The sequence below is a fragment of the Methylicorpusculum sp. genome (assembly GCF_030651835.1).
Taxonomy (GTDB): Bacteria; Pseudomonadota; Gammaproteobacteria; order Methylococcales; family Methylomonadaceae; genus Methylicorpusculum.
The window spans coordinates 1-50673 of record NZ_JAUSBX010000150.1 but is presented as its reverse complement, the minus strand read 5'-3'; the positions used below and the strand labels follow the sequence as shown (position 1 = coordinate 50673).

The 50673-nt window shown below is 44.5% G+C and carries 63 protein-coding genes and 1 pseudogene; 16 read left to right on the top strand and 48 right to left on the bottom strand.

Annotated features, from left to right (window positions below; all coding sequences use genetic code 11):
- Positions 1-469: 469 nt before the first annotated feature.
- The 8 genes from Q7V32_RS19605 to Q7V32_RS19570 form a co-directional block, all read right to left on the bottom strand.
- A complete protein-coding gene (locus Q7V32_RS19605; protein ID WP_304898663.1) occupies positions 470-1114 on the bottom strand; it encodes a hypothetical protein in 645 nt (214 codons plus the stop codon).
- Between the two features lie 54 nt (positions 1115-1168).
- Positions 1169-1825 carry a glutathione S-transferase family protein gene (locus Q7V32_RS19600; protein WP_304898662.1) on the bottom strand — a complete coding sequence of 219 codons (657 nt, stop codon included), beginning with the start codon at positions 1823-1825 and terminating at the stop codon, positions 1169-1171.
- A 192-nt stretch (positions 1826-2017) separates the two neighbouring features.
- The gene (locus tag Q7V32_RS19595) at positions 2018-2320 is read right to left on the bottom strand and encodes a hypothetical protein (RefSeq protein ID WP_304898661.1); all 303 of its coding nucleotides are present in this window, start codon (positions 2318-2320) and stop codon (positions 2018-2020) included.
- Between the two features lie 213 nt (positions 2321-2533).
- Positions 2534-2944 carry a hypothetical protein gene (locus tag Q7V32_RS19590; RefSeq protein ID WP_304898660.1) on the bottom strand — a complete coding sequence of 137 codons (411 nt, stop codon included), beginning with the start codon at positions 2942-2944 and terminating at the stop codon, positions 2534-2536.
- Positions 2944-4689 carry an Hsp70 family protein gene (locus Q7V32_RS19585; protein WP_304898659.1) on the bottom strand — a complete coding sequence of 582 codons (1746 nt, stop codon included), beginning with the start codon at positions 4687-4689 and terminating at the stop codon, positions 2944-2946. The genes Q7V32_RS19590 and Q7V32_RS19585 overlap by 1 nt, the downstream gene beginning before the upstream one ends.
- Before the next feature lie 18 nt (positions 4690-4707).
- Positions 4708-5358, bottom strand: a complete 651-nt coding sequence (locus tag Q7V32_RS19580) for a nucleotide exchange factor GrpE (RefSeq protein ID WP_304898658.1) — start codon at positions 5356-5358, stop codon at positions 4708-4710.
- Positions 5355-5684: a DnaJ domain-containing protein gene (locus tag Q7V32_RS19575; RefSeq protein WP_304898657.1), complete on the bottom strand. Its 330-nt coding sequence runs from the start codon at positions 5682-5684 to the stop codon at positions 5355-5357. The genes Q7V32_RS19580 and Q7V32_RS19575 overlap by 4 nt, the downstream gene beginning before the upstream one ends.
- A 16-nt stretch (positions 5685-5700) precedes the next feature.
- A complete protein-coding gene (locus Q7V32_RS19570) occupies positions 5701-8208 on the bottom strand; it encodes a hypothetical protein (RefSeq protein ID WP_304898656.1) in 2508 nt (835 codons plus the stop codon).
- 597 nt (positions 8209-8805) lie between these two features.
- Here Q7V32_RS19570 and Q7V32_RS19565 point away from each other — a divergent pair.
- The 6 genes from Q7V32_RS19565 to Q7V32_RS19540 all read left to right on the top strand — a co-directional run bounded on the left by Q7V32_RS19565 (position 8806) and on the right by Q7V32_RS19540 (position 18750).
- Positions 8806-10881: a peptidase domain-containing ABC transporter gene (locus Q7V32_RS19565; protein ID WP_304898655.1), complete on the top strand. Its 2076-nt coding sequence runs from the start codon at positions 8806-8808 to the stop codon at positions 10879-10881.
- Positions 10882-10886: 5 nt separating this feature from the next.
- Positions 10887-12197: an HlyD family secretion protein gene (locus Q7V32_RS19560; protein WP_304898654.1), complete on the top strand. Its 1311-nt coding sequence runs from the start codon at positions 10887-10889 to the stop codon at positions 12195-12197.
- 14 nt (positions 12198-12211) lie between these two features.
- Positions 12212-13996 carry a TolC family protein gene (locus tag Q7V32_RS19555; protein ID WP_304898653.1) on the top strand — a complete coding sequence of 595 codons (1785 nt, stop codon included), beginning with the start codon at positions 12212-12214 and terminating at the stop codon, positions 13994-13996.
- Positions 13997-14009: 13 nt separating this feature from the next.
- The gene (locus tag Q7V32_RS19550) at positions 14010-14429 is read left to right on the top strand and encodes a hypothetical protein (protein WP_304898652.1); all 420 of its coding nucleotides are present in this window, start codon (positions 14010-14012) and stop codon (positions 14427-14429) included.
- A 422-nt stretch (positions 14430-14851) separates the two neighbouring features.
- Positions 14852-15634, top strand: coding sequence for a hypothetical protein (locus tag Q7V32_RS19545; protein WP_304898651.1), 783 nt, complete (start codon positions 14852-14854; stop codon positions 15632-15634).
- Positions 15631-18750, top strand: coding sequence for a DEAD/DEAH box helicase (locus tag Q7V32_RS19540; protein WP_304898650.1), 3120 nt, complete (start codon positions 15631-15633; stop codon positions 18748-18750). The genes Q7V32_RS19545 and Q7V32_RS19540 overlap by 4 nt, the downstream gene beginning before the upstream one ends.
- A 51-nt stretch (positions 18751-18801) precedes the next feature.
- Here Q7V32_RS19540 and Q7V32_RS19535 read toward each other — a convergent pair whose 3' ends face one another.
- Complete coding sequence (locus Q7V32_RS19535; protein WP_304898649.1) at positions 18802-19041, bottom strand: hypothetical protein; 240 nt, start codon at positions 19039-19041, stop codon at positions 18802-18804.
- A 108-nt stretch (positions 19042-19149) separates the two neighbouring features.
- On the opposite strand from Q7V32_RS19535, the gene Q7V32_RS19530 reads away from it, so the two are divergent.
- Positions 19150-19383 (top strand): hypothetical protein, encoded by a 234-nt coding sequence (locus tag Q7V32_RS19530; RefSeq protein ID WP_304898648.1) that lies wholly within the window; start codon positions 19150-19152, stop codon positions 19381-19383.
- Between the two features lie 138 nt (positions 19384-19521).
- Here the strand turns inward: Q7V32_RS19530 and Q7V32_RS19525 are convergent, their stop codons facing one another.
- A complete protein-coding gene (locus Q7V32_RS19525) occupies positions 19522-21696 on the bottom strand; it encodes a glutamine synthetase III (protein ID WP_304898647.1) in 2175 nt (724 codons plus the stop codon).
- A 236-nt stretch (positions 21697-21932) separates the two neighbouring features.
- Entirely contained in the window at positions 21933-22982 is a 1050-nt protein-coding gene (locus tag Q7V32_RS19520; protein ID WP_304898646.1) for a DUF389 domain-containing protein, read from the bottom strand.
- A 176-nt stretch (positions 22983-23158) separates the two neighbouring features.
- Here Q7V32_RS19520 and Q7V32_RS19515 point away from each other — a divergent pair, with 176 nt between their 5' ends.
- The 3 genes from Q7V32_RS19515 (at position 23159) to Q7V32_RS19505 (ending at position 25687) form a co-directional block, all read left to right on the top strand.
- Positions 23159-23455, top strand: coding sequence for an antibiotic biosynthesis monooxygenase (locus Q7V32_RS19515; protein WP_304898645.1), 297 nt, complete (start codon positions 23159-23161; stop codon positions 23453-23455).
- A 5-nt stretch (positions 23456-23460) separates the two neighbouring features.
- Positions 23461-24654, top strand: a complete 1194-nt coding sequence (locus tag Q7V32_RS19510; RefSeq protein ID WP_304898644.1) for an iron-containing alcohol dehydrogenase — start codon at positions 23461-23463, stop codon at positions 24652-24654.
- 148 nt (positions 24655-24802) lie between these two features.
- On the top strand, positions 24803-25687 hold the full coding sequence (locus tag Q7V32_RS19505; RefSeq protein WP_304898643.1) for an EAL domain-containing protein: 885 nt from the start codon (positions 24803-24805) through the stop codon (positions 25685-25687).
- Positions 25688-25780: 93 nt separating this feature from the next.
- Here the strand turns inward: Q7V32_RS19505 and Q7V32_RS19500 are convergent, their stop codons facing one another.
- From Q7V32_RS19500 to Q7V32_RS19485, 4 genes are all read right to left on the bottom strand, one after another.
- Positions 25781-26338 (bottom strand): hypothetical protein, encoded by a 558-nt coding sequence (locus Q7V32_RS19500; RefSeq protein ID WP_304898642.1) that lies wholly within the window; start codon positions 26336-26338, stop codon positions 25781-25783.
- A 502-nt stretch (positions 26339-26840) separates the two neighbouring features.
- Positions 26841-27857: a ketol-acid reductoisomerase gene (ilvC, locus tag Q7V32_RS19495; RefSeq protein ID WP_304898641.1), complete on the bottom strand. Its 1017-nt coding sequence runs from the start codon at positions 27855-27857 to the stop codon at positions 26841-26843.
- A 166-nt stretch (positions 27858-28023) separates the two neighbouring features.
- Entirely contained in the window at positions 28024-28515 is a 492-nt protein-coding gene (gene ilvN, locus Q7V32_RS19490; protein WP_304898640.1) for an acetolactate synthase small subunit, read from the bottom strand.
- A complete protein-coding gene (locus Q7V32_RS19485; RefSeq protein ID WP_304898639.1) occupies positions 28516-30252 on the bottom strand; it encodes an acetolactate synthase 3 large subunit in 1737 nt (578 codons plus the stop codon).
- Between the two features lie 292 nt (positions 30253-30544).
- Between Q7V32_RS19485 and Q7V32_RS19480 the strand changes: the two genes are divergently transcribed.
- Complete coding sequence (locus Q7V32_RS19480) at positions 30545-31465, top strand: oxaloacetate decarboxylase (protein WP_304898638.1); 921 nt, start codon at positions 30545-30547, stop codon at positions 31463-31465.
- Here Q7V32_RS19480 and Q7V32_RS19475 read toward each other — a convergent pair.
- From Q7V32_RS19475 to Q7V32_RS19465, 3 genes are all read right to left on the bottom strand, one after another.
- On the bottom strand, positions 31429-32235 hold the full coding sequence (locus Q7V32_RS19475; RefSeq protein WP_304898637.1) for a DUF2797 domain-containing protein: 807 nt from the start codon (positions 32233-32235) through the stop codon (positions 31429-31431). The two genes, Q7V32_RS19480 and Q7V32_RS19475, sit on opposite strands and share 37 nt — an antisense overlap.
- Before the next feature lie 271 nt (positions 32236-32506).
- Positions 32507-32962, bottom strand: coding sequence for a molybdenum cofactor biosynthesis protein MoaE (locus Q7V32_RS19470; protein WP_304898636.1), 456 nt, complete (start codon positions 32960-32962; stop codon positions 32507-32509).
- 4 nt (positions 32963-32966) lie between these two features.
- Positions 32967-33200 carry a MoaD/ThiS family protein gene (locus Q7V32_RS19465; protein WP_304898635.1) on the bottom strand — a complete coding sequence of 78 codons (234 nt, stop codon included), beginning with the start codon at positions 33198-33200 and terminating at the stop codon, positions 32967-32969.
- 113 nt (positions 33201-33313) lie between these two features.
- On the opposite strand from Q7V32_RS19465, the gene moaC reads away from it, so the two are divergent.
- Positions 33314-33799: a cyclic pyranopterin monophosphate synthase MoaC gene (gene moaC, locus Q7V32_RS19460; protein ID WP_304898634.1), complete on the top strand. Its 486-nt coding sequence runs from the start codon at positions 33314-33316 to the stop codon at positions 33797-33799.
- A gap of 6 nt (positions 33800-33805) precedes the next feature.
- Positions 33806-34495 (top strand): ABC transporter permease, encoded by a 690-nt coding sequence (locus tag Q7V32_RS19455; RefSeq protein WP_304898633.1) that lies wholly within the window; start codon positions 33806-33808, stop codon positions 34493-34495.
- A gap of 90 nt (positions 34496-34585) precedes the next feature.
- Here the strand turns inward: Q7V32_RS19455 and Q7V32_RS19450 are convergent, their stop codons facing one another.
- Positions 34586-35167 (bottom strand): superoxide dismutase, encoded by a 582-nt coding sequence (locus Q7V32_RS19450; protein ID WP_304898632.1) that lies wholly within the window; start codon positions 35165-35167, stop codon positions 34586-34588.
- Between the two features lie 243 nt (positions 35168-35410).
- Here Q7V32_RS19450 and Q7V32_RS19445 point away from each other — a divergent pair, with 243 nt between their 5' ends.
- From Q7V32_RS19445 to fdxA, 3 genes are all read left to right on the top strand, one after another.
- Complete coding sequence (locus Q7V32_RS19445; protein ID WP_304898631.1) at positions 35411-35881, top strand: CYTH domain-containing protein; 471 nt, start codon at positions 35411-35413, stop codon at positions 35879-35881.
- Positions 35882-35938: 57 nt separating this feature from the next.
- Positions 35939-36628 (top strand): TRAP transporter TatT component family protein, encoded by a 690-nt coding sequence (locus tag Q7V32_RS19440; protein ID WP_304898630.1) that lies wholly within the window; start codon positions 35939-35941, stop codon positions 36626-36628.
- An 80-nt stretch (positions 36629-36708) separates the two neighbouring features.
- The gene (gene fdxA, locus Q7V32_RS19435; RefSeq protein ID WP_304898629.1) at positions 36709-37032 is read left to right on the top strand and encodes a ferredoxin FdxA; all 324 of its coding nucleotides are present in this window, start codon (positions 36709-36711) and stop codon (positions 37030-37032) included.
- 76 nt (positions 37033-37108) lie between these two features.
- On the opposite strand, the gene rplQ is transcribed toward fdxA, so the two are convergent.
- From rplQ to tuf, 29 genes and pseudogenes are all read right to left on the bottom strand, one after another.
- Positions 37109-37492, bottom strand: a complete 384-nt coding sequence (gene rplQ, locus Q7V32_RS19430; protein WP_304898628.1) for a 50S ribosomal protein L17 — start codon at positions 37490-37492, stop codon at positions 37109-37111.
- A 20-nt stretch (positions 37493-37512) separates the two neighbouring features.
- On the bottom strand, positions 37513-38517 hold the full coding sequence (gene rpoA, locus Q7V32_RS19425) for a DNA-directed RNA polymerase subunit alpha (RefSeq protein ID WP_304898627.1): 1005 nt from the start codon (positions 38515-38517) through the stop codon (positions 37513-37515).
- Between the two features lie 21 nt (positions 38518-38538).
- Positions 38539-39159: a 30S ribosomal protein S4 gene (rpsD, locus tag Q7V32_RS19420; RefSeq protein ID WP_304898626.1), complete on the bottom strand. Its 621-nt coding sequence runs from the start codon at positions 39157-39159 to the stop codon at positions 38539-38541.
- Positions 39160-39177: 18 nt separating this feature from the next.
- Positions 39178-39564 (bottom strand): 30S ribosomal protein S11, encoded by a 387-nt coding sequence (gene rpsK / locus Q7V32_RS19415; protein ID WP_159658964.1) that lies wholly within the window; start codon positions 39562-39564, stop codon positions 39178-39180.
- Between the two features lie 23 nt (positions 39565-39587).
- Complete coding sequence (gene rpsM / locus Q7V32_RS19410; RefSeq protein ID WP_159658965.1) at positions 39588-39944, bottom strand: 30S ribosomal protein S13; 357 nt, start codon at positions 39942-39944, stop codon at positions 39588-39590.
- Positions 39945-40021: 77 nt separating this feature from the next.
- Positions 40022-40135 (bottom strand): 50S ribosomal protein L36, encoded by a 114-nt coding sequence (rpmJ, locus tag Q7V32_RS19405; protein ID WP_159658966.1) that lies wholly within the window; start codon positions 40133-40135, stop codon positions 40022-40024.
- Positions 40136-40152: 17 nt separating this feature from the next.
- On the bottom strand, positions 40153-41454 hold the full coding sequence (gene secY / locus Q7V32_RS19400; protein WP_304898625.1) for a preprotein translocase subunit SecY: 1302 nt from the start codon (positions 41452-41454) through the stop codon (positions 40153-40155).
- A 21-nt stretch (positions 41455-41475) separates the two neighbouring features.
- Positions 41476-41910: a 50S ribosomal protein L15 gene (gene rplO, locus Q7V32_RS19395; protein ID WP_304898624.1), complete on the bottom strand. Its 435-nt coding sequence runs from the start codon at positions 41908-41910 to the stop codon at positions 41476-41478.
- Positions 41911-42096 (bottom strand): 50S ribosomal protein L30, encoded by a 186-nt coding sequence (gene rpmD, locus Q7V32_RS19390; RefSeq protein WP_304898623.1) that lies wholly within the window; start codon positions 42094-42096, stop codon positions 41911-41913. It lies immediately after the preceding gene.
- Positions 42089-42607, bottom strand: a complete 519-nt coding sequence (gene rpsE / locus Q7V32_RS19385) for a 30S ribosomal protein S5 (protein ID WP_159658970.1) — start codon at positions 42605-42607, stop codon at positions 42089-42091. Before rpsE ends, rpmD begins: the two co-directional genes overlap by 8 nt.
- A gap of 9 nt (positions 42608-42616) precedes the next feature.
- Positions 42617-42970: a 50S ribosomal protein L18 gene (gene rplR, locus Q7V32_RS19380; protein ID WP_304898622.1), complete on the bottom strand. Its 354-nt coding sequence runs from the start codon at positions 42968-42970 to the stop codon at positions 42617-42619.
- Between the two features lie 9 nt (positions 42971-42979).
- The gene (rplF, locus tag Q7V32_RS19375) at positions 42980-43513 is read right to left on the bottom strand and encodes a 50S ribosomal protein L6 (protein ID WP_304898621.1); all 534 of its coding nucleotides are present in this window, start codon (positions 43511-43513) and stop codon (positions 42980-42982) included.
- A gap of 13 nt (positions 43514-43526) precedes the next feature.
- Positions 43527-43922, bottom strand: coding sequence for a 30S ribosomal protein S8 (gene rpsH, locus Q7V32_RS19370; RefSeq protein WP_159658973.1), 396 nt, complete (start codon positions 43920-43922; stop codon positions 43527-43529).
- A 32-nt stretch (positions 43923-43954) separates the two neighbouring features.
- Positions 43955-44260 carry a 30S ribosomal protein S14 gene (rpsN, locus tag Q7V32_RS19365; protein WP_304898620.1) on the bottom strand — a complete coding sequence of 102 codons (306 nt, stop codon included), beginning with the start codon at positions 44258-44260 and terminating at the stop codon, positions 43955-43957.
- A gap of 12 nt (positions 44261-44272) precedes the next feature.
- Positions 44273-44812, bottom strand: coding sequence for a 50S ribosomal protein L5 (gene rplE / locus Q7V32_RS19360; RefSeq protein ID WP_304898619.1), 540 nt, complete (start codon positions 44810-44812; stop codon positions 44273-44275).
- An 11-nt stretch (positions 44813-44823) separates the two neighbouring features.
- Positions 44824-45141: a 50S ribosomal protein L24 gene (gene rplX, locus Q7V32_RS19355; protein ID WP_304898618.1), complete on the bottom strand. Its 318-nt coding sequence runs from the start codon at positions 45139-45141 to the stop codon at positions 44824-44826.
- Between the two features lie 12 nt (positions 45142-45153).
- Positions 45154-45522: a 50S ribosomal protein L14 gene (gene rplN / locus Q7V32_RS19350; RefSeq protein ID WP_159658977.1), complete on the bottom strand. Its 369-nt coding sequence runs from the start codon at positions 45520-45522 to the stop codon at positions 45154-45156.
- Positions 45523-45559: 37 nt separating this feature from the next.
- Positions 45560-45823 (bottom strand): 30S ribosomal protein S17, encoded by a 264-nt coding sequence (gene rpsQ, locus Q7V32_RS19345; RefSeq protein ID WP_304898617.1) that lies wholly within the window; start codon positions 45821-45823, stop codon positions 45560-45562.
- Positions 45820-46017 (bottom strand): 50S ribosomal protein L29, encoded by a 198-nt coding sequence (gene rpmC / locus Q7V32_RS19340; protein WP_304898616.1) that lies wholly within the window; start codon positions 46015-46017, stop codon positions 45820-45822. Before rpmC ends, rpsQ begins: the two co-directional genes overlap by 4 nt.
- Positions 46017-46430 (bottom strand): 50S ribosomal protein L16, encoded by a 414-nt coding sequence (gene rplP, locus Q7V32_RS19335; RefSeq protein WP_159658980.1) that lies wholly within the window; start codon positions 46428-46430, stop codon positions 46017-46019. Before rplP ends, rpmC begins: the two co-directional genes overlap by 1 nt.
- 16 nt (positions 46431-46446) lie before the next feature.
- Positions 46447-47118: a 30S ribosomal protein S3 gene (gene rpsC, locus Q7V32_RS19330; RefSeq protein WP_304898615.1), complete on the bottom strand. Its 672-nt coding sequence runs from the start codon at positions 47116-47118 to the stop codon at positions 46447-46449.
- An 8-nt stretch (positions 47119-47126) separates the two neighbouring features.
- Entirely contained in the window at positions 47127-47462 is a 336-nt protein-coding gene (rplV, locus tag Q7V32_RS19325) for a 50S ribosomal protein L22 (RefSeq protein ID WP_159658982.1), read from the bottom strand.
- A 9-nt stretch (positions 47463-47471) separates the two neighbouring features.
- Positions 47472-47744 (bottom strand): 30S ribosomal protein S19, encoded by a 273-nt coding sequence (rpsS, locus tag Q7V32_RS19320; RefSeq protein WP_304898614.1) that lies wholly within the window; start codon positions 47742-47744, stop codon positions 47472-47474.
- Between the two features lie 12 nt (positions 47745-47756).
- Positions 47757-48584, bottom strand: coding sequence for a 50S ribosomal protein L2 (gene rplB, locus Q7V32_RS19315; RefSeq protein ID WP_304898613.1), 828 nt, complete (start codon positions 48582-48584; stop codon positions 47757-47759).
- A gap of 41 nt (positions 48585-48625) precedes the next feature.
- Positions 48626-48925, bottom strand: coding sequence for a 50S ribosomal protein L23 (rplW, locus tag Q7V32_RS19310; RefSeq protein WP_304898612.1), 300 nt, complete (start codon positions 48923-48925; stop codon positions 48626-48628).
- On the bottom strand, positions 48922-49542 hold the full coding sequence (gene rplD, locus Q7V32_RS19305) for a 50S ribosomal protein L4 (RefSeq protein WP_304898611.1): 621 nt from the start codon (positions 49540-49542) through the stop codon (positions 48922-48924). The genes rplW and rplD overlap by 4 nt, the downstream gene beginning before the upstream one ends.
- 3 nt (positions 49543-49545) lie before the next feature.
- A complete protein-coding gene (gene rplC, locus Q7V32_RS19300; RefSeq protein ID WP_304898610.1) occupies positions 49546-50196 on the bottom strand; it encodes a 50S ribosomal protein L3 in 651 nt (216 codons plus the stop codon).
- Positions 50197-50215: 19 nt separating this feature from the next.
- Entirely contained in the window at positions 50216-50527 is a 312-nt protein-coding gene (rpsJ, locus tag Q7V32_RS19295) for a 30S ribosomal protein S10 (protein ID WP_159658988.1), read from the bottom strand.
- Positions 50528-50532: 5 nt separating this feature from the next.
- Positions 50533-50673, bottom strand: a pseudogene (gene tuf, locus Q7V32_RS19290) (elongation factor Tu); the annotation flags it as partial.

Sequence of the window (50673 nt, the reverse complement as noted above, 5' to 3'; positions counted from 1 at the left end):
AGAAGGTGTAGGTGATTGATTGAAAAGGCTTCTGCAACAGGGATGTTGCAGAGAGCTACAAGGATGTATTCATGCGTCCTTTGAAATCAAGCACCTACACCCAATAAAATGGGAAGGGGTGAGCAGATACCATCTTTTTTGTATTTGCTCACCCCTCAAATTTTATCCTGATTATAAAGATGTTTCAGCTCTAGCTCTTTTTCCGAAGCCGACCGCGTCATTTCGGTAGGGATTGCCGAAATCCGGCCCCCCTGAATAGCTCGAAGCAGACCATCCATGGCACTGGATGCCCGTTTCGGGCATGTCGGGCTTATGGATTTAGCTAAAACAGCTTGCTAATCAGGAATTTTATTGAATGTAGGAACTTGAATGAAAAGACCTCTGCAACAGGGCGGTTGCAGAGAGCTAAAGAGAGGGGTTCACGACCATTCTCGACAGCCCCATCCTGAACTGTTGAGCTGGTAAAACGCTATTTCAATTCCTGCATAATCACTTTTAGTCTCTGCAGTACTTGCTGCTGCTTTTCAACGGTCAATTTACCGTAGTCTTCTTCAAACTGAGCCTTCGAATAATCATCGGCTGCTTTTTGTGGTGTTAATTCCGAGATACCGCAATCAGACAGCACCTTTTTGATGGGACCTTCTGCACCGTTTAAACTGATTGAACCCGTCAGAACTTTTTTGATCATCGTGGTTATGCGAACAAAGATAGCCTGGCCGGATAACATATCAGTAATAATGCTCGTTACATTTTCATCCGTATAGCCTCGTTGCTTGGAGTCATTAAATGTATTCATTTTAAGGGCAACAGGTGAACGCCGGTCTATCTGATAATCCATCTCAAAAGGCCGGTTTTGCGACGCGATCAGGGCATTGCCATCCACTACAAATTGCAGTTTGTTTTGCTTGCACATAATTTCCAGCCTGATGTTGTCGTATAAGCCGCGCTGAGGCATAGGCGACCTCACAAAGCTATAGGCAAGGTTGGTTAACCGGTCTTTTTCCTGTTGATACGTCCAAGCATTGAGTTCTGCCTGCACATTGACAGGAACTAAAAAAAAGATCAGCCATAAAGCCAACGTGAAGGGCTGACCTGAAAATCGGTTTTGTTTCATTACTTGATCCTAAAAATCAATGGGATTTAAGCTCACGCTTATACACCATTCAAACTACTTTGCTGTTTGCGCGAAAAACTGAGCCAAAGCCGCGGCCCTGTCTTTGCTGACCACTTGCGCGTGCGGGCGACTTTCCACAGCGTGGATATACGCCTCAATTCCTGGGACGTGCGCGGCAACCAGGTCCTGTCCATAGACCTTCTGGGTAGCAAATGAAACCAGTTGCAAATGCGGCCACGCCACCACATCGGCCGCGCTGAATTGATCACCCAAGGCATAAGGCGTCAGCTTCATCAGCTTAACCAAGCCATTTAAACCGGCCTCGACTTTGGCTTTAACTTCCGCTTTTGTTTCATCCGAGGCGGTGCCTCCAAAAAGCGCTTCACCGTAAAGCCTTCGCGCCTGCAACTCCACATTTAATTCAATATGTTGTATGAGCTCCCGGCATTTGGCTCTCTCATAAGCAGCCACTGGATAAAGCGACTTCTCAGGAAAATAATCTTCCAGAAATTCCAAAATCGCCTGGGACTCTGACAAATAACCCTGCTCTGTTTTGATAAACGGAATCTTGCCCAACGGCGACATCTTCAACAACGCTTCGTCCTGGCTGGGCGCTACAAATTCCTCCACAAAAGCAATCTCTTTTTCCAGCAAAGCGAACTTGATTTTATTGTAATAATTGCTGATGGCAAAACCATATAATGTAATCACGACGTTTCTCCTGATAGTGTAAAAGTTTCGTAATAATTCAGCGTGGACTAAGCTTTCCGAGGACCAACCAACCCGGCTTCATCACCTTCGTTTTGTTGACTTGCTGAACAATTACAAAGTTTCTTGAAAGGGCTTGTTAGACCCACTGCGCTAAACATATCCAGTATTTATTAGTGCAATTCCGGAATCGGCTTAAATACACACAATGTTCCTGAAGGGTACCACCTTATTTGAACACCCATTCGAATAAACAACCAAAAGCATGCCGATTAAAGTCAATACCATCAGGACAGACGCATTAGGAAACCGCAATTTTAGTTCAACTTTGTCATATTCAATGAACGCACCATTCAGAATCGTCATTCCGGCAGGGATTGCCGGAGCCGTTAGACCGCGTAAGCGAATCCAGACGCCATGGATGGCGTTAAGCTTACCGTCCCTGGCACTGGATCCCCGCTCCCGGCGGGGATGACGAGTGTATGTGTAATCTGACAAAGTAGAATTAAGAAGGCGGACAGTTTTCAACGGCTCTATTTATGTTTCATTTTGGATATTCCCCTCGAACCGTTATTCCATCAGAGCGCAAGAACAACAGATGTTAAGGCGTAGAAATAGGATCCAGGATCACTATGTGACCTTAAAACCGTCTGCCGGTCATATATCATGCAGAATGTGGAGCTGGAATTTCGGAGAGTTTTATACCGATGCTCAACCTTGCCAATCCTGCAAAGCCCCCGCATCCCCGACCGATAAATAATCAATCAAATCCTGAAATCTTGAAAGGGCTTCATTGTCGCCATGCAATGCGCGTAAAACGGCAAGCGTTTGGCGTGCGTTTTGCCAGTCCTGTTGAGCCAGACCCTCATAGAGCGCCCGGTATTGATGGTGGACTAAAAATTGCCGAAAAACCTGAGCCGCCCGGGTCTGTTTTAAACTTAATGACCGGTTGAGCGCTTGTACGGCAACATCCGGTTTATTCGCACACATCATCTGCCACGCGGTAGACAACCACTCCCCTGCTAACCGTTCGCAGCCCATGACTCGGCCCAGATCGGCGCCACAGCGGGAACAGAGGGAATCCCCGCTCAAGCGGGCATTACAACAGGGACACCGCTGCATTACGATTCCAGGTAATAGATGATATCGCTCAGTTGCTCTACCGGTTCCTGCAAGCCCGGCTCATCGCCGGCTTCGATACAGGCTCCGATTTTTTCGATCAAATCGATCATGTCTTCCTTGTCTTCAGCTGAAACCACATCGAACAGGGTTTCGGCTTTTTTGATCAGTTGTCGGGCCGCCGCGATAGCGTCGGAGTCTGACACGGTTTCTAACAAGGTGTCTTCAGCATCATTTTGTCCGAATAAGCCAGCGATACGGTGCTTGGCACTGCTCAACTCCTCGGCCGCAAACCGGGAAATCACATTGTTGATCGTGATCGACTTTTCCAGTCCGGTGGCTTTTTCCTGCGCTGAGACCTGCAACATACCATTGAGATCCAGCGCCAAAGTCAGCGTGATGATATTACCTGCAGGAACATTCTGCAGATCCTCAACCATAAATTCTCCGATTTTGATGTTGTTCAGCGCATCCGGATCTTCACCTTGGTAAACAGTAACCTCAACCATTTTCTGACCATCCTGATAGGTCATAAAGGCTTCGGATTTGCGGGCAGGCAGCACGCTGTTCTTATGAATAATCGGAATGAACTGATAAGGGTAAACTTCACCGTCCAAATAACCCAGCGCACTGGTTCCATAAGTATAAGGCGTGACATCGACCAACACGGTGTCAACTTGCTGGCCGTTGATCATCGCGGCCTGAATGGCGGCCCCCATCGCAACGCATAAATCAGGATCCACTTCACTGTGCGGCTCGAAACCAAATTCATCAAAGAGACGTTCGCGAACGCAAGGCGTGCGCGTAGACCCGCCGACCAGAATGATTTCATCAATATCCGAAGCGGTAAGTTTTGCGCCTTTGAGTGCAATATGAACAGCATCGATGGTCGCGTTGATATAATCTTCGATCATGTCCTCGTAGTCCATCCGCGACAATTCCAGCGTCAGATGGATAGTAGAGCCTTCATGTTCGAATAAATATTCCTCATTGATCTGGGCATAGGGCTCATCGGACAACTGCATTTTGGCATTTTCGGCGGCCCGGTTAATCCGCGCAGAAGCCTTGCTGTGTTGTGCGATTTCGATGCCGTGCTGTTGGCGAATATGATCCTGGATATAGCCGATAATCTGCTGATCGAAATCATCGCCGCCGAGATGATTGTCCCCATGGCTGGATAAGACTTCCACGACCCCCGATTGAACATTGACCACCGAGACATCGAAGGTGCCGCCGCCCAGATCGTAAACCAGCATACGTTTGGGCTCGCTTTGATCGGCACCGTAGGTCAGCGCTGCCGCTGTCGGTTCATTGATCATACGCACCACTTCAAGTCCGGCTATTTCGCCTGCCTCGCGCGTGGCTTGACGCTGGGCATCAGAAAAATAAGCGGGAACCGTAATCACCGCTTTGCTAATCGCTTGTCCAATATACTGTTCGGCAATTGATTTAAGGCGTTTCAGGATAATTGCAGAAATTTCCTGCGGAGAATAAGAGTGACCGGCCATCACAACATGGGTATCCTGACCCATCAAACGCTTGATCGATTTAACGGTGCGTTCAGGATAGATCAGGTATTGATTGCGCGCTGTTTCTCCGGTCAAAATTTCACCGTTATCGCCGATGCCGACAAATGACGGCACAATTTTTTTGCCTGACTCGGCAATGACATGCACTTTTCCGTTTTCTACAATGGCCACTTCGGAGTTAGTGGTTCCCAGGTCGATCCCGATAATAATTTCGTTCATAAGTAGGAGAGTAATTTTTTAGAGTTTATTGACTTTGACTTCAGCCAGCCGCAAGACCTGGTCTTCAAATAGAAATCCTTTGCGCAGTTCCTCAAGCACAACACCGTTTTCAAGCGTGGCGTCATGACCGATTTCCAAAGTTCGCATGGTGTGAGCGTCAAACTGCTTACCGGCAGATTCTATAGGATAAACACGTTGCCTTTGCAGCCATTGCTCAAAGCGCTTCAGCGTGATTTCCTGGCCTTGCCCAAAGCTTTTTATAAAACGAACATCCTGTTTCTTGGAATGCTTGAACAGCGCATCAACCGGCTTATAGTTTTGCAAAATACGATAACCTTCAGCCAAGCGGTCATAGATGTCGATGATATCCAAAAGCAGGGTGCGTTGCACATCCCGCTTTTGTTGCAGCATCCGTTCGGCAACCGCAGAGAGTTGTGCCGCCATCGCCTGATTATCGGCTTGCAGTGTCGTCAATGCCTCACTCAACGTATCCAGCGTCGCTTTAAACTGACGTGATTCAGCTTTGACCTCACTTTTCAATCCGGCCAGATCACTAAATAATCCGGCCAAATCCGGCTGATTGACAGCCGTCAAATGAGCAAAATCGGTTTGTTCCAGATAGTGTTGCAAGGTATCGAGCAACTCGCTGTGGGAAGTATAGGTAGTCATGATTTTTTAGGCAATGGGGCTATTTTTTCCAAATGACCCGCACTCAACAATTTAAAAAAATCGTCTATTGAAAACGGCTGCAATGGAGTTTGCTGACGGAAGGCACGGTTCAATAAATCGTTAAAATCGGCCGGCTGAAAATTGAAGAGTGCGTAGTTCAAACGACTGTTTTCATCTTTGACGGTTTCATACGCTTCCTGTATCTGCTGAAAAACGGCCTGGTCCCTGTCCGGTGGATTGCTCCTGACTTTTTGCAGGTAGGCTTGTTTGATTTCTGCATCGGTTGCCTGCTCGGCAACATCAAGTATCTCAAAAGGTGATGTCATGTTGTAACCGCTTTGCTTAAAAGAATGGAAACGAGGATTTCGGCATATCACTTTCGTCGAAGTAGGCCACAATGTCATCCATCGTTATGCCTATATCCATCTGTAATTCATACGCCGCATAAAATAGAGCAGCGCATGTCACGAACAATTGATCATTCGCCAAAAAATCTTGTGAAAACGGGCTGATTTTTTTCCGGCATTGACTAAAACAGAATGCTAAAACCTGATCCGGTGTATTTTGCTTCATAACCGACGCCAGTTTTTTCGTGATTTTTTGCAAATCCGAATCCGACAAATGACCGAATAAGTGCGTGATGGCATCGTCCTCATCGTCGTCCTCGTATGGCTCATATTGATCAAACAGATCTTCAATAAAGCTCAATGGATTTAAAAAGTTTTCAATTTCGGCAATAAATCGGCGGATTAATTGAGCGGTCCGCTGATCGTTTTCTCTTAAAGCATCATCAAGACTGTCTTTCAAGCGGTAAAAATCGAGCATATCAACGCGCGCCGGACTGCCATTGGCTCCCGCATAGATCTTATAGTATCTCCAGACCGGTTTATGCCATCGACCTAAAGCCAATTTGGCGCAGTGCCTCAACAATTCGAAATGCTGAAGGCTAACCAATACCTGGCTCCATTCCAATAACAAGGCCTCGGTGTAGTCTTGTTGCTCAACCGACATTTTTATCAGTTTTTTGAATTTATCCAATGCTTTAATCAGGATTTTAAAATCACACCCTTGTTCGTCATACTGCTTGATTAAACGGATCAAACTGGACAGGCCTTGCGCCGGCAGCAAATAATCCTTTATAGGTGGTAATTGCCTCGTAACCGTCGCGACCGGCAAATCCAACAACAAGGCTTCAATCGTTGCTTGAAAATGCATGGCAAGCGGATCGGCATTCAACTTTTGCAGGGCATCGGCAATCTTTTGCAATCCCAGTTGTTTATCTTCCGCAACAAGCTCAAAAAAACCACGCATCAACTCGGTCTGAGCGCGCATTTTTTTATCGGCCAACAACTTCCCGACAGATTGAATCTCCTTGTCTACCAAATGATATTTCTTGGTTTTGATCAGCTTGCGGGCATGCGCCAGATGACTACTGACCAGCGATTGCTTGGCCAGTGTGTTGACTGGATCGATTTTTAACAAAACCTTCGCGTACTGCGAGGCTTTTTTGAATGCTTTTTTTTGCGACGAAGCTTTAATTGCAAACGTTAAAAAATCGGTATCCCGCGGGAACTGCTTGAGACAGACATCCAGCCAGCGCTGATATTCGGCAGGATCGGGAGCATGCTCATCATAATGTTTCAAGATTTTCAGAAAACTGTCCCTGTCATCCGGATCATAATTCAGACTCTCAACCAGCAGTGTGACTGTGTCTTCAGGCAGCGCCGCGCCCGTCATATGCCTAAGAATCAATGCTATTTTACGATCATTCTGCTGACCTTGGTTGTTTAGCGCCTCAATGCATTGCCTCCAGTGAGGCTCAGCATCATCCTTCATTTGATTATGTTCGCACAATAAGGCCTTGATCCGGTGTTCTTCAAACGGATTAGCGGAGCCGAAATGTTTTAGATAATCCTTACGGCCCGCCGGATAGTTTAAGAGCATGGCCTGACAAAATCGTTTTACCGAATCATCTCCAAACAGAGCGCGATAGCGAATTGCCAAATCGAATTTAAATTTATCCGTCAGCCGGCTGTGATTTTGACATAACGTATCAAGCAATTCGAGTTGCTTATTACTCAACCCTTTCGCCTTGGCAATGATTTTACGTTGCAGGGGTTCGAGGTAAAGCGCTGAATCGGTAAAGTCTTTACCCTCTTGCGTATAAGCCAGCAAAGCATCGGCAGCGGCACGATACGGCGAATTGTCAGGCAGCTTGGATAATAATTCCCGGGCCTGTTCAATTGAAGCGGGAATGGTCATCAGCCCTTTAAGTAGTGGTCGCAAATCACGGAACGCCGAGCGGAACGGCAATTTTTTTAAAACGGCATCAAGCTGTACAGGATTGTTTTCACGGCAAGCGGTCAAAGCTTCCCGGATTAATCCCAAGTGCATGATAAAAACCGAGTCTTGCGGCAATTGCTCGGCTATGACGGGCTGATCAGTCAGGATAAGAAAACCCAGGAAGACAGCAAGGTCGGAATATTTCTCATCCAGTTGTTCCTTGGTTAGCAGAGCAATCGCCGCCAAAGCTTTCTTGATATTTTTAGTCGACAACAACCAGACAATGTAGTCATCAAAATTTGCCAGAGGGGGCTCGGCTAACTCCGCGTAATTTTCCCATAAAATGACAGCTTCCTTGACCTGCCCTTTTACCGCAAAATTCAGCGCTCTTTGTAAATAGCATTGCGCTAGTTGCTGCCGCCAGGAAGCATTTTCAGAATGCTTCAGCAACTCTTTGTAAATGTCACTTGCTTCTTTAAAACGGTGCGCCAAAAAGTGAGCCGATGCTTTTTGCTCCAGGGCAGTTTGGGATAGACCTGAGTTATCAGAGGGGCGTGCTATGTTCATTTGGAGGAAAATCTAAAGATGCGAATCCGGTTATGTTAATTGACCTTATATAAACGGGCAAGGCCGCTATCCAATCAAGGAGATTAAATATCTCGCAGCAATTGTCAATTTGAAGAGAAAAAAGGGCTGGGGGGAAGCTTTTTGAGGATGTCGGCAGCAGGGCAGATTTTTATTCCGGACAAAATCTGCATTTCCACCGTCCTTGGCGGTCAGATGCTGCAGCCAAGATCCCATGGAAGGGGTTATGACGTTCCTCAAAAGGCTTTTTCCAGCCCAAAATGACGCCGAAAAGATCAAACGGAGAATTGCTGAGTATCTCGACATACCCTTTGCCACCAAAATCTCGATGATAAAATGAATGTCTTTGCAGAGGTGTCATACGGTAAAATCAAAACTCAAGGCAAGATCCGTTCGTAAGGAATGTGAAAGCCATTTGAGTTATCTTGCTCTAGATATGTGGATAGGGTTTGAACTAGCTTGTTTAGTATGGATCCTTAACCGCGATGCTGTATTTGATTTACGAGACATAAGCCCAATATAACCCATAATAATACCTTCTCTCCGATAGCCTAAGACGACCGTCATACTCAACTCACTATGTCTCAAACCAGATCCCCCGTCTTTTGGACGCTGTTCGATGTGCTTCTCTCCGAAATGGGCAGCTCCGCTCATGAAAAAGGACTACGTCATGATTATGAGCTGACTGCCGTCAATTTATTGGAAGGCCTGACCGAAACAGCAGCCACTCTGGGACTGGACATCAAAGAGTGTTTGCTAAACTGCGAACAAGCCGTTGACGGTTCCGGCAATCTGACCCCGCTGATCAAACCCTTGGAAAACGGTGAGTGGCTGGTAGTCTCCGGATTTAGCCGCGGTCGGATAAAAATTACGATAGTCAACGAAGCCGAGGTCAACCGGCGCCTGGTCAATCTCAATGAACTGCAAACCTTGCTGCAAACTACACCTGAGCGCCTGCTGGAATGGTTTGCTGTTGAGCTAAAATCACCCATCGAAGCATCATCTCATCATGGCGAACACCACATGCCGCCTCTGCGGCGTCTTATTGCGATGGTAAAAGTCGAACAAAAGGATTTATGGAGAGTGGTCCTATTAGCCGGCGCCTCCGGATTACTGAGCTTGGCAACGCCTGCCGCAGTTCAATCTCTGGTTAATACGGTTGCCCTAGGCGGCATGATGCAGCCTTTAACCGTTTTATCGTTCATGCTGTTTATCTTTCTGACCTTTTACGGCGCCGTTTCAATTTTACAGTCTTATATAGTAGAGCTGATCCAGCGCCGCGTATTCGTCAGAATGGCCGCAGATCTGGCTTATCGCCTGCCCCGGGTCAAATGGTCCGTCTACGACGAAAAAAACGGCGCTGAACTCGTCAACCGTTTTTTTGATGTATTGACCGTGCAAAAAGCCGGTGCGTTTTTAATGCTGGACGGTTTTTCGATGGCGCTGCAAAGCACTATCGGTTTATTTGTGCTGGCCGCTTATCACCCGACTCTTATGCTCTTTGATGCGCTGGTGGTGAGTTGGTTAGCCTTTGTCATTTTTATTCAGGGCCGGAAAGGTGTCTCTACCTCTATCAACGAATCAATCGCTAAATACGAGGTTGTCGCTTGGCTGGAAACCCTTGCCAGAAATGGTCATATGTTTAAATTTTCCGGCGGCCCGGAATTAGCAAAAGAACGGACCGATAAACTGGCTTATGAATACCTGAATTCACGCAAAGCGCATTACGGGATTTTACTCAATCAGCATATCAGTCTTTATGCGCTATATGCAGTTGCGGGAACGGCTTTGCTGGCTGTTGGCGGCCTGCTGGTTATGGAGGGACAGCTCAGTTTAGGTCAACTGGTTGCAGCAGAACTGATCGTTTCGGGCGTACTGTTGTCGTTTTCGAAATTAAAAAAGCAGTTGGAAAGCTATTACGACTTAATGGCCGGTGTTGATAAGTTAGGTCATTTGCTCGACTTGCCGGTTGAGCGTGAATCAGGGGAAATAATGACATGGGCAGGACCGACCTCGATAGCAGTGCATGATTTGACTTATGCCTATCCAAACGGCCATATACCCATACAACACTTAAGCTTTTCAATCAGCGCCGGAGAGACCGTAGCGCTTACAGGAAACTTAGGCGCGGGCAAATCCACGTTAGCGGACTTATTGACCGGTTTACGCCAGCCCCAAAAAGGCCGTATTGAAATTAACCAATTGGATTCTCGGGAAATTAAACTCGAAAGCGTTCGAAAGCAGATTGCGGTGATTGGTCATAACGAAATCATTGAAGAGTCGATTCTGGAAAATATTCGTTTGAGTCGTCCCGAAATTACCGTTACACAGGTGCGCAACCTTTTAAACCGCTTGCAACTCATGTCCGAAATCACCCAATTCCCGGCAGGACTCTATACCCAGCTGAGTCCAAGCGGTTCGCCTCTTTCCTCTTCTCAGATCAAGCATCTTATGATTGCCAGAGCCGTCATAAGCAATCCCGGACTGTTAATCATCGATGGCCTTCTGGATGATTGGCATAACTTCGGTAGCAGCGAGGCCAAACAAATTCTATTCAGCGAAAATGCGCCCTGGACTTTGCTGATATTGACCAGTTCCGAGTCCGTCATGCAGCTTTGCCAGCGCGTCATCAATCTTCAGCCCGCTAACGGATGATGAACATGTCTGATAATACATCGCAACTTTCGGTGATTAGCGCCTGCCAGACACCACGACTGGTCGGACGCATTGTTTTTATCTTTGCCTGGCTGTTCATCCTGGTACCGGTTTTCACCTTGTTTCTGCCTTGGCAGCAAAACATCAACGGTACAGGTATTGTTTCTGCGTTTATGCCGGTTGAACGGCAGCAAACGATTGAATCACCGGTTTCAGGGCGCATCATGCGCTGGCATGTTAAAGAAGGTGCAAAAGTCAAAAAAGGCGATTTACTGGTCGAAGTCAGCGACATCGACCCGCAATTACCGGAACGCCTGAGACGGCAACGAGAAGCCAACGAGGCCAAATTAGTCGCCAAGCAGCGTGAATTTGATGCCTACAAGGTGCAGATCGAACAACTGGAAACCGTCCGTGACATGAAAGTCATCACTGCCCAATACAAACTGGACATGGCCAGACAAAAAGCGCTTTCGGCAAACGAATCACTGGCTTCCGCACAAGCTACTCAGGAAACAGCAGCTCAGCAGCAAAACCGGCTAACACGTTTGCTCAATGACGGCCTTGTTTCACAGAGAGATTTTGAAGTGGCCGAGCGCGATTCAATTATAGCCAGGCGTTCTCTGAATAGCGCACAAGCCGCATTACAGTCGGCCCAAGCCGAACAAAGTGCCGCACAAGCCGATATCAATCAAATCCGCGCCGATGCGCAGGCCAAAATCGATTCGACTACCGCATCAATTAGCAAAGTAAGCAGCGAATTGGCCGATATTCGCAACAGTCTGGTCAGCAACGACGTCAATATTTCACGTCAAAACGCACAGAAAATCACCGCCACGCAAGATGGCAGCGTCCTGCGCTTGTTAATGAATCCGCAGGGACACTATGTCAAACAAGGCGACCCGCTGATGATCTTGGTACCCCATTCCACCGATCGTGCCGTTGAAGTATGGGTTTCAGGAAATGATGCGCCGCTGATTTTGCCGGGTCATCATGCCCGGCTGATGTTTGAAGGCTGGCCGGCTGTCCAGTTTGTCGGCTGGCCGGAAGTGGCTGTGGGCACCTTTGGCGGCACGGTTGCTTTTGTTGATGCCAGTGATAACGGTCAGGGCAAATTTCGCGTACTGATTGTTCCTGATGAGCATGATCACCTTTGGCCTTCCGAGCGTTTTCTGCGTCAGGGCGGCGCGGTAAAAGCCTGGATTTTGCTGGAGCAAGTCAGTATCGGTTATGAAATATGGCGACAACTGAACGGCTTTCCACCCATGCTGACACCGGAGCATCCTTATAAAGACCTTGGCAGAAAACCGTCCAAATAGCCTGATTACTGATCATGCGTTTTAAAATTAGCAATACAACATCGTCTATGGCTATAGATAACTCGCTTTCAGGCTATGTGACTGCTTGCGCCCTGGTGTTCTTATCAGGCTGTACTGCGTATTTCGATACCGGGCCCAAAGCGGATCTTTCCCAAAAAGTCGTTCGACGCATGCAAAACGATGAAAGCCTGCCGCTTCCTGAGCTGTCTAAAACGCCGCCTAAAACGATGGAAACAGCCATCACAGAAGCCAAAACCCGGCAGCAACCATTGAAACTGGAGGCGCCGCCCGTTATTTTAGAAAAAACGAAAACCGGATCCGGCGATGAAAACAAGCAACTGTCGATCGCCGAAGCCCGCAGTATGGCGCTGGAAAACAACCTGGACTTGAAAATCGCGCTGATCGAACCGTCTATTGCCGCGACTTATGTCAGCGAAGAGGAAGCCAAGTTTGATGATCTGATTTTTGCCAATGCCAAATATGCCAACAAGAGTACGCCGTTACTTGACGGCGACGTGGTCAGTTTCAAACCGGTGGATAAAAACTCGCCACTGAAGAATGAAAGAGCCAAGCTGAATATGTTGCCGCAGGATACCGAACAACTGGACATTGAAGCTGGGATAATCATTCCGCTGCGAACCGGCGGAAAAATCACGCTGTCCAGTCCGCTTAACAATAAAGAAACCAGCCGCTATGTGCCATCGGATCAATACCTGGGCGCGTTACGCTTTTCAATGAGCCAGCCTTTGTTGCGCGATGCCGGAATTGCAACCAATGTGGCCGGCATACGCATTGCCCGTTATGAACAGGACATTACCGATCTTAAAACCCGGTTGCAAAGCATTCGGGTGCTGGCCGCTATCGACAAGGCCTACTGGGCACTTTACGCCGCCTGGGGCGAGTTGGACATTCGCCGTCAGCAATATGAAATTGCCAGCCAGAATTTGGCGATGGTCAGGCGCCGGGTTGCCGAGGGACTAACCGCTGCAATTGAAACAAACAGAGCCGAAATAGGCGTTGCCGAACGCATGGAGACCTTAATTGTTGCAAAAACCAAACTCAAACTGAGTCAGCGAAAACTGTTGCAGTTTTTAAATGACAGCCGCTACGACCTGGATACGGCCACCCTTTTGGTTCCGGCGACCCCGCCAACCCTGTTAAGTTTTGATTTCGACAGGAATGAATTGGCAAAAAAAGCCCTGGAAGGCCGTCTGGAATTACTGGAGATGGAACTCAAACTGGCCGCCGATTCAACCAAGATTGATTATCTGGAAAACCAGACCCTGCCGATGTTCATGCTCGATTACAGCTACGGCTCACAAGGCCGCAACGATGATTTTGGCAACGCCTATTCCGATGCATTTGGGGGGCAATATGATGACTGGTCTATTGGCTTAAAAGTCGAAATACCATTAACCAACGAATTACGTAAATCACGATTGAACCGCGCGGTCCAGCAGCGCTTGCAACGCTTGACCACACGCGATCTGAAGGAATTAACGGTACGCAGGGAAATTTATGACGCGCTTGATCAAGTCGACCAAAACTGGCAACGGATCATCGCCAACCGGCAAAATGTGGTATTGGCAGGCTCAAACTACGATGCTGAACTGAAACAGTTTAACGAAGGCATCAGAACCATGACCGAAGTGCTCGAGACCTTAACCAAACTGGGCGATGCACAAACCAAAGAAGTCAAAGCCATTTCCGATTATCAGGTTGCGCTCATCGATCTGGCTTACGCCACAGGCACCTTGTTAGGCTACAGCAAGGTGGATATGGGTCAAGGCTTGCAATGACAAAGCGGACATCGTGAAACAAATAATCATTCAACAACCCATCAAGAGCAAATTAATTGCCGCCACGCTGACTTGTCTCATTTCACTCATTACCATCACGCCGCTGTGCGGCTTTCTGTTTCAATGCGGCTGCAATTGGCCCTGGCTAGGACTGGATGCCGGGTGCAATTATTACAAACCCCATGCTGAACACACCTGCCCTTGGTGCGCGTCGATGATAACGGGCATCCTGGCAACAGGATTGGCGACCCTTTCGGGCATGTTAGCAGCCACTTTAGCACCTCTAACACAAATGAAACTGCCAAATGCAATTGAAGTCGTCGCAAGAACTTCATTAGGCTTGTCATTGTTTCTCCTTTTGGCCGTCCTGACAGCCGCCATAGCGGCTGTCAGTCAGGCTTACCCGCTGGGAATAGGCCTGTATTTAAATTAAACAACAAAGGACATAAGCTATTTTTTCAGGGTATTCTTAATCTGAAGTTGACAAGCATAATAGCAACCGCTTAGCACTGAAGCTTTGCATGTTGAAGTTGACTGATTGCACTCGATCCGTAAATCGGAATTTGATGTCGAGACGATGATGGTAGCTTTAAATCTGCGGATTACTTTCGCCTCCGAAGCTATCGGACAGCAGTCATTGGAAAGTTGAACATTGGGTTGGTAGTTAACGACCCTGAGCTGACAGATATAATTTAATTTGCTGTGACAGGAAAAGGCAAATAAGCTGTCATTCAAAATGTGCGATTAGCTTGCGTAATCGCACATTTCGAAGGCAACAGTCCTCCGATTACGCTATCGCTAATCGGAGCTAAGCGGGCTATTACGATTTTTTTAACAACAGCAGTCAAGGCATTCGTGGAGAATTTAGCATACAGTGGTGTTGATGGAGCAGTCTCTTGGGAGGGCAAATCCTTGGAGCAATGTGACCATTACCACACCTTTTTACAAAAGGATGTTGCTGCACGTCTGCACGATCAAGCCGCCCAAGACGATTTCAAAGTGCATTTACGTGGTTTGGCGACGACAGGCTTTGCCCAAACTAGCCTTGATGCACTGTTGGCTGCCGAAACACCCGAGGGACGTGATTGGGCTGTTGCTGAAGCCTTAGCTGAAGCTTGGCTCAACCAAAAACACGGGGTTATTTGGCCTTGGAATACTGAGCGCGACAAACGCACACCCAAAGCTAGTTTGCCCGGTGCCGATTTAATTGGTTTTATTGAGTTGGGAAATGAAACCCGCCTTGTTTTTGGCGAAGTTAAAGCATCCAGCGATGTTTCATCTCCGCCCAATGTGATGAACGGGCGCGGCGGAATGGCGCAGCAATTGGAAACGCTGGCAACAGACTTAAGCATTCTGTTTCAATTACTGCGCTACCTTCAGCCGCGCTGTAAAAACTCGCCACATGAAAACCAATTTAATGCGGCAGTTGCTTTATTTCTTCGCTCCGGCAACAAAGCCATCACCATTTTTGGTGTCTTAATCCGGGATACTGCGCCCGCTGAGAACGATTTAAAAAGTCGCGCACAACATTTATCCAAAAAGATTACTTCGCCAAGTACTTGCCACTTGCAAGCGCTTTATCTGCCACACGCCATTTCCGATTTGCCGCGCTTAGTATCCTGTGGAGCGATGTCATGAGCCACTGGTTATTGGACAGTCTGCAGGATGGTTTGGAACTAGCCCAAAACGAAGCCAATAAAGCGCTTTTGTATAAAGCCTTATTGCAAACCGCCGTCGATATTGATTTCGACCTAATCGAACGTAATGCTCAGGCTCTGGAACTAGTAGTGCTTGACTTATTGATTGATGGCATCAGCGAAGGCAATCAAGACCAATTGCGTGATTGCGCAGCAGGTGCGTTTCGATTATTCCGCGTCTTACCTGACAAACCCGAACCTATTACACAAGCGGAACAGGTGCTGCGCTACTGCGCCTTAGCTGTAATTGGCGATAAAGGTGCGGACGCTACAAGAATGCTACGCGAAAAAACTTGGCCTACATTGCCCTTGGGTTCGGTCAGTTGGGGAGAACGGACTTGGGCTACAGTTTTGGAACTTTGGCTACGTGTCATCCGCAAACACGGCTGGAAAGATCGAGATGTTGTGCTGGAACTGATTGCCGACCTGCGTCTTAGCCAAAACCAATTTGAAGCGGAATACCTGCAAACTCATTCCGGCATTAACGCCAAGATAGCGGCAATGGAACTGATCGCTTTTTATCATTTGGCAAAAGCGGCTGAAATCATGGCTTATTTTCTAACCGATGGCGTAGTTCAAGGCAGTTTTCATATTCGTCCTTTGCTGGATATGCACTTTGATCGTGCGCTGGCGGCGTTAGAACCCACCGGCTGCTCTTCGCTTGCACCGATGACCCGTTTATTGGCTGCTTGCGCTAAACAATTAACTGACAATTCGATCTGGACGGTTACTCGTGCTGTCAATTCGCGTGTCACCGCATTTGTCAGAAGTCTGGTTGACAGGGGGCGGGGCGATAAAGTGCTGTTTGATGTGCTACCTCCGCAACGCCGTGCTTTGGCAGAACAAGGTTTGTTGGGATCAAGCCGCCGTGCCGTTGTGGTCAGCTTGCCCACCTCCAGCGGTAAAACGCTGATTGCCCAGTTCCGTATTTTGCAAGCCTTAAACCAATTTGAACCCGAGCGAGGTTGGGTGGCTTATATCGCACCGACCAAAGCCTTAGTCAATCAGGTAGCGCGGCGTTTACGAAGAGATTTTGAACCTTTGGGTGTTAGCGTTGAGCAAGTTAGCCCGGCTTTGGAAATTGACGGCATCGAAACCAAGCTACTGCATGAACAAGATGAACGTCGGGCATTCCGCGTGCTCGTGACCACACCTGAAAAACTCGACCTGATGTTAAGACAGGATTTAGAAACCAAAGTCGGGCGGCCTTTAACTTTGGTGGTGGTCGATGAAGCCCACACTCTTCAGGATAAAACCAGAGGCTTGCGTTTGGAGTTGTTGCTGGCTACCATCAATAAAGAATGCCAACATGCGCAATTTTTGCTTCTGACTCCTTTTATCAAGAACGCCCGTGAAGTAGCGCGTTGGCTGGGCGGGGCTAATTCACAGGACATCAGTTTAAGCCTTGATTGGCAACCGAATGATCGGGTTATCGGCATCGTTAATGCCGAAAAAATCCCGAATGGCAAGCGTCATTCGTATCAACTGCAATTCAAACCAAAACACACGACACGAAAAACTTTAAGTATTGATGCCAAGCTTGCTTTGCCCAAAGAAGCAAACGACCGTCAAAGTTATAGCCAGATCAATAATCAGAGCAGCTTAGCCGCATTAACAGCGCAAAGCTTAAAGCAGCGCGGCTCAATCATTCTGATGCACGTTCGCCCCGATTGGGTCTGGACGCTTGCGGACAAGCTAAAGCTAGATTGCAATCATCGTTCGGCGCTTTCCAAAAATATCCGCTTAGTGCAAGACTTTTTGCGTTTGGAATATGATGAAGGTTTCCCGCTAATTGATTTACTGAACTATGGCATCGGTGTTCATCACAGCGGTTTGTCGGATGAAACCAGAGTTTTGATGGAATGGCTGATTGAAAATAACGAGATTGATTTTTTAGCCGCCACCACCACGATTGCCCAAGGCGTCAATTTTCCGGTTGCAGGTGTTGTCATGGCTGCGCATCAATACCCTTACGGGCAAGACATGCCGCCGGAAGATTTTTGGAATATTGCAGGCCGTGCCGGAAGGGTCGATCAAGGTAGTTTAGGCGTGGTGGCTTTAGTTGCCGATAAGGACGATAAAGTGCAAAAGCTGGCAAAGTTTATCGACGAGCAAAGCGGAGATTTGAATTCGGCATTGATTGGCATGGTAAGTGAGGCCGAAGACTTGCTGGCTGATTTAGGAGGTATTGTTTATCGACATCCAGAATGGTCTTCTTTTTTGCAATATTTAACCCACACTTACCGCCAAATGGATTGCCCGCCTGATTTTATCGATAAAATCGAAGAAATCCTGCGAGGCACTTTTGGTTTTGAACATTTGCGCCATAAAAATTTAACTAAAGCGAATACTCTGCTCAGTGGGATTAGAAGTTACATTGACTACTTCCAGCAGTCCGGCCAACCACTCAAGCTAGTGGACAGCACGGGTTTTTCCCTACAAAGCATTAGAACGGCACTTAAAGCAGTAAACGAGCAAGGCATTAAAGAAAGCGTTTGGAACAGCGAAACCTTGTTCCAGAAAGACAACACTGATCTGCAAAAAATGATGGGCGTTTTGCTGAAAGTGCCCGAGTTGCGCGGTAACCTTAATGAGGTTACCGGCGGACAAAACCCTGACGGTCAAAAACTGGCCTTAATTTTAAAAGATTGGGTCAACGGTATTCCTGTACAAGCGATAGCCAAAACCCATTTTGCCGATGATATAACCAAATGCGGCCAGAATTTGTTTGGTAAATTGACTCAAACCGCTTCCTGGGGTTTGGGGGCTTTGTTGTCCATGACCGCTGGAGAACTTGAAGAAGACAGCCCCTTGCGCAATTTACCTTCTCGCGCTTACTACGGTGTCAATGATGACAACGCCATCGCTTTGCGTTTGTTGGGTGTTCCTCGTATGGCGGCCATCCCCTTAGCCAACACAATGGGAGCAATTGGGAAACAATCTTTATCTGAAGTTAGGGACAAACTGAGTCAAATGGAGGCTAAAGCATGGGTTAATGCTTTGGGTAATGAATCAGGGCGTATTTATTATGCAATTTGGAAGCAACTCGAAAGTTAGCGTTATTAGCAAGTAGCCTTGATGGAATCGAGTATTCGAAGGGCAACACGCTTACAAATTTTTGATGTTAGTCTGATGATTGATGTCCGACACACTTGATTCAGCTAACGCTGTGTCGAGGCTACACAAGACCAGCCCCGGTTGTGCAATCATAAAAGCGGTCAGACGGCTATCGAATCCACTCCGGACAATAAATCCGAAGTGCGGCGGTCCGTTTTTGGCCGGGTGCTGTCCGTGATCTTCTCTAAATACTGTCGGCTCGAATATCTGGTAAACGGAAAATTTCAACATTCGGCAAGGTGAAATTGAAAGGACTGGGGACGCTGCCTTTTAGGGCTATGTTCGCGTTAATAGTTGATGTCGCCCCGGCTTGGATTACCGGGGGTCTGGAAGTCATGGATGGTGTTGGATGTTCACATCCTTGTGATCTGGATTCCAGCAATCCATGCCGGAATGACGACGTTGATTAACTTTCAACATTATGCAAACAGTGCCTTTTTGAGGGCAGACAGCAGTGATGCTGCCGGCAAGCTCGCCATGGAAGGATTATGGGAAAGGCTTTTCCTAGCCCAAACAGATGCTGAAAAGTATTTGCTCATCCCCTTTCCCGTTTTATTGGGTGTAGGCGCTTGATTTCAAAGGACGCATTAATAACGTCCCTGTAGCTCTCTGCAACATCCCTGTTGCAGAAGCCTTTTCAATCAATCACCTACACCCGCTATTCCAAGCGGGCGAGTAGTTACGCTGCAAATACAAAACGGGGAATGATTGCTACTTAACAAACAGCATTTCCTGATAAGTTGGATAGGGCCATAATTCGTCGGCTATTTCCCCTTCCAGAAGGTCAGCAAATTTTCGAACGTCGTCCATTATTGGGCGGATAGTTTTAGCACAGAACTGCATGTGTTCTTCAACGCTTGCAAAGTCATGCTGTCCAATAGCCGCACTTAATTTATCCACGGCTTCCATCATTGAATTGACCAACGTTGAAATCTCTACCAATCGTTTATTACAGAGCTCTGTGCCATTGCTTTTCAAGCTGCTGATCGTCGCTGAAATATCGGACAAATACTTGAGCGCACCGGGATAAATGCCGGTTTTAGCCATGCTGACCACAAGCTTGGCTTCCACTTCAATGGCAAGAATGTACTGCTCGGCATATATTTCAAAACGGCTGGCAAGTTCAACGGGTGATAAGACGCCCAGTTTGTCAAACAAAGCCTCGATATGTGGCTCTTTTAAAACCGGCAGCGCATCGGCTGCAGTTTTAAGATTGGCCAGCCCACGTTCTTCAACTGCCATTTTGTGCCATTCAGTGGAATAGCCGTTACCACCAAAGACCACCGCACCGTGTTGATCGATGATTTCTTTAAGGGTTTTCAGGATCGCAGTATCCAGATCCGAACCGCTGGACAGCAAACCTTCCAGAGTATCCGCTACCCAGTTCAACGAGTCCGCCAAAATGGTGTTCATGGTGACTAACGGACCGGCTACAGATTGCCCGGAACCCACCGCCCGGAATTCAAAACGATTACCGGTAAAGGCAAAAGGCGAAGTGCGATTTCGATCACCTGCATCTTTATTAAACACGGGAATGGTATTTATTCCCAGATTCATAACGCCGGCGTTTAATGATCCGGTAATTTTGCCGTCCTTGATTTGCTCGAACACATTATCGAGTTGTGAACCCAGATAAACGGACATGATCGCCGGTGGGGCCTCATTCGCTCCCAATCGATGATCATTGCTGGCGGTAGCCACGGCGGCTCTCAGCAAAGGCCCGTATTTGTGTACGCCACGGATCACTGCTCCGCAAAACAACAAAAATTGAGTATTGGAGTGCGGCGTTGAACCTGGATCCAGCAAATTCCCCTGGGTTGCATTACCGACAGACCAGTTGACATGCTTACCGGAGCCGTTAATGCCCTTAAAGGGTTTTTCGTGTAAAAGACAAACCAGACCGTGGCGTTTAGCGGTGTTTTTTAAGACGGTCATCAATAATTGCTGATGATCAGTCGCAACGTTGGCGGATTCAAAAAAGGGTGCAATTTCAAATTGTCCGGGCGCCACTTCGTTATGCCGGGTTTTGGCAGGAATACCCAATCGATATAACTGCTCTTCAACATCCTGCATATAAACCTGGATGCGTTCAGGTATCGCACCAAAATAATGATCATCAAATTGCTGGCCTTTAGCGGCGGGCGCCCCAAACAGGGTTCTGCCGGCCAAAAGCAAGTCCGGACGGCTATTGACGAAATGGGTATCGACCAGAAAATATTCCTGTTCGGCGCCGCAACTGGAATTTACCGGGGCAATATCCGTGTTTCCCATCAGCGATAAAACCCGTTGCGCCGCTTTGTTCATGGCGGCATTGGCCCGTAATAACGGAGTTTTTTTATCTAAGGCCTCACCAGTCCAGGATATAAAAACGGTAGGAATGCAGAGCGTTGCCCCATTATCGGTCGCCATGATGTAAGCCGGGCTGCTGACATCCCAGGCAGTATAACCCCGCGCTTCAAAGGTAGAACGGATGCCTCCATTGGGAAACGACGAGCCATCCGGCTCACCTTGCACCAACACTTTACCGCTGAATTCAGAAATAACAGAACCATCGCTCTGAACAGAAATAAAGCCATCGTGCTTCTCCGCTGTCGCGTTCGTTAACGGATAAAATACATGGGCATAATACAGAGCGCCTTTGGACAAGGCCCAGTCCTTCATCGCCAATGCCACTACATCGGCAATCGAAACATCCAGTTCAGCACTGGTTTCAATGGTTTTCTTTACCGATTTAAATACTTCTTTAGGAAGGCTTTCCTTCATTTTACTGAGCGTAAACACATCACTTGCCCATAAACTACATAGTGGTTCAGGAGCTTTAGGAGGGGAAGGCTGGCGGTTGGTGATATTTTGAACGGCGTGAAGACGTGCGGCATTTCCAGTCATACTTAGTTACCTTTAGAGACATTATTGGTTCATTCCATCAGAAATCAGCAATAATTGAACCAACATCAAAGCAAGGCTATAAATAAGGATGAGAGTAGGCGTCGCCAAACCTGAAGCGCGTCATGAGACGACAGGCATGCATCGTATAGACTGTAATGAAGTCCCCTTTTAGTGCACGTTTATGAAATTGCCCCAAAATGAAGTTCGGCGCGCCGACTGCTTTTGCAGTTTAAGACTCAGGGTGAGTTATCTGTAGCTCCATCTTTTTGACTCAGTTGTATATCGTACCTATCTCCGCTTCTGGTCATCACCTTTACTTTTACATGGCGTAACCGTAACTCACTGGGCAAATTGTTTGGAGCAACAGGAAACTTGGATTCAAACTTGGCAACATCCTGGGCAGTAAAATCCAGTGGGCTATTGACTTGAGCTCGAATAATATTTTTGCCGTCATCATTGTCTATCCGTAAGGAAAGCAATTGTGCACCACGGTAAGCTTTTAATTCGTCCAGCAAAATTTTACGGGCATTGGTTTCAAAGAGCATTTTGCCTATTACCTCTTTGGTGTTTGCACCAAGCACGACAAACAACAGAGTAATCAACACGAGGGAAACACCGTTTAACCAGACCACTTTTTTACTTCTGAAAAACTGATCCGTGGCTTTACGAAACCCGCTCAGCCAGAGCACGATCGAGAAAGAAAACTGAATGGCAACAATATTGGCAAAAGCCAAAAGATAGGCCCCGAAAGCATTATCCAGCTCACCTCTTGCAAGAAAAATGGTGCCCGAACATAAAGGCGGAACCAGCGCAGTGGCAATGGCGACGCCTACAACGGCATTGACTATGCGGGGCGTGATGACCGCATAAGCACCCACCGCACCACCCGCTAAAGCGATCATCAAGTCGAGATAATTGGGATGCGTTCTGCCTAGCAATTCATTACCGGCGGGAATATCGGTATGCAAAAAACCGATGATGAAGGCACACAACACAACAATTCCCGTACCTCCCAGTAATGACAGCAAAGACTGGCGTAATAGCGGATGATTGCCATCGACTAAGGACAAAGACAAGCCCGCAATAGGGCCTAACAGCATGGCGACCAGCATGGCGCCAATGACTCCTGATGAACTATCGGCCAACAAGCCATATGAAGCAATGATCGCGGATAGCGCGTTCATAATAATAAAGGCCTTATCAAACTGGGCATTCAGGGTAATGTCTGCCCTTGCGGCCTGAATACGAAGTAACTCAGAGTCTTTATCGCTGCCGGATGTAATCATAAGAAAGATATGCCACGGTATTTGAGTTAAGCGGAAAAAAACAGCTTTATAGCATATACAAATTCACGACGTAATGATTTTGAATTTATCGATAATCCAACCGCTTTCCAATCAAGCTGAAATTATGCCGCATACAGTATAATGCCGCTAATATCACTCGCTTATAAGGAGTCTCTATGCACGTTACTTTGGTTCATGTACAGGTAAAACCCGATCATATTGATGAATTTATCGCCGCTACGCGCCTCAATCATGAAGCATCCATCGTCGAACCCGGTAACCTGCGCTTTGATGTGCTGCAATCGCCCGAAAATCCGGGGCAGTTTATTCTTTATGAAGCCTATGTTTCTGCTGAAGATGCAGCGTCCCACAAACAAACCGCTCACTATTTAATCTGGCGCGATCAGGTTGCTGACTGGATGGCTGAACCGCGTCAAGGCATCCGTTACAATGGCCTTTTTCCTCAAGAGTAACTTCTATGCAATTCTCTTCCTTTTCAATTTCCCGGCTGCCGCGCATTATCTTCGGGAGCGGACGTATCAAAGAAGTGCCAGCATTGGCGGCAGAGTATGGTCAAACGGCCTTGCTGATAACCGGTAAACATTCATTTTGCAGCACTCCCCGCTGGCCCTCTTTCACTGCATCTCTGGAAGCAAAGGGCATGAGTTGGCTGCATGTGACCGTTTCTGGCGAACCTTCACCGGAACTGGTCGACCAAACGGTCAGCCAATTTCGCAGCGAAGCGATAGATGTTGTCATAGCAATTGGGGGCGGCAGCGTGCTCGATGCCGCCAAAGCGATAGCAGGACTTTTGCCCCACGGCAATTCGGTGATGGATCATCTGGAAGGCGTCGGCAAAAACATCACCTACCGCGGGCCCAGCAAACCGTTTATTGCCGTTCCGACAACTGCTGGCACCGGCAGTGAGGCGACCAAAAACGCCGTATTGAGCGTACAAGGTCCCGAAGGCTTCAAAAAATCTTTTCGCGATGAGTGCTTGATACCCGAATACGCGGTAATCGACCCCGATTTACTGGTGAGTTGTCCTCGCGAACTGGTTGCCGCTGATGGCATGGATGCGTTTACGCAGCTCTTGGAATCCTACGTCTCGCTCAAAGCCAATCCTTTTATCGATGCCCTGGCCTGGAGCGGCATGAGCGCATTCAAAGACGGTTTTTTTGCCGCATGGGAAGGTACGGAACCGACTGCCAGTTATGGCCGCGCAGCAATGGCCTACGCGGCATTGCTTTCCGGCATCACTTTGGCACAAGTGGGTTTGGGATCAGTACATGGCTTGGCTTCGCCCCTGGGTGCGTATTTCCCGATTCCCCATGGTGTTGTTTGCGGCACCTTGGTGGCAGCTGCAACCGATGTCAATATCAAGGCCATGCTAACGCGCGAGCCCGGTAATCCGGCCCTCGCCAAATATGCCCAGGTAGGACGTTTATTGACAGGGCATGCAGAAATGGATGATACCGAGGCGCGCACTTCATTAACCTCGCTATTGACCGATTGGAGCGAAAAACTGCAATTACCTCGCCTCAGCAGCTACGGTATTACCGAAACGGATTTCCCGCTCATTGTTGCCAACAGCCGCGGCAGCAGTATGCAGACCAACCCGATAGCACTGACTGATGACGAAATTAATACCTTATTGGTGCGGCGCCTTTGATTTATGACTAGGCCTTCTTTTATCAGGAAGCTTGGTGCACTAAAAAAAGTTATCACAGCAAAGCTTGAAATTATTTTTCAACAGCCTTACTGAATTATACTTTTGCTAATGTTCAAATTAAGATTAATCTATCAAGACTGGTGATACGATGAATGTACAGGACGATGTGCCGAACAATGTCGTATCGAGTGATTTTTTCGAAACTACCATAGAGAATGAAAGCATGGACGCACCTATCAATTTCTCATGCATTGAAAATGCGATCGACCTTGACAGCTTGCATGAAGGCTTGATTAATGAGGAATTTTTCCTTGAATATCTGCCTATTATTTCCCTAACTGATGGCCGATGTACCGGCGCAGAAGCCTTGATTCGCTGGCGGCGGCCATCTGGTATTGTTCAGCCGGATAATTTTATTCCGATTGCAGAGAACACACCGATTTCAGGCCTTATGACCTATTGGTTGATCGAAACGCTGGCCATCGAAATGCGGGATTGGTTATTGGCCAACCCGGATGCAGACATCAGCATAAATATTCCCCCGGAAATTTTAGGTCGCGGTGGTTTGGAGTATGCAGCCAGGAAGGCCGGCATTTTTGATCTAGTCTCTCAAATTACTTTAGAAATCACCGAACGGGGAGTGCCCGATTTGATGGGCGTCAATTCAATCAACAATATGGCCAGCCTAGGCGTCCGTTTGGCCTTGGATGACGTTACGCTGACCAGCGGTGCAAATATGGCAGTGCTAGCTAGATGTCATTTCGACGTCATCAAATTGGATAAGTCTCTGGTTGCCCAGATCAGCTCTGAATGCCCTTCGCCGGAATGGCTTGAAGGCATTACCGCTTTACTGCAGTCATCCCGGCTTGTGGTAGTCGCTGAGGGTATAGAAACAGAACAACAATTCATGACAATACGCACGGCAAACATTCAGCTGGCACAGGGCTTTTATTTCTCCAAGCCTATTACGGCTGTCGAGTTCATCGATTATCACCGTGAAAACAATGCCAAAATTAAACCGGCAGCACAATAGCATTAGATTACTTCAGTAACCTGTACTCACAAACCGAATTCCTTTTAATGTCATGCGCATGTGGCACCGCACCATAGAAATATGCCAATATCCTCAGTTAGGAATATCCGTTTGCTCTTCCTGCAATTCCAAATAAGGGGCAATTTGCTGCTCAATACCGATAATGGCTCTGTTTAATTCAATAAGATTCTTTTCTTCAGTCATCTGAATTCCCATCGTATAGAAAATGGGCATCCAGAGAGGATTAATCAATATTCCCCCCAAAATACTCTTATAGGTTCGTTGTAGATTTTTTAAGGGATTAAAAGAATCGGTTAAAGGCTCCATTGGGGTTTTTATAAAAATATCGGCCAGCGGCTGCAATAAAGCGCGTTCCCTGGGCTTGAGCTCTTGCATGGCTCTCACCAGTTTTTGCGCCATTTTATGATAATTGAATCGTGCCCATGAGGCGGAGCAGGCGAATACAATGGCTACGATGGGTAAAAGCACGATAGGCGGTGCAATTGGCGCTGCAGTGGACGATAACAAAACGGCGCAAAAGCCGAACATCAATACATCTTCTCCGCGCTCGACATCTCGATCGATAGACTTAAGTATCACAGAAACAACTTCATGATTAGCATGGTTCGGATAGCCATTTTCTAGTTGCATGTTTACCTCTACAGTTTAATTTCCGTTATCCAACTCCCCTGCTTCGCTTTATGTTTTTAGAAAATTCGATGCGGGGCACAAACAAAACGATTGTTTTTTCAGCTTTACCATGCGCATCCGGTTTGTCAAATCAAGCCGCTTTGTTGCCCAGTTGAAAGTTTCGAGATTCCCAGGTCTCTTTCCGACATCAGAATAGACTTGTTCGAAAACAGCAATTCTCAATTTGAAGAGAAAAAAGGGCTGGGGGAAGCGTTTTGAGGATGTCGGCAGCAGGGATGCTGCCGTCAAGCCCCCATGGAAGGGTTTAAGGCGTTCCTCAAAAGGCTTTTCCCTGCCCAAAATGACGCCGAAAAGATCAAACTGAAAATTGCTGGTTCGAAAAAGACCGCCGTCATAAGTGTTTTTGAATCGTGACCGTTAAAAAAAACGGTTTAGGCCAACTCAGAAACAACTAAGGCCCAATTAAGGGCCTTAGTTTTAAAGTGCTGCTGTTAGCGCCGCTTTAGTTTTTGGATTTATCGACGATTTGGTTCGCTTTAATCCATGGCATCATGCTGCGCAGTTTTTCGCCTACCACTTCTATCGGATGTTCAGCATTGAGGCGGCGTCTTGCGGTCATTTCCGGATAACCGGTCAAACCTTCGAGAATAAACTTTTTCGCATACTCGCCTTTTTGGATGTTTTCCAATGCTTCACGCATCGCGTAACGGCTTTCTTCGTTGATGATTTTAGGGCCCGTTACATATTCACCGTACTCGGCATTATTCGAGATTGAATAGTTCATGTTGGCTATGCCACCCTCGTACATCAGGTCGACAATCAATTTCAGCTCGTGCAAGCATTCGAAATAAGCCATTTCAGGCTCATAACCGGCTTCAACCAGTGTTTCGAAACCGGCTTTGATCAGTTCTACCGCACCACCGCATAATACCGCCTGCTCGCCGAACAAGTCGGTTTCTGTTTCATCACGGAAAGTCGTTTCAATAATACCTGAACGACCGCCGCCAATTGCGGAGGCGTAAGATAAACAAATACTTTTCGCCATACCGGAGGAATCCTGATGGATAGCGATCAGGTCAGGAACACCGCCGCCACGAACGAATTCCGAACGAACCGTATGACCCGGTGCTTTAGGAGCAATCATAATGACATCCAAATCAGCGCGCGGTACAACTTGATTAAACAAAATTGAAAAGCCGTGAGCAAAAGCCAGTGCTGCACCTTTTTTAAGGTTAGGTTCGATTTCGGCTTTATAAAGTTGTGACTGAAACTCGTCAGGCGTCAGAATCATGATCACATCGGCACTGGCAACAGCTTCAGGAACAGACTTTACGGTTAATCCTGCTCCTTCAGCTTTGGCAACTGAAGGTGAACCCGCTCGTAACCCGACAACAACATCTACACCTGACTCTTTCAGGTTATTCGCGTGAGCATGGCCTTGTGAACCGTAGCCGATAATGGCTACTTTTTTAGCTCTGATGATTGAAAGGTCGGCGTCTTTATCGTAATAAACTTGCATGTTTTCTCTCGTTTTTTTGTTATTTATAAATGTAAGACAGCCGGTAAAGGCCGCCTGGTAATTCTTAAGTGAGCTGCCCAGTCGTTCAATACGCTATCATGGACAGGGTTACATTTTTCAGCCTACCTGACTCTTATTGGTGTCCCTTTTTGAGGGGACTGCTCCCTTAAAGGTGCAGACCTTTCTCGCCTCTGGAAATGCCGGTTGGACCAGAACGCACCACTTCAATAATTTTATCCTTGTCCAGCGCATCAATGAAGGCATCCAGTTTATCGGATGGGCCTGTCATTTCAATAACATAGGTCGTAGACGTCACATCAATGATACGGCCTCTGAAAATATCGGCAATCCGTTTTATTTCGCCGCGGTCCTGATCGGTCGTTCTAACTTTCAGCAGCATCAATTCCCTCTCGACATGGGGAGCCCCGGCCAAGTCGATCAGCTTGACAACATCAATCAGTTTATTGAGTTGCTTGGTAATCTGCTCAATGATTTCTTCGCTGCCGCAGGTGACAATTGTCATGCGGGAAAGACTTTCGTCTTCAGTTGGCGCAACGGTTAGCGATTCAATATTATAACCACGTGCAGAAAAGAGACCGGCGACACGTGATAATGCTCCGGATTCATTTTCGATCAATATGGAAATGATATGTCTCATTTATGCCAACTCCCTGTCTGTTGGTGTGCCTAACGCAACTCTTAATTTCATGTCATGATGGCCTTTTCCGGATTCAATCATGGGATAAACATTTTCTGTACGATCAGTAATGATATCCATAAATACGGTACGATCTTTCATTGCAAAAGCCTCTTCAAGCGCTGGCCTGACGTCTTCCGGTTTATCAATATACATACCGACATGTCCATAGGCTTCCGCCAGTTTGACAAAGTCAGGAATGGTATCCATGTAGGAATGTGAATAGCGGCTTTCATAAGAAAATTCCTGCCACTGCCTGACCATCCCCATATAACGGTTATTCAAGTTGACAATTTTAACCGGCGTTTTGTATTGCAGCGCCGTCGACAATTCCTGAATACACATCTGGATGCTGGCTTCACCGGTTACGCACGCGACATCAGCATCGGGAAAAGCCAGTTTTACACCAATAGCCGCCGGCAGACCAAAGCCCATCGTGCCGAGACCACCGGAGTTAATCCATCGGCGAGGCTTATCAAAATGATAATATTGAGCTGCATACATTTGATGCTGCCCGACATCGGAAGTGACATACGCATTTCCCTTGGTCACTTCATACAATTGCTCGATGACATATTGCGGCTTGATCAACGGACTGTTTCTATCATATTCCAGGCATTTTACTGAACGCCATTTGTCAATTTGCTCCCACCAGGCTTCCAGCGCTTTTTTAGACGGCTTGGTTTTACTGTCTTTGATCAATTCGATCATTTGCTCAAGAACCGGCTTGACCTGACCCACAATAGGAATGTCGACTCTAACGGTTTTTGAAATGGAGGCAGGATCAACATCAATATGAATGATGCGCGCATGCGGACAAAATTCGGCCAGTTTTCCGGTTACACGGTCATCGAAGCGCGCACCTACCGCCAAAATCACATCACTCTCATGCATCCCCATATTGGCTTCATAAGTTCCATGCATCCCCAACATGCCGACAAATTGCGGATCAGTCGCAGGAAACGCACCTAATCCCATCAAGGTATTGGTAATCGGATACCCTAATAAGCGGGTCATTTCAGTCAGTTCATCACTGGCTTCACCCAGTATGACGCCCCCCCCGGAATAAATCATCGGTCGTTGGGCTGACAGCAATAATTCGACCGCTTTTTTGATCTGCCCCTTATGCCCCATAACGGCAGGATTATAAGAACGCATCGTCACTTTACGAGGGTATTTGTAAGGGACTTTTATACGCGGGTCGGTAATATCCTTCGGCACATCGATAACAACAGGACCCGGGCGGCCAGTCATCGCAACATGAAACGCTTTTTTCATCGTTTCGGCAATTTTGGTCACGTCTTTGACCAGAAAGTTATGCTTCACACAGGGCCGGCTAATGCCGATCATATCGACTTCCTGGAACGCATCGCTGCCAATCACTGGTGACGGCACTTGACCGGAAATCACCACCATTGGTATGGAGTCCATATACGCTGTTGCAATGCCTGTTATCGCATTGGTCGCACCCGGTCCGGAGGTTACCAGAACAACGCCTGGTTTTCCGGTTGCGCGTGCGTATGCATCTGCCGCATGGGTTGCGCCTTGCTCATGCCGGACCAGAATATGTTTCAGTTCTTGCTGCTGAAAAATGGCATCATAAAGATGCAGCACGGCTCCACCCGGATAACCGAAAATATATTCCACGCCTTCATCGATCAGGCTCTGAACTACAATTTGTGCGCCGTTTAGCTCCACACTTTTACCCTCAAATTAACTGACTGAAGCAATTCGTTATTAGACTGTTTTAAGCCTTGGCGAATTCATGACTAAATTACTAGGTTTTTTTTCAAAAAGGTTAGATAACCTAATGGTTTTGCCTGATTTCGTCAAGCTTAATAAGGCCTTTTTGAATTGATGTTCTTGAATATTCTGGATAATAGACTTATCTTTGCAAAGTTTGCGATGTTGAACCCAACATAGCAAGTCATTTCGCCTGAGTTTTGCTTATCCTGTACTTTTATTGATTACACAATTTTATCCGTCAATCATGAATACTTACACACTTTCGCCCGCCGCCAAACTTCGCCAAATCCTTGATCGTCCAGGCATTTTAGTGATGCCAGGCTGTCATGACGCACTATCAGCCAGATTATGCGAAATGGCGGGCTTTGAAACCGCCTTCATGAGCGGTTTTGCTGTCTCCGCCAGTCGGTTGGGCCTGCCGGACACCGGGTTGATTTCTTATGCCGAAATGCTGAATCAAGGGCAAAATATCTGTAATTCAGTTTCGATTCCAATTTGGGGTGACGGCGATACCGGCTTTGGAAATGCCGCCAACATTAAACGAACCGTCAAAGGCTACGCGCAAGCCGGGTTTGCGTGCATCATGCTGGAGGATCAAGTCGCCCCTAAACGTTGTGGTCATACCCAGGGCAAATCGGTTGTCGACAGAAACGAAGCAGTCATGCGCATACAGGCTGCGGTTGACGCCCGCAATGAAGGCACTGATATCCTGATCATGGCAAGAACCGATGCCAGAGCCACGCACGGCATTGATGAGGCCATAGCGCGCGCACGGATTTTTGACGAAATCGGCGCCGACATAAATTTCCTGGAAGCGCCGGAAAGTGCTGCCGAAATGGAACGCTATTGCCGCGAGGTCCCCGGCTATAAGGTGGCTAATTTGATCGAGCACGGTAAAACGCCCTTATTGCCTCATGATCAATTAGAGGTAATGGGCTATAAAATTGCAGTTTATCCATTAACCTTACTGAACGCCGCCATTGTTTCAATGCAAGCTTCGTTAAAAGCCCTTAAATCAGGCACGACAGCCCCGCCTATTCTCAATTTTTCTGAACTGACCCGCATTGTCGGATTTGATGATTATTATCAAGCTACCGAACGTTACCGGCTTGATAGCGTTTCAGATATTCAGCCCCCCGAATCCGGCACAAATTCGCATTCGTAACCGGTATATTTTCGAATATTGATTACGCCGGTATCCAAGAGCAGGTACTGCCCTTTAATACCTTGCAGCACACCACTTACATTTGGATTTTTATCCAAATTAAACGAGGTCACCTTAGCCGGATAGCGAATAACAGGATAATGTATCTTGATAGCCTGCTGATCGGGCAAATACTCGATTGCCTGATCGCCAAACCGGCGGGTGATTTCAGTAAACACTTCCTGGCATTGCTCAATGAGCTCATCGCGTTTGGCGATCAGATCAATCGGCTCATTTTCGTTTTTTAACATTTTCTGCCAACTGGTTTTGTCGCTAACTAATTTTGCCAGTGCTATCTCGGCCACACCCGATATATGCCGTGACTTCACTTTCAGAATCGGCAGCGCCTGAACGGCTCCCTGATCAATCCAGCGAGTCGGAATTTGTGTTTGCCGGGTAATGCCTACTTTTATTCCGGATGAGTTGGCCAAATAGACATAATGTGTCTGATAGCAAAACTCCTCGCCCCATGCCGGCTCCCTGCAAGTCCCTTTTTCGTAGTGACAGGTTTCAGGCTTCATGATGCACATATCGCATTGTGCCAATGAAATGAAACAAGGATAGCAATAGCCTTGGCTAAAACTTTTTTTGGTCGCACGCCCGCAATGAATGCACACTATTTTGCCTGCGAAACGCAAGCTGACCTGTTTATCTAAACTATCATTGAGATTGAGCAACTGATCGCCCAAACACAACTGATAATTAACCGGCTCAGCCAGCTCTGTTTTCATTTTTTTTAGAATGCCCAACATTGATTTTGCCGTTTTAAATTGGAAGCCTTGGATGCGATAAATGCACTTGGCCAATGATTAACCACTTATTGCCCGTCTTGTTTACCCAAACTCGGCATGAAGGAGACGAGTTACTGTAATTACTCACCCTCTTTGAATTGAGGGCGTAGGTGCTTGATTTAAAAAAACACATGAAACGTCCCTGTTGCAGAGGTTTTTTCAGTGAACCAAGCGACACCCAATAAAATTAGAGGGAGTGAGCCCATACGATTTACTTCGGTATTTGTAAATACCCATCGGTATTTTTTTCGACCCATCTGGCCTTACCGTCCGCCAATAGCTCTTTTTTCCAGAATGGCGCCTTCGACTTTAATGACTCCATGATAAAGCGGTTGGCATCATAGGCATCACCACGATGCGCAGCCCAAGTAACCAGTAAGACAATGGTTTCCGAAGGAGTAATTTCACCGGTCCTGTGAATCAGCAATACATCCGAAATTGCCCATTGCTGTTTTGCTGCATCGATGATGTTGGCCAGTTGCTTTTCCGTCATACCCGAATAGTGCTCTAACTGCATACTCCTGACACTGTTGCCATCATTAAAATCGCGCATCGTCCCGACAAAAACACAGGTAGCCCCGGCCTGGCACAGTCTCTTTTTATTTTCTGTTTGATAATTGACCAGCTCGATCCAGGGGTCAAAGCTATGCTCGCGAATTTGAATCATCGGTTCACCCACCCGTTACCGGTGGAAAGAAAGCCAATTCATCGCCATCATTCAACTTATAATCAGGCTCAACATAGTCAAAATTAACTGATGACAGCGTATTAACCGGCATAGGTTTTTGACCATTAACTTGCATCCAGGCCTCCTTTACCGAGATGCTGACTGTAAAGTTGATTTCATCTTCTGAGCGACCCACCCATTGTTTTAAACTGCCAAAATATTTGACCTTAATCGACATAGCTATTCACGCGATACAAAAGATTACATAATGAGCCACTATAACCGAATCTTTATTGTTTTTGAACGAAACTTGCCCAATGTAGCCGGGCATTACGACTCCGGAATCTAACCATGTCAGAACTCACACATTTTAATCAGTCAGGCGAAGCGCATATGGTGGATGTCAGCCATAAAGACATTACCCATAGAACCGCCGTCGTTGAGGGATTTATAGAAATGAGCCCCGGCACTCTGTCTTTAATACTTGAAGGCAATCACAAGAAAGGCGACGTGCTCGGCATTGCCAGAATTGCAGGCATTATGGCCAGCAAAAAAACCGCTGATCTGATTCCTCTATGCCATCCTTTGCCTATCAGCCATGTTGAAATCATTTTTGAACCTGATCAGCAGAACCATTGCATCCGATGCCAAACAGTGGTTAAGACAACCGGTCAAACAGGCGTTGAAATCGAGGCACTCAATGCGACTCAAATTGCCTTATTAACCGTATATGACATGTGTAAAGCCGTTGACAGAGGCATGTGTATTCAAGGCGTTAGGTTACTTGAAAAAATGGGGGGGCAATCCGGCCACTGGCTACGGTTTCAAAATAAGTGACTGTTTATGAGTTTCTTTACTGAATCTTTAATTGAAGCGTTTAAGCTGATCATTCACTTTGACCCATCAATTTATCAAATCGTCTGGACCTCATTAAAAATCTCGCTTATTGCAACGGCTACGGCCGGCATCATTGCAATTTTGTCGGGTATTTATATCGGCATCAGCGAATTCTGGTTTAAACGGACTCTCCAGCATATCCTGAATACACTCATGGCAATGCCGACTGTTATGATTGGTCTCGTTCTTTACGGCTTGTTGAGCCGAAAAGGCCCGCTGGGAGAACTGGGGCTACTTTATACACAACCCGCCGTTATTATTGGCGAAGCATGCTTAATATTTCCTATCATCATGAACTTGACAATAGGAGCCGTTCATTCAAGTGACAAGCGATTGAAAATGACCTTGCAATTTATGGGAGCCAGCAAATATCAGCAATTAGCGCCACTAATTAGCGAACTCAGGGAAACATTGGTTGCGGCACTGATTTACGGATTCGGCCGGGCTATTGGTGAGGTTGGCGCCGCGATGATGCTGGGAGGTAACATTCAAGGTGTAACAAGAACAATGACAACAGCTATCGCCCTGGAAACAAGCAGAGGAGAGTTTGAGCTTGCCTTGGCGCTGGGTATTTTTTTATTATCGATTGCATTTTTAGTCAACTTCTTTTTGCAACTTTTAACAGAAAAGAACTGATTTCGGATTTTTAACCATGCAGTTTTTTGAAAATAAAAAAACCCGGATTCTGATAGCAATGTTGTCGGAACCCGGGTTAATCAATAATGCTTAGGCTTCGTAATTTGCTGTAGCAAATTCCCAATTGACTAAAGCCCAAAATGCTTCCAGGTAAGCAGGACGAGCATTGTGATAATCTATGTAATAAGCATGTTCCCATACATCACAAGTCAGCAAAGGCACTTTTCCTTCTGTTAATGGGCATCCAGCATTACTGGTGCTGACTAACTCTAACGAGCCATCAGGATTTTTGACCAACCATGCCCAACCTGAACCAAATGTAGTGACTGCACATTTAGTAAAGGCTTCTTTAAATTCCTGGAAAGAACCAAATGTTCTGTTAATGGCATTAGCCAATCCACCTGTTGGTTCACCACCACCGTTTGGGCTTAAGCTATTCCAATAAAAGGTGTGATTCCAGATTTGAGCGGCATTATTGAAAATACCTCCAGAAGACTTTTTAATGATATCTTCCAATGACAATCCGTCGAATTCAGTTCCTGGAACCAAATTATTAAGGTTTGTTACATAGGTTTGATGATGTTTGCCATAATGAAAATCAATAGTTTCAACAGATAGGTGTGGAACCAAGGCATCTTTTTCGTACGGTAACGCGGGTAATTCGTAAGCCATTTGCATCTCCTCTAAGTTGAATGGGCAGCAAAAACGCTAACCCATCATATACCAAGTAAATTTGTAGGAAACTAACTTTATCACCGACTGCCTCTTTAATAAAGCCATGCCTATAACAAAATGAAAGTACTTGATTTGCTTTGAATAAGAAATATAAAAGAAATCAAAACTTTTTAACTAAATAATCGGTCAATATTCATTTAGATGAATCCAACCCCACAACATAAAAAAATGAGGACAGCGATGGCAATAGAAATTGAACACAAGTTTTTACTGGTTAACGATAAATGGCGGAATGAGGTCAGTCATTATAAAAAGTTGAAACAAGGTTATTTAAGCTCAGCACCGACATCATCTATCAGAGTCCGCACAGATGATCAAAAAGCCTGGCTGAATATAAAAAGCGCGACCATTGGCAATCAGCGCGCGGAATATGAATATGAAATCCCATTGAAAGATGCCGTTGAAATTTTATCGTCGCTTTGCAAAAAACCGTTAATCGAAAAAACAAGGCATTATGTCCCTCAAGGAAAACATATCTGGGAAATAGACGAATTTGAAGGTGACAATTACGGCTTGATTGTTGCTGAAATAGAACTTACTGATTCAAATGAAGAGTTTTTCAAACCTGATTGGATTGGACAAGAAGTGACCTATGATTTGCGCTATTACAACAACAATTTATCATTGCATCCTTATAAGGAATGGAGTTAAATGACTGTTAGTTCAGTAATTAATCTCTTTTGACATTGTAATAATGCATTTAAAACCATGAAAATTGTAATACTTGTTGCTTTTGCGCTACTTTCAAATGCCGCTCAGTCAAATAGTTTGTCTGCTCAAATTGATTTTCTTGAGGGCGAATGGGCAAAGATTTATTACTCGCCTGCGTCATCAAATAAAGCAGCGCGTTACAATAATTTGTTGCACAAAGCCAGAACCTTGAAACAAGAAAACAAAAACGCATCCGAACTTTTATTTTGGGAAGCAGTTCTTATTTCAAGCGCCGCCGAACATTCAGACCCATTGAATGCCTTGAATTCAATTGAAAAAGCAAGAAAGTTACTGCTGAAGGCTATTGAAATAGACCCCAAGACAATGCAAGGTTCGGCTTATGTCACGCTTGGATCTCTTTACTATCAGGCGCCTGGATGGCCGATTAGCTTTGGTGATAAAAACAAAGCTGAATTATTTTTAAAAAAAGCATTGGAGATAAATTCAAACAGTATCGATGCTAATTATTTTTATGCTGATTATTTAATCTCTGAAAACAAACCGATTAAAGCCATCGAATATCTGAAAAAGACGATTCATCTCCCTATTCGTCAAAATCAAAGTTTTGCCGACAACCAGCTAAAAGCTATTGCTTTAAAAACCATTAAAACAATAACTGATGATCGGAATAACTTACCTAAAAATGCATGGGCAAATTTAACAACTTCATTTCCGTTAAGCGAGTAAAATTAGCCGGTTCAAACCTTCTTACCTTTCTGATATCATTAACGCAGAACGCTTTTCCTAACTAATAACTGGTAAATAATATGACTTTTGTAGTCACAGAAAATTGTATTAAATGTAAATTCACAGATTGTGTTGATGTCTGCCCTGTAGATTGTTTTCATGAAGGGCCTAATTTTTTAGTGATTGACCCCGATGAATGCATTGACTGCACCTTATGCGAACCAGAATGCCCGGCAGAAGCTATTTTTGCTGAAGATGAGGTTCCAGAAGGACAAGAAATTTTTATCCAGTTAAATGCTGATTTAGCTAAGAATTGGCCAGTTATCAGCGAAGTTAAAGACCCCTTACCTGAGGCTGATGACTGGAACGGAAAACCAAACAAAATTGATTTACTGGAAAAATAAAGTCCAATTTTAAAAGTGAACAAGCATAAAAAAAGCCGATTAAAACCGGCTTTTTTTATGCTTCATTTTATTGAAGTTAATCAATATCGGACTCAACGACATCAGGCCTGTCAACGAGCTCAACATAAGCCATCGGCGCTGCGTCTCCTGAACGGAATCCGCATTTCATAATCCGCAGGTAACCACCAGGACGGCTTTTATAACGTGGACCTAACTCATTAAACAGCTTGGTTACTGCATCACGGTCTCTTAATTTTGCGAAAGCATTTCTGCGTTTAGCAACAGAGTCCTCTTTAGACAAAGTAATTAACGGCTCCGCATAACGTCTTAATTCTTTCGCTTTTGGCAAAGTCGTTTTAATCAATTCATGCTTTATTAATGAGCCTACCATATTGCTAAAAAGTGCTTTACGGTGACTACTTTCTATATTAAATTTTCTTCCGGATTTACGGTGTCTCATGACTTAAGACCTAATGTCAGTTAAATTATTGCTTGGTTTTGATCTAAATTTTCAGGAGGCCAATTTTCCAGGCGCATTCCTAATGATAATCCTTTAACAGCGAGAACATCTTTTATCTCAGTTAGTGATTTCTTTCCAAGATTAGGTGTTTTAAGAAGCTCAACTTCAGTCCGTTGTATGAGATCCCCTATATAAAAGATATTTTCTGCTTTTAAGCAATTTGCAGATCGTACCGTTAATTCCAAATCATCAACCGGCCTTAATAAAATAGGATCAATTGTTTCAGTTGGAGCAGTCGGCTCAACTTGAATAGCTGGCAGAGTTACTTTTTCAAAGTCTACAAAAACCGAAAGCTGATCATGCAAAATAGTAGCTGCATGCTTAATAGTTTCTTCTGGATCAACAGTTCCATTTGTTTCTAATTCGATAATAAGCTTATCTAAATTTGTTCTTTGTTCAACCCTTGTAGTTTCAACGCTATAAGCAACTTTCATCACAGGACTGAAGGAGGCATCTACCTGAAGTGCACCAACGACGTCTCCATCAGCTGGTTTTCTCATGGTAACAGGTTCGTAGCCACGCCCGCGTTTAACTCTAATCCGCATTTTTAACTTACCTGCTTGGGTAAGATTAGCAATGACTAAATCAGGGTTACGAATTTCAACATCATGAGGCAGCTCTATATCCGAAGCCTTTACGATACCTGGTCCGTTTTTTTCTAAGGTTAGGATGACTTCATCCTTAGAGTGTAAAACAACTGCGAGGCTTTTTAAATTCAAAAGAATATCTATAACATCTTCCTGAACGCCTTCTACAGTAGTGTACTCATGTAGTACACCATCTATTTCGACATCAGTAACTGCACATCCTGGTATTGAAGATAATAAGACTCGACGCAAAGCATTGCCCAAGGAGTGACCGAAACCTCTTTCGAGTGGCTCAATTACAATTCTTGAATGATTTGCAGATTTACTGACTACCTCGACTAATCGTGGTTTTAATAAGCCTGATATACAATTATGCATCTATATCCCGTAAGCTAACTATTATTTTGAGTAAAGTTCCACAACGAGCTGTTCATTTATATCAGTTCCCAAGTCAACTCTGTCTGGAAGTGATTTAAATGTTCCTAACATCTCTTTAGGATTGACTTCTACCCATACAGGAAATCCATACTGCTCAGTCACAGTCAATGAATCTTGTATTCTTTGTTGCTTTTTAGATTTTTCCCGGATTGAAACTAAATCACCAGGAACAACTTGATAAGATGGAATATTAATCAATTTTTGATTTATCAAAATTGATTTATGGCTTACCAATTGACGCGCTTCAGCTCTTGTTGAAGCGAAACCCATTCTGTAAACAACATTATCCAATCTTGATTCCAAAAGGCTCAGCAGATTCTCACCTGTCGCGCCTTTCTTCATATCTGCAACTTTATAGTAATTTCTAAATTGCTTTTCAAGCAATCCATAAATTCTTTTCAGCCTTTGCTTAGCTCTAAGTTGGTTAGCATAATCAGATGTTCTGGTTCTCTTTGTACCGTGTTGACCAGGACGCTGATCTAATTTGCATTTGTTTTCCAACGATTTTCCTCTGCTTTTCAACAGAAGATCTGCACCTTCACGGCGACTTAGCTTGCATGTAGGCCCTAAATACCTTGCCATAATTTACTACTCCAAATCTTAAACGCGACGCTTTTTGGGGGGACGACAGCCATTGTGTGGTATTGGCGTCACATCAACAATGTTACTTATCTTAAAACCTAAATTGCTTAATGAACGGACCGCTGATTCTCTTCCTGGACCAGGTCCTTTAATCATTACATCTAGATTTTTCATTCCATATTCTAAAGCAACCGATCCAGCTTTTTCTGCCGCCACTTGAGCCGCGAATGGAGTACTTTTTCTAGAACCCCTAAAGCCTGAACCACCAGATGTTGCCCAAGATAGAGCATTTCCTTTTCTATCTGTTATAGTAATTATTGTGTTATTGAACGAAGCATGTACATGCGCAATACCATCAGCAACTTCTTTCTTTATGCGCTTTTTAGCACGATTTGGACTAGCCATTTATAAAACCTCTTTGGAATATCTTATTTTCTTATTGGCTTACGCGGACCTTTCCTGGTCCTTGCGTTCGTTCTGGTTCTTTGCCCTCTTAAAGGCAAACCTCTTCTATGCCGGATACCACGAAAGCAACCTAGATCCATCAATCGCTTAATATTCATTGAAACTTCACGACGCAGATCACCTTCAACTGTCATCTTTGAGATAACATCTCTAACAGTTTCAAGCTGTTCTTCAGTGAGTTCTTTTATTTTTAATGATGGTAAGATCCCCACCTCTTTACAAATATTATTAGCTGTTTGACGACCAATTCCATAGATAGCTGTTAGAGCTATTTCTGCATGCTTATGGTCTGGTACATTTATTCCGGCAATACGCGCCATTTAGATACTCCCCTGAGTAATCACACTAAAGTTAAGCGCCGAATAGTAACATTGTCTGACATTTGGCGCAACATATATTATCCTTGTCTTTGTTTGTGCCGCCCGTCTTCACAGATAACACGAACAACACCATTTCTTCGAATAATCTTGCATTTTCTGCAAATCTTTTTAATAGATGCTCGTACTTTCATTTTTTACTCCAAACCAATTATCTTTTTAAATTCGCTTTTTTCATTAACCCATCGTATTGCTGCGACATCAAATGAGTCTGCATCTGGGAAATGAAATCCATTACTACAACAACAATGATCAGTAAAGAAGTGCCGCCAAAATAAAAGGGAACGTTCCAATACACGATTAAAAACTCGGGCAACAAACATACACCGGTGATATAGAAAGCACCAATCAAAGTTAATCGAGTCATAACTTTATCGATGTAAATGCTTGTCTGAATTCCTGGCCTGATACCCGGAAGATAAGCGCCTGACTTTTTAAGATTATCAGCGGTTTCTTTAGAATTAAAAACCAATGCCGTATAAAAAAAGCAGAAGAAAATAATAGCCGTCGCATAAAGCAGAACATAAACCGGTTGACCAGGCGATAACATCGTCGCTATATCCTTTAACCAATTAAAGCCTTCTGCGTTTCCAAACCATCCGGCAACTGTTGCAGGAAATAAGATTATACTCGAAGCAAAAATCGGAGGAATAACACCGGCCATATTTAATTTAAGCGGCAGAAAACTGCTTTGCCCTGCATACATTCTTCTACCTTGTTGTCTTTTAGGATAATTTATGATTATCCTACGCTGCCCTCGCTCTACGAAAACAACCAGTGCAGTTACTCCAATAGCCAGCAGGAATAATAGAATGATGAAAGCACCATTCATTTCGCCAGTTCTTGCCAACTCCAAAGTACCGCCAACAGCAGAAGGTAACCCTGAAACTATACCAGCGAAAATAATGAGTGAAATTCCGTTTCCAATACCACGCTCTGTTACCTGCTCACCCAGCCACATTAGAAATATAGTTCCAGTAACCAGGGTTATTGCAGTGATCATGGTAAAACTAAGGCCAGGAGAAATGACTACAGATAAGCCTCCAGCCGTTTGGTTTTGCAACGCCAAAGAAATGCCGATAGATTGAAAGGTCGCTAAAACTACAGTGCCGTACCGGGTATACTGAGAAATTCTTTTACGCCCAGATTCGCCTTCTTTTTTCAGCTGCTCCATTGCCGGTATAACAACCGTCATCAATTGCATGATAATTGATGCCGAGATATAAGGCATAATACCTAAAGCAAAAATACTTAAACGCATCAAAGCACCACCAGAAAACATGTTAAACATGTCTAGAATGGATCCGCTTTGCTGTTCAAACATAAGGGCTAATGCTTTTGGATCAATGCCCGGTACTGGTATGTGAGCACCTACTCTATAAACAAATAAAGCGCCCAGTACAAAAAGCAATCTAGATTTAAGCTCAGAGTTTGAACCTGTTTTATCCGCCATTTGAGCCCTTGATGTATTCACTTATGCCTCAACTTTTCCGCCAACTGCAGTTATTAATTGCGCCGCACCAGCAGTTACCTTTATGCCAACTATAGTTACCGCTTTTTCAATCTTGCCGGACAATATGATCTTTGCTGATTTAGTAAAAACTGGAACAATATTTTCATCAATCAATGATTTCAGATCAATTGTTGTAGCAGTCATTGATTCAATTTCACTTAATCGTACTTCAGCGTTAAATTTCTTTGTGCGCGAGTTAAAGCCAACTTTAGGCAGACGTCTTTGCAAAGGCATTTGACCGCCTTCAAAACCAACTTTGTGAAAGCCGCCACTTCTGGATTTTTGTCCTTTATGACCTCTACCACTTGTCTTGCCTAATGTTGAACCAATTCCGCGCCCAACACGTTTTGCTTTTTTGCGGGAACCGCTACTCGCTTGAATGGTATTTAGAAACATTTATATTTCCTCAACTTTCAACATGTAAGAGACCTTATTAATCATTCCACGATTTTCAGGAGTATTGATTACTTCAACTGAATGATTAATTTTCCTCAAACCTAAACCCTTTAAACAAGCAAGATGATTTGCCAAACGGCCATTCTTACTTTTAATTAATGTGACAAGTAATTTTTTATCAGCCATTGTCTTGCCCTTTTATTTGCTCAACGGACAACCCACGTTTTGCAGCAATATATTTAGGATCATGCATTTTAGTCAAACCGGAAATTGTGGCTCTCACAACATTGATAGGATTATTGGTGCCTATGCACTTAGCTAACACGTTGTGAATTCCAACCACCTCAAATACCGCTCTCATTGCACCACCGGCAATGATTCCAGTTCCTTCCGATGCAGGTTGCATGTAAACTTTTGCAGCCCCAACAGTTGAGGTTATAGGATATTGAAGCGTATCGCCTTTCAACGAAACTTTTCTCATGTTCTTTCTAGCTTGTTCTAGCGACTTTTGTATAGCAATTGGAACTTCACGAGCTTTGCTGACGCCATAGCCAATACGACCATCACCATCACCGACCACTGTTAATGCAGCGAAACCAAATACTCGCCCGCCCTTAACAACCTTTGCTACTCGCCTTACGGAAACCAATTTTTCTTGTAAACCGTCTGTACTACCTTGAGATGGAGCTGTTGCCATTTTAATCCCCTAGAACTGTAAACCAGCTGCACGCGCAGCATCTGCCAATGCTTTAACTCGCCCATGATACTTAAAACCAGAACGATCAAATGCCACTACAGTTACGCCGGCTTCAATTGCTTTTAATGCAATTTGTTTTCCAACTTCTGCCGCTGCCTCTTTATTACCTGTATTTTTTACAGTCGATTTAATTGTATTCTGAGTGGTCGATGCGCTAGCTATCGTAGATTTACCATCCTTACTGAGTACTTGAGCATAAATATGCTGCGAAGACTTATGAATGGTTAGCCGGTTTGCGCCAGTGCTCTTAATTTTGCAACGCAATTTTAATGCTCGTTTTAAGCGAGATGCTTTCTTATCCATTACTATACCTTACTTCTTTTTAGCTTCTTTACGCGCTACTTTTTCGTCAGAATATCTTACGCCTTTACCTTTATAGGGCTCTGGTGGACGATATGACCTAATTTCTGCAGCAACCTGACCTACTCTCTGTTTATCATTCCCTTTAATAAGGATTTCGGTTTGAGAAGGCGTTTCTATTGTAATTCCAGCCGGGACAACGTAATCAACAGGGTGAGAAAAGCCAAGAGAAAGACCCAAAGTTTCGCCCTTTGCTTGAGCTCTATAACCCACACCAACAAGAGTCAGTCTTTTTTCAAAACCATTAGAGACACCAGTAACCATATTGTTAACTATTGCTCGAGTTGTACCTGCTTGAGCCTGTGCAATTTTATTTTCTTTATTCCATTCAATTTGGACCAGATTATCAGTCACTTGCAAACTAACAGCTTTATGTAATTCAAGCGTTAACTCGCCTTTTGCCCCTTTTACCGTAAGAGACTGTCCTTCTAACTTTATATCTACGCCACTAGGTAATTGAATGGGTGCTTTTGCTATTCTTGACATTGTTATCCCCGATTTAGCAAACAGTACATACAACTTCGCCGCCGTGACCAATAGCTCTCGCAGCTCTATCTGTCATGACACCTTTAGAAGTAGAAACAATTGCAATCCCTAATCCACCAAGAACTTTAGGCAATTCATCTTTAGATTTGTAAATTCTCAGACCTGGCTTACTAATCCTCTTAACCTGTTCAATGACAGGCACACCATTATGGTATTTAAGAACAACAGTCATTTCAGTATGACTTCCTTTTGTTTCAGTACTATATTCAGTGATGTAGCCTTCTTCTTTAAGCACTTTTGCAATGGCAATTTTCAACTTGGAAGAAGGTAGTTTTACGTATTCTTTTTTAGCAGATTGACCATTTCTTATTCTGGTCAACATATCCGCTATTGGGTCTGTCATACTCATATATTTAACTCCGATTTCATTCCAAAAGATTTCTACCAGCTTGCCTTTGATAAGCCTGGGACATCACCACGCATGGTTGCTTCTCGTAACTTATTTCTGGATAAGCCAAACTTTCTGTAAAAACCATGCGGCCTACCAGTGATGTTACAACGGTTACGTTGTCTTGATGCACTGGAATCTCTTGGTAATTTTTGCAGCTGAATATGAGCTAACTCTTTTTGCTCATCAGTCGTTTTTGGATCTCTGATGATTTCTTTTAATAATTCTCTTTTTTGGGAATATTTCTTTACAAGCTTGGTACGCTTGTCTTCCCTTGCAATCATTGATTTTTTAGCCATTTTAGGGTGCCCTTAGTTCTTAAATGGAAAGTTAAATAACTTTAACAAAGCCAAACCTTCATCATTGGTTTTTGCAGTTGTAGTTATTGTTATATCTAACCCACGTAAAGCGTCAATTTTGTCATAATCAATTTCTGGAAAAATGATTTGTTCCTTGACGCCCATGGAATAGTTTCCTCTTCCATCAAAGCTTTTTGAGCTCATACCTCTAAAATCTCTTATTCTTGGAATAGAGATACTGATTAATCTGTCCAAAAACTCATACATTCTTGCACTTCTTAATGTAACTTTACAACCAATCGGCATATCGTCTCGGATCTTAAATCCGGCAATTGATTTTCTAGCTAAAGTTATTACAGGTTTTTGACCTGATATTTTTTGCATATCACCAATAGCTGATTGTAATATCTTCTTATCAGCAACTGCTTCACCGACACCCATATTTAGAGTTATTTTTGTAATACGGGGAGCTTCCATAACGGACTTATATTTATATTGCTCCATTAATGCAGGCAATACTTTTTCTTTATAAATTGTTTCTAGTCTAGCCATTTTTATGCTCCTTATGCGTCAACAACTTCTTTTGTTGATTTAAAAAACCTGACTTTTTTTCCATCTTCTAGAAACTTTAAGCCGATACGATCTGCTTTATGTGTTGCAGGATTATACAAACCAATATTGGAAATATGGATTGGCATATCTTTTTCCACGATACCACCGGAAATCCCTGCATTGGGATTACCTTTTTGATGTTTTTTTACTTGATTTACGCCTTCTACCAGAACTTTGTCATTTGAAAGCACTTTTATAACTTTTCCACGCTTTCCTTTATCTTTTCCGGTACGGACTAAAACTTCATCACCTTGTTTAATCTTTTGCATTTTGACCCTCTCTTACAAAACTTCAGGAGCTAGTGAAATAATTTTCATAAATTTTTCACCCCTAAGTTCACGAGTTACTGGGCCAAAAATACGGGTACCCAATGGTTGTAATTGGTTATTAAGTATGACGGCAGCGTTACCATCAAAACGAATAACAGATCCATCTGCTCTTCTAACACCCTTGCGAGTGCGAACTACCAAAGCATTATAAACTTCTCCTTTTTTTACTCTTCCTCTCGGAATTGCATCCTTGACACTGACTTTTATAATGTCTCCAATGTTTGCGTAGCGTCTATGTGAACCGCCCAGCACTTTGATACACATGACCTTTTTTGCGCCGCTATTATCGGCAACGTCAAGGTTAGTTTGCATCTGAATCATGATTAATTCCCAATTATTTCAGTTATTTCAATTGTATTTATTTGTTAGCACTTTCTAGAATATCAACAAGCGTAAATGTCTTTCTTTTAGATATAGGTCTAGAAGGAGTAATTGAGACTATATCGCCTTCCTGACACTTGTTAGATTCATCATGGGCTAACAACTTTGTTGATCGCTTAATATATTTTCCATATACAGGATGTTTTACAATCCGCTCGACCAGAACAGTAATTGTCTTATCCATTTTATTACTGACTACTTTTCCACTGAGCGTGCGTACTTTTGAATTTTGCTCTGTCATACTGCTGCACTCGCGCTTTCGTTGATAATTGTTTGAACACGAGCAATTTCGCGTCTTACTCTTTTTATTTCATTAGGTTTAGCTAACTGACCAGTACCTTTTTGCATTCTTAAATTAAACTGTTCTTTAGACAGTTCTATTAAAACAGCAATCAGATCGTCTTTTGTTTTTTGACGCAATTCACTAGCTTTCATTACATTATCGTCCGAGCGGTAAAAGTTGTAGTTATAGGCAATTTTGCAGAAGCAAGCGCGAACGCTTCTCTGGCTAATTCTTCAGGCACGCCTTGTATTTCATACAGCATCGTTCCTGGTCTAATTTGTGCAACCCAATATTCTACACTACCTTTCCCTTTACCCATACGAACTTCTAATGGTTTTTTTGTAATTGGCTTATCAGGGAAGATTCTTATCCATATTTTACCGCCGCGTTTTACGTGACGAGTTATTGCTCTTCTAGCGGCTTCAATTTGACGGGCTGTTAATCTGCCCCTTGAAGTCGCTTTTAATCCAAATTCACCAAAGCTAACAGATGAGCCGCGAACAGCTATACCGTTGTTGCGGCCTTTATGTTGCTTACGAAATTTTGTTCTTTTAGGCTGAAGCATGACTAATTCCCTTCACCTATTTCTTAGGTTCTTGATTAATGGTTGCCTTATGGCTTTCGATATCAAATACTTCACCTTTGAATATCCAGACTTTTATTCCGATTATTCCATAGGTTGTATTGGCTTCCGCCGTGCCATAGTCTATATCTGCACGCAATGTGTGCAGTGGTACACGACCTTCTCTATACCATTCGCTACGCGCAATTTCAGCACCGTTCAAACGACCGGCAACGTTTATTTTGATACCTTCTGCACCTAAGCGCATCGTATTTGTAACGGCTCTTTTCATAGCCCGTCTATACATAATCCTTTTTTCCAGTTGCTGAGCAATGCTTTCCGCAACCAACTGAGCATCTAGCTCTGGCTTTCTTATTTCTTCAACATTCAGCTGAACAGGCACACCGATCATTGCCGATATTTCCTGTCTCAATTTATCGATATCCTCTCCCTTCTTGCCGATAACTATCCCTGGGCGTGCTGTATGGACAGTTATGTGAGCATTACTAGCGGGTCTATTAATTTGAATTCTACTAATAGATGCATGAGCAAGTTTTTTTCTTAGAAATTCTCTTACCGTCAAATCCTGATGCAGAAATAAAGGGTAATCATGACTATTCGCGTACCATCTGGAATTCCAATCTTTTACAATTCCTAAACGGATACCTGTTGGATGTACCTTTTGTCCCATTTTCGCCTCTATTGGTGTTCTGCAACTTTGATTGTTATATGACAAGTTCTTTTCAGTATATGATTAGCTCTTCCTTTAGCTCTGGCTTTGAACCGTTTCATGGTTCGCCCTTCATTAACAAATACTGTTGTCACACGTAGCTCATCTATATCCGCACTATCGTTGTGCTCAGCATTTGCGATTGCAGACTCTAGGATTTTTTTAATTATCGCGGCTGCCTTTTTCGTACTGAAAGTTAAAGTCGACAATGCCTTTTCTACGGGTAAACCACGTATCTGATCACCGACTAGCCTGGCTTTTTGGGCAGATAAAGGCGCATTTTTTAATTTCGCTGAAATTTCCATAATTCGCCCCTACCTTGATTTCTTATCGGCAACATGGCCTTTATATGTTCTTGTCGGAGCGAATTCGCCCAACTTATGACCTATCATATTCTCAGATATCAAGACAGGTACGTGCTGACGACCGTTATGAATGGCAATTGTTAAGCCAAGCATTTCAGGGACGATCATTGATCTTCTAGACCAAGTTTTAATCGGTTTCCTATTATTTGTCTTTACGGCATCTTCAATTTTATTATGAAGATGATGATCTATAAAAGGACCTTTTTTAATTGAACGTGGCACGCTAATTCCTCTCTATTTCTGCTTACGGCGTCTGACAATCATATTGTCTGTACGTTTGTTTTTTCTTGTTTTGTAACCTTTAGTCGGGGTTCCCCATGGTGAAACAGGATGCCTACCGCCAGATGTTCTTCCTTCACCACCACCATGCGGGTGATCTACAGGGTTCATTGCAACACCTCGAACTGTTGGCCTTACCCCTCTCCAACGTTTAGCACCGGCTTTACCCAGCGATGTGAGGTTATGCTCTGAATTTGAAACTTCACCAACAACAGCTCTGCAATCAGCCATTATTTTGCGCATTTCACCGGATCTTAATCTAACCGTTACATGAGCACCGTCCCTAGCTACCAATTGTGCAGAGGCACCTGCACTTCTGGCTATCTGAGCTCCTTTTCCAGGCTTAAGCTCCAAGCAATGAATAGTTGTACCTAAAGGCATATTCCGTAACGGCATACAGTTACCCGGCTTCACTGCTGTTGTTTCAGCGGAAAGCACTTCTTGCCCTACTACCAACCCTTTAGGCGCGATAATATATCTTCTTTCACCATCCTTAAAAAGGATTAAAGCGATATTTGCCGTTCTGTTGGGATCATATTCAAGACGCTCGACAATACCAGGTATATCAGATTTATTTCTTTTGAAATCAATAATTCGGTAGTGGTGTTTATGCCCTCCACCGACATGACGTGTTGTTATACGCCCCTGATTATTACGTCCACCGTTCTTGCTGTTTTTATCAAGCAATGGAGCGAATGGCTTACCTTTATGTAATTCATCGTTCTTGACACGTACTACAAACCTAGATCCAGCTGATGTAGGTTTTGATTTTACAATAGCCATGTTTTCTACCGTTTCCTATTGATCTTTAATTCTTAACTTTATTAAGCAGCAGAGAAATCTATATCATGACCTTCTTTAAGCTTAACGTAAGCTTTTTTCCAGTCTGAGCGCTTTCCTAATATCTGGCCAAATCTTTTACTTTTACCTTTAACATTCAAGACTTTGACAGAATCAACCTGAACCTGGAACATTAATTCGACAGCTTTCTTGATTTGTGTCTTTGTCGCATTTTTTTGAACTTTAAACGCAAACTGTTTATTTGACTCAGCCGCTACCGTACTTTTTTCTGAAATAATCGGTGCCTGCAGCACGCTTGCTAGAGTGTAATTCAACATACTCATGCTAATCTCTCTTCTAATTGTTGTAAGGCTTTAGAAGTAATAATTACTTTATCTGCAGCTATCAAAGAAACAGGATTAATATTCTCAGACGAAATCACATCAACGTTGGGAATATTTCTTGCTGACAAAGCCAAATTGAAATCTATCTCATCGGTAACGATCAAAATTTTTCTGCAATCCAAGTCTTTAAGTTTTGCGACTAGTTCTTTAGTTTTTGGTGTTGAAGGTAAAATATCATTACTCACAACCAAGCGATTTTGTCTTATAAGTTCTGACAAAATACTTCTTACGCCGACCCGAAACATTTTTCTATTGAGTTTCTGATCAAAAGAACGTGGTTTTGCTGCAAAGGTAACACCACCAGTTCTCCATATCGGGCTTCTTGTCGTACCCGATCTTGCTCTGCCTGTTCCTTTTTGACGCCAAGGCTTAGCACCACCACCACTTACTTCCGCACGTGTTTTTTGTGCTTTTGTGCCTTGTCTAGCCCCGGCCAGATATTTTGTTATTAACTGATGAACTAATGTTTCGTTATATTCCTGCCCGAAAATAGCTTCAGTTACTTCCACTGAACCCGCTGAATCTTGATTATTTAATGCTGGTATATTTAAAGCCATGTTTTAAACCTTATTACGCTTTTTGACAGCGGGAGTAATAATTACATCCCCACCTTTTGCGCCAGGAACCGCACCCTTGACCAAGATAAGATTTCTTTCTTTGTCAATTTTATGAATCTTTAGATTATCAACGGTCCGCGTGACAGCTCCCATTTGACCCGCCATTTTTTTCCCTTTGAATACTCGTCCGGGCGTCTGGTTTTGGCCAATAGATCCTAATACTCTGTGCGATAAGGAGTTACCGTGTGTTGCATCCTGCATACTGAAGTTATAACGCTTGACACCCCCGGCAAACCCTTTACCAATACTGGTTCCTTGAACATTGATAAACTGTCCTTCAGAAAAAATATCAACCGGTAATTCAGCACCAACAGAGAAATCTTCGCCTTCTCCGTCATCCAGCCTAAATTCCCATAGTCCTCTGCCTGCTACCATATTCGCAGCAGCATAGTGACCTGAAAGGGGCTTTGATACTCTAGATGATTTTTTTTCACCAGCAGTTACCTGTATTGCACGGTACCCGTCTCTTTCTACATTTTTTATTTGGGCAATGCGGTTAGAATCTATTTGAAGGACAGTTACCGGAACTGAAGTACCGTCTTCACAAAATATTCTGGTCATACCACATTTACGACCAACAAGACCTATTGACATTTGCCAATTCCTCTACTTTCTAATTCAATTTAATCTGAACGTCTACACCGGCTGCTAAATCCAGCTTCATCAGAGCGTCAACGGTTTTTTCTGTTGGTTCAACTATGTCTAATAACCGTTTATAGGTTCTTAACTCATACTGATCCCGGGCATCTTTATTGACATGGGGAGATATCAAAATTGTAAAACGTTCTTTTTTAGTAGGCAACGGAATCGGACCCTTAACTTGAGCTCCAGTTCTTTTTGCTGTTTCTACTATCTCACCAGCAGATTGATCAATTAATTTATGATCGAATGCCTTTAGTCGGATTCTGATTGTTTGGCTCGACATTCTGTTTACTCAATGATTGAAGCAACGACACCCGCACCCACTGTGCGTCCACCTTCACGAATTGCAAATCGCAATCCATCTTCCATAGCGATCGGTGCTATTAGTTTGATTTCTACGGTTATGTTATCGCCGGGCATTACCATTTC

Coding starts and splice junctions, on each gene's coding strand:
- Q7V32_RS19605 (WP_304898663.1), bottom strand. CDS start 1,114: ATGAAACAAAACCGATTTTCAGGTCAGCCCTTCACGTTGGCTTTATGG.
- Q7V32_RS19590 (WP_304898660.1), bottom strand. CDS start 2,944: ATGCAGCGGTGTCCCTGTTGTAATGCCCGCTTGAGCGGGGATTCCCTC.
- Q7V32_RS19585 (WP_304898659.1), bottom strand. CDS start 4,689: ATGAACGAAATTATTATCGGGATCGACCTGGGAACCACTAACTCCGAA.
- Q7V32_RS19580 (WP_304898658.1), bottom strand. CDS start 5,358: ATGACTACCTATACTTCCCACAGCGAGTTGCTCGATACCTTGCAACAC.
- Q7V32_RS19575 (WP_304898657.1), bottom strand. CDS start 5,684: ATGACATCACCTTTTGAGATACTTGATGTTGCCGAGCAGGCAACCGAT.
- Q7V32_RS19570 (WP_304898656.1), bottom strand. CDS start 8,208: ATGAACATAGCACGCCCCTCTGATAACTCAGGTCTATCCCAAACTGCC.
- Q7V32_RS19565 (WP_304898655.1), top strand. CDS start 8,806: ATGTCTCAAACCAGATCCCCCGTCTTTTGGACGCTGTTCGATGTGCTT.
- Q7V32_RS19560 (WP_304898654.1), top strand. CDS start 10,887: ATGTCTGATAATACATCGCAACTTTCGGTGATTAGCGCCTGCCAGACA.
- Q7V32_RS19555 (WP_304898653.1), top strand. CDS start 12,212: ATGCGTTTTAAAATTAGCAATACAACATCGTCTATGGCTATAGATAAC.
- Q7V32_RS19540 (WP_304898650.1), top strand. CDS start 15,631: ATGAGCCACTGGTTATTGGACAGTCTGCAGGATGGTTTGGAACTAGCC.
- Q7V32_RS19535 (WP_304898649.1), bottom strand. CDS start 19,041: ATGTTGAAATTTTCCGTTTACCAGATATTCGAGCCGACAGTATTTAGA.
- Q7V32_RS19530 (WP_304898648.1), top strand. CDS start 19,150: ATGGTGTTGGATGTTCACATCCTTGTGATCTGGATTCCAGCAATCCAT.
- Q7V32_RS19525 (WP_304898647.1), bottom strand. CDS start 21,696: ATGACTGGAAATGCCGCACGTCTTCACGCCGTTCAAAATATCACCAAC.
- Q7V32_RS19520 (WP_304898646.1), bottom strand. CDS start 22,982: ATGATTACATCCGGCAGCGATAAAGACTCTGAGTTACTTCGTATTCAG.
- Q7V32_RS19515 (WP_304898645.1), top strand. CDS start 23,159: ATGCACGTTACTTTGGTTCATGTACAGGTAAAACCCGATCATATTGAT.
- Q7V32_RS19510 (WP_304898644.1), top strand. CDS start 23,461: ATGCAATTCTCTTCCTTTTCAATTTCCCGGCTGCCGCGCATTATCTTC.
- Q7V32_RS19505 (WP_304898643.1), top strand. CDS start 24,803: ATGAATGTACAGGACGATGTGCCGAACAATGTCGTATCGAGTGATTTT.
- Q7V32_RS19500 (WP_304898642.1), bottom strand. CDS start 26,338: ATGCAACTAGAAAATGGCTATCCGAACCATGCTAATCATGAAGTTGTT.
- ilvC (WP_304898641.1), bottom strand. CDS start 27,857: ATGCAAGTTTATTACGATAAAGACGCCGACCTTTCAATCATCAGAGCT.
- ilvN (WP_304898640.1), bottom strand. CDS start 28,515: ATGAGACATATCATTTCCATATTGATCGAAAATGAATCCGGAGCATTA.
- Q7V32_RS19480 (WP_304898638.1), top strand. CDS start 30,545: ATGAATACTTACACACTTTCGCCCGCCGCCAAACTTCGCCAAATCCTT.
- Q7V32_RS19475 (WP_304898637.1), bottom strand. CDS start 32,235: ATGAAAACAGAGCTGGCTGAGCCGGTTAATTATCAGTTGTGTTTGGGC.
- Q7V32_RS19470 (WP_304898636.1), bottom strand. CDS start 32,962: ATGATTCAAATTCGCGAGCATAGCTTTGACCCCTGGATCGAGCTGGTC.
- Q7V32_RS19465 (WP_304898635.1), bottom strand. CDS start 33,200: ATGTCGATTAAGGTCAAATATTTTGGCAGTTTAAAACAATGGGTGGGT.
- moaC (WP_304898634.1), top strand. CDS start 33,314: ATGTCAGAACTCACACATTTTAATCAGTCAGGCGAAGCGCATATGGTG.
- Q7V32_RS19455 (WP_304898633.1), top strand. CDS start 33,806: ATGAGTTTCTTTACTGAATCTTTAATTGAAGCGTTTAAGCTGATCATT.
- Q7V32_RS19450 (WP_304898632.1), bottom strand. CDS start 35,167: ATGGCTTACGAATTACCCGCGTTACCGTACGAAAAAGATGCCTTGGTT.
- Q7V32_RS19445 (WP_304898631.1), top strand. CDS start 35,411: ATGGCAATAGAAATTGAACACAAGTTTTTACTGGTTAACGATAAATGG.
- Q7V32_RS19440 (WP_304898630.1), top strand. CDS start 35,939: ATGAAAATTGTAATACTTGTTGCTTTTGCGCTACTTTCAAATGCCGCT.
- fdxA (WP_304898629.1), top strand. CDS start 36,709: ATGACTTTTGTAGTCACAGAAAATTGTATTAAATGTAAATTCACAGAT.
- rplQ (WP_304898628.1), bottom strand. CDS start 37,492: ATGAGACACCGTAAATCCGGAAGAAAATTTAATATAGAAAGTAGTCAC.
- rpoA (WP_304898627.1), bottom strand. CDS start 38,517: ATGCATAATTGTATATCAGGCTTATTAAAACCACGATTAGTCGAGGTA.
- rpsD (WP_304898626.1), bottom strand. CDS start 39,159: ATGGCAAGGTATTTAGGGCCTACATGCAAGCTAAGTCGCCGTGAAGGT.
- rpsK (WP_159658964.1), bottom strand. CDS start 39,564: ATGGCTAGTCCAAATCGTGCTAAAAAGCGCATAAAGAAAGAAGTTGCT.
- rpsM (WP_159658965.1), bottom strand. CDS start 39,944: ATGGCGCGTATTGCCGGAATAAATGTACCAGACCATAAGCATGCAGAA.
- rpmJ (WP_159658966.1), bottom strand. CDS start 40,135: ATGAAAGTACGAGCATCTATTAAAAAGATTTGCAGAAAATGCAAGATT.
- secY (WP_304898625.1), bottom strand. CDS start 41,454: ATGGCGGATAAAACAGGTTCAAACTCTGAGCTTAAATCTAGATTGCTT.
- rplO (WP_304898624.1), bottom strand. CDS start 41,910: ATGTTTCTAAATACCATTCAAGCGAGTAGCGGTTCCCGCAAAAAAGCA.
- rpmD (WP_304898623.1), bottom strand. CDS start 42,096: ATGGCTGATAAAAAATTACTTGTCACATTAATTAAAAGTAAGAATGGC.
- rpsE (WP_159658970.1), bottom strand. CDS start 42,607: ATGGCAACAGCTCCATCTCAAGGTAGTACAGACGGTTTACAAGAAAAA.
- rplR (WP_304898622.1), bottom strand. CDS start 42,970: ATGGATAAGAAAGCATCTCGCTTAAAACGAGCATTAAAATTGCGTTGC.
- rplF (WP_304898621.1), bottom strand. CDS start 43,513: ATGTCAAGAATAGCAAAAGCACCCATTCAATTACCTAGTGGCGTAGAT.
- rpsH (WP_159658973.1), bottom strand. CDS start 43,922: ATGAGTATGACAGACCCAATAGCGGATATGTTGACCAGAATAAGAAAT.
- rpsN (WP_304898620.1), bottom strand. CDS start 44,260: ATGGCTAAAAAATCAATGATTGCAAGGGAAGACAAGCGTACCAAGCTT.
- rplE (WP_304898619.1), bottom strand. CDS start 44,812: ATGGCTAGACTAGAAACAATTTATAAAGAAAAAGTATTGCCTGCATTA.
- rplX (WP_304898618.1), bottom strand. CDS start 45,141: ATGCAAAAGATTAAACAAGGTGATGAAGTTTTAGTCCGTACCGGAAAA.
- rplN (WP_159658977.1), bottom strand. CDS start 45,522: ATGATTCAGATGCAAACTAACCTTGACGTTGCCGATAATAGCGGCGCA.
- rpsQ (WP_304898617.1), bottom strand. CDS start 45,823: ATGACAGAGCAAAATTCAAAAGTACGCACGCTCAGTGGAAAAGTAGTC.
- rpmC (WP_304898616.1), bottom strand. CDS start 46,017: ATGAAAGCTAGTGAATTGCGTCAAAAAACAAAAGACGATCTGATTGCT.
- rplP (WP_159658980.1), bottom strand. CDS start 46,430: ATGCTTCAGCCTAAAAGAACAAAATTTCGTAAGCAACATAAAGGCCGC.
- rpsC (WP_304898615.1), bottom strand. CDS start 47,118: ATGGGACAAAAGGTACATCCAACAGGTATCCGTTTAGGAATTGTAAAA.
- rplV (WP_159658982.1), bottom strand. CDS start 47,462: ATGGAAATTTCAGCGAAATTAAAAAATGCGCCTTTATCTGCCCAAAAA.
- rplB (WP_304898613.1), bottom strand. CDS start 48,584: ATGGCTATTGTAAAATCAAAACCTACATCAGCTGGATCTAGGTTTGTA.
- rplW (WP_304898612.1), bottom strand. CDS start 48,925: ATGAGTATGTTGAATTACACTCTAGCAAGCGTGCTGCAGGCACCGATT.
- rplD (WP_304898611.1), bottom strand. CDS start 49,542: ATGGCTTTAAATATACCAGCATTAAATAATCAAGATTCAGCGGGTTCA.
- rplC (WP_304898610.1), bottom strand. CDS start 50,196: ATGTCAATAGGTCTTGTTGGTCGTAAATGTGGTATGACCAGAATATTT.
- rpsJ (WP_159658988.1), bottom strand. CDS start 50,527: ATGTCGAGCCAAACAATCAGAATCCGACTAAAGGCATTCGATCATAAA.